Here is a 57,671-nt window from a genome sequence, read left to right as displayed (position 1 = left end):
CCATATTCATGGGGGTGATGCAGCAAACCGTATTTGTGGTTGCTGCGACTTACATCTAGATATTCGTCCTCTACCTGGCATTGAACTCGTAGATTTAGAGCTAATGGTGATTAACTACTTAGCTGACATTAATAAACAATATCCTGGCAGCATAGAGATAAGCACTTTATACCCAGGCTCTGAGTCATTTGCAGGTAAAGCCGATAGTTATTGGACCAAGTTGGTTTCTGAACTCGCTAACAGTCAGGCCGAAGTGGTGAATTATGCCACTGAAGCACCTTATATTAATCAATTAGGTTGCCAAACATTAGTCATGGGACCTGGCAGTATTAACCAAGCACACCAACCAGATGAATACATTGGCCTCGAATATCTAACACCGACAGCTGAATTGCTGAAAAAGCTTATTTATCAAGCTTGTATTAAATAAAATGTAATCGTTTAGATATTATGAATTAACATTGATTTATAAATTGTAGAATCCATTGACCAACCCCCTTGAAGCTCGCTATTGTGCTAGCTCTTGTGGAAATAATTGTGACCGTTTATTAAGTAACTTATGGAGTAATTATGGCAGAGCAAACCGCTGACATGTACGCATCGTTGCGTTCAAATGTGGGTAGCCTAGGACAGATTTTAGGTGACACAATGCGTGATCATCTAGGAGAGAATTTCTTAGAAAAAGTGGAACAAATTCGGATCCTAGCGAAAGAATCTCGTCAAGGCGATGCTGATTCTCGCCAACAGATGCTTACCTTACTTAATTCACTACCTGACGAAGAGTTAGTTCCATTTGCCAAGGCATTCAACCAATTCCTAAACTTGGCAAATATTGCAGAACAATTCCATACTATTAGTCGTGACTGTGATGAACTTGTTTGTACTCCTGATCCTGTAGAGCAATTGCTTGGCCGCATGCTTAACAGTAATTCAAATGAAAAAGAAGTTATTGATTGTCTGACTAACCTTGATATTGATTTAGTGCTTACAGCACACCCAACCGAAATTTCACGTCGTACGTTAATTCAAAAATACTCTGCCGTTGTAGATTGCTTAGCAGAGCAAGAAAACCAGCAACTAACCGACAGAGAAAAAAAGCAAACCCATCTAAGGTTACGTCAGCTCATTTCACAAATTTGGCATACCAATGAAATTCGTCATGACAGGCCAACACCTGTAGATGAAGCTCGCTGGGGCCTAAGCACTATTGAGACGTCATTATGGAAAGCGGTACCTGACTTTTTAAGACAACTTAACGACCATGTCGAAACTAAAACTGGCCAACAGATCCCAGCCGATATCTGTCCAGTGCGTTTTTCAAGCTGGATGGGTGGAGATCGAGATGGTAATCCATTCGTTACCTCTGTCGTCACTGAAGAAGTCCTGCTTCGAAATCGACATGCTGCTGCGCGGCTCTATCTCAAAGATATTGTCGAACTCGTAGGCGAGTTGTCGATGGAGGATGCCAGCGAAGAGTTAAAGGCTTTATCACCAAACAGCAAAGAACCTTATCGAGATGTATTGCGTGACTTGCGCCAAAAGTTGCGTAATACCATTGATTACCTCAATGCACGTCTGGAAGGTCAAGCAGTCGAAATTAACCATAATGACATCATTTGGCAGCTTGAAGATTTAAAGCAGCCACTTGAGTTGATTTATAACAGCTTGTCATCGTGTGGGATGAGATTAATTGCTAATGGGCTATTACTGGATATTCTGCGCCGTCTCGCTTGTTTTGGTATTCATATGCTCAGGCTTGATATCCGTCAAGATGCTGAACGTCACAGCGATGTCATTGCAGAACTGACGCGATATTTAGGCTTAGGCGATTATGACCATTGGGACGAAAACGAGAAACAAGCTTTCTTATTACGCGAGTTAACAGGCCGTCGACCATTAATTCCAAGTAACTGGCAACCATCTGCTGACGTACTTGAAGTCATTAAAACCTGTAAGTTGGTAGCCTCTCAGCCTGCCACAGCGCTTGGCTCTTACGTTATCTCAATGGCCAGTAAGCCATCTGATGTGCTGGCTGTATTGTTATTACTTAAAGAAACAGGCTGCCAATATCCTATGCGAGTTGTGCCGCTTTTTGAAACATTAAGCGATTTAACCACTGCAGCAGACTGCATGACACAACTACTAGATATTGATTGGTATCGCGGCTATACCAAAGGTATGCAAGAAGTCATGATTGGCTACTCTGATTCAGCCAAAGATGCCGGGGTTATTGCAGCAGCATGGGCGCAATATCATGCACAAGAACAGCTAGTTGCCGTGTGTAAGAAAGCCGATGTAAAACTGATGCTATTTCATGGCCGCGGCGGTTCAATCGGTCGCGGAGGCGGGCCTGCTCATAAAGCGATTTTATCTCAACCACCAGGTTCAGTTGACGGCCGCATTCGAGTCACAGAACAAGGCGAGATGATCCGTTTCAAATTTGGCCTACCAAAAGTGGCTGTGCAAAGTTTAGCGCTATACACCTCAGCAGTGATGGAAGCAACATTGTTACCACCACCTGAGCCAAAACAACAATGGCGTGATTGCATGCAACGACTTGCGGATGACTCTGTCAAAGCGTATCGCGGCATCGTGCGTGAAGAACCCGACTTTGTTGCTTACTTTCGTGCAGCCACACCTGAAGTTGAACTAGGTAAACTGCCATTAGGTAGCCGCCCAGCTAAACGACGAGTTGATGGTGGCATCGAAAGTTTGCGTGCTATCCCATGGATATTTGCTTGGTCACAGAATCGTTTAATGCTGCCAGCATGGTTAGGCGCAGGTGAAGCATTAAAAGCAGCATCAGCGAGAGGTGAAGCTGATTTATTAAAAGAAATGGAGCAACAATGGCCATTCTTTGAAACCCGCATATCAATGCTAGAAATGGTATATATGAAGGCAGAACCAAACCTCGCTCGCTATTATGACAGCTGCTTAGTACCTGAAGAGTTAAAACACTTGGGCACAAAGCTTCGCGCCAGCCTACAATTAGGTATCGATGAAGTATTGTCATTAACGCAATCAGAAGAGCTAATGTCACATACACCATGGAATCGCGAGTCGGTTAAGTTACGTAACCCGTATATTGACCCTCTCAATTTTTTACAAGCAGAATTACTTGCTCGCACCCGTAATGAAGATCAAGCATCTAAACAAGTTGAACTTGCCTTAATGCTAACCATTGCAGGTGTCGCAGCCGGAATGAGAAACACTGGATAATGCGCATATTTAAATGTGGTTTAGCCTTACTAATGCTATTACTGACAGGTTGCGCTGCTCAGTACAGCATTAGTGAGTCTGAAGTTGAAGACTACCTCAATAATGAGATGCATTATGAAGTCTCACAAGGTAATCAAGTTTTTGGACTGCAACTAAAGCTTAACGACATGGAAGTGGAGTTGGGCCATAAGCCCAATACCATCTCGGTGACAGCCCAAACTAAAATGGCCGTAAAAAATCCATTTAAGTCGATTAAAGCCGATCTTGTGACAACATTTGAAGCAGAACCTTGGTACGACGTAGAAACCAAAAGTATCTATTTAAAGAAACTAGACTTGGTTGAAGTCAAATCAACGCCTGCCGATTTTGAACAAATGCTATCTTCAATTACGCCACAACTCATGAGCTTTCTAAGAACTTTTTTAGAATCTCAACCAGTCTATGTACTTGATACCAATGATTCAGATCAAGCATTGATGGCATCTATGACAAAAGCGATTGAAGTGCAGAAAGGTAAAATTGTTATTAAGTTTTGAGTAATAAATTTTATCCAAATAAAAGCGCCTTCTGGCGCTTTTATTTTATGTCTGATTAATTAACTTGAACGGCTAAAAGTTATTTACTGGTTCTATTACTAATATGCTCTGTCTTGGCGGTTGACCAGACTGTTGATATAAGTCCCAAACAACTTGGTAATCAAGCTCCAATTCAGTGACATAAAAACCATCAACAGGATAAGCTTTTACAACTCTAGCCCCTTTAATCAGACCAGAAACCTTTATCTTGGTATCAGTGTTATACATAGCCCAATCATGTACTGCGGTATTCGCATCAAGTTGCAGACCATAAACTTGTTCGGCTAGTTCTCGATAAGCCAAAATCTTAGAAGATTCCATCGCCATTAAAATTTGGTCAGATCTAAACTCTGCGGGTTGACGATCAATCGGTGCATATCCCGTTGCAGTTAGCACAGGGAACTCGCTTGGAGTATAAGGCTGCGATACCCCTTGTAATGAATTACACCCAGAAACTACAAAGCACAATATAACGATCAGTATTCTCATTGATTAAGTTCGCTTATTTAGGTTGTTACTAAATCTGAATCAAACAACGGGTGCATATTCAGTATTCATTTGTAAAGTTGTTCTATTATTTGGATCAACTCTCGTCATCTGACAAAAGCTCACCAGCACTTGCCGCCAACTCTTTTACTGAATCACTATTAGCGAGATAATTGACCCCTATTCCAACAGCTTGCGCTCCCAAAGAGTTAGGCATAAGCATACTTGTTGCTAAGCTGGATGCTGCCTTAATATTTTTATCCGTTGCGATTTGATACAAATCAGAAAAAATAGGAACATTATTGACCAGATTAACTGGGTTAAGAAAATCATTCAGGTCTACATTAGATTCAATAACGGGTGCAGATAAAGTATCAATAATCGGTATTTCACCATTGGAGCTCAAATTTGCTGATTTTGATAAATCTTCAATAGAGGAGACAGTACTTGTATCAAGTATATTACTAACTGAAGAAACAGGTGCAATGCTTGGAGGATTAACCATACTACTCTGCAAAGAAGATAATAACTCCTGTTGCATTTGAGTAATAATGTCATCGGATATACTTAATGGCAGAATACTAATGTCATCTAATCCTGTTTCAGATAAAAATGAACTTTTAAAGTTATCCGAAAAATCATCACTTGATGTCATATTAAGGTTTGATATTGCAGTTACAGATGAACTAACAATATTATTGCCGGATATAACACCTTCTAATACTGAACTAAAAGCGCTTTGGCTGCTAATTCCACTTTCACTGTTAGTCTGATCAGTCAATGCTTTGATATTACTTGGTGATATCCCTAACGAGTTAACTAGGCTCAAATTATTATCTCTACTTTAGTATTCAGTGAAACACCCATTGAAATAATGGAAATGATTATTGATCAAAAATATATGACACGAGTAGTAACATCAATGCCAACAACAAAATAATACTTACCATATAAATATAAATTCGATATATACAAACTAAGTTTACGTTTAACCCATATTTATAAAAGCACAAAGGAAAAACAAGAATAACAACTAACTTTAAAACATAATAATCCATAAATTAATCATGGAATAAAAATTAACAACTTAACGTAAAGTGGTCACGATAAATACAATACGCATCTGATGCGATACGCTACTGCACATATGCTACAACGTAGAAGTAATAGGCTTAACATAATAGTAACAAGTAAATATTTTGAAAAAATAATTTATTAAAATTCTTTTAACGATTAAACTTTAATCATATAAATTTTGAAATATAACTTTGTATTTTAAAATTTACTTCACTCATTAAAAATGGAATGAAAAAATTAATTATGAATTCGATTAACTAAATATGAAATATAAAAATTATTTACACTGATAGATTATAAAGCAAACATAATATAGAAATCCAAAGTAAATATAAGTAAACATAAGTAAACCTGAGTAAGTCTAGGTAAAAAATAAGTATTCGAATCCTAGGCCATTTAATCAGCTATAATAACCATGATAAAATATATAAAAATTCAACAATGAACATATAAGCAATGAAAACAAAATTATTCTTAATAGTTATACTTTTAAATTTTATTTCAGCTTGCACCACAATTGAAGTCCCTAAAATAAAAAGTCAAACTAAAGAAAACACCACATTGAACGTTGTTGAAAAAAATAATGAAGCAATTAAAGGTGATCCTAATTTTCGCCCAGTTCGAAATAATAACATCCAAGAAGCCCCTCAAATGACAGGGTCAATCTTCAACCCTAATAATACATTTGATATTTATCAAAACAATAATCGATATGAAATTGGCGATATGATACGTATCAGATTAAACGAAGAACTGACCTCAAAAAAATCAGTAAGTTACAAGAGAGACAACTCAAATGAGTTTGAATTGTCACCGAATATTACTGCAGGTAACATAAATATAAGTGATGAAAACTTAAGTGCTGACTACTCACAAGCTAAAAGCTTTGACAGCTCATCGGCAAGTAACCATAACAACTCACTTTCAGGCACTATTACTGTCGCAGTTAGAGAGAAACTACCTAATGGAAACCTCATTGTCGCTGGAGAGAAATGGATAAAGCTCAATAAAGGCGATGAATACGTCAGGTTTTCAGGTGAAATAAGAGTTACGGATATTGCTTCAGATCATTCAATCAACTCCAATATGGTTGGAAATTCAATTATCGAAGTGAGTGGTAAAGGAGAACAACAAGACAATCAAGATCCTTCTTTGATTAGCAAATTACTCAATATATTTGGATAAAACATGATCAGAGCACTTATATATCTGGGATTATATCTTATCCCTTCGATTGCCTGCGCTCAGTGGTTTACAGGGCAGGCATCTCAAGCGATTAATGGTATGGACTATAATGAAGTCCGCAGTGCCACGATTGAACAAGCAATAGAGAATGCATCATTACAAGCAAGCAGCTTCATTAAAATAGAGCACACTGTCACGAATGGAATATTGAGCAAAAGTACTAGTAACCTTTTATCAGAGCATCAGATAAGTAAAATTACGATCCTCAATGAAACCGTTAAAAACGGCATATTAACCATTAATTTAAAAGTTAATCTACAGTCAGGTCAAAGTTGTACTAAAGATATATATCAAAAGCAGTTGGTCATAGCACAATTTCCTTTACTCACACCAGCGCAAGCATCATCTGGGGATATTTATACTCTTCCCTTCCATGTTGTATCGCGCTTCAAGAATGAGCTAACTAATCAACCTAGCACATTTGTTGAAGAACTCATCCCTCAAATGGTTTATAAACCTGATTATCATTTGGATACACTAAATTTAGAATCAGTTAAAGGTATTTCTCACGCACTTAGCAGCCAATTTCAAAGCCAATATTTAGTGTTTGGCTATATAAGAGATATAGGGCTATTTGATGAAAACAAATCGAATATTTTAACCAACACCATTACTCCCAAACGAAACTTCACAATAAAAGTTTATATGTATGATCGTGTAAGTAATAGTATTTTGCTGGAAAATGAATATCACGGTGAAGGAGGATGGAGCTTTGACTCTTTTAGCAAGGTGGACTTAGCAAACAGTTTATTTTGGCGTAGCGAATATGGAAAAACCATCAATGACACGCTATTCAAAGCAGCTAAAGATATTAATGAAATTTTAAGTTGCGAGCCGACAAAAGCAAATGTCATCAACGTCGATAATGAATTTGTTACTATTAACATCGGCACACTACATGGCGTCAAAAAGGGCGATGTTTTTAATGTCGTAAAACTTAAAAACATTCCATTAAGAAATTCAGTACTCTCCACTTTAATGCCACCAGACAAGCCAATTCATTTGAAGGTGATTCAAGTGAGCAATAAAATTAGCTTATTGGTTGCGCCACAAGACAGTGACCCGAATGGTATGAAGCAGCACCAAACTAATCTATATGACGTTGTTACCACTACGACAGAATAAAGACATAATCTTCAAACTATAAAGCCTGTAGAAGAGTTTGTTTACGCAGTAAGCAAACTCTTTTTAATTTACTGTCTGGTTATTACCTACTTGTTAAAGCGAGGTACTGACGGATAGTCAACGATGACTGCCTCATCAAGCAACGCTCGTCGTAGCATATCGTAAGCAATTGCAGCACTTAGGGTGCGAACGAGGTTACGTGAACGACTGGGTAATTTGACCATTTGACTATAAACAGCATGCTTAGTCGCTAATGCTATCGCTACTGTACCTACTGGTTTGTCATCAGAACCACCATCTGGTCCCGCTATTCCGCTAGTTGATAAAGCATAGTCACTCTCTAATATTTCTCTAGCCCCTCTCGCCATTGCTTCTACCGTAGCAATAGACACAGCACCATGGTCATCAAGTATTTGAGGGTTTACCCCCAGAACTTTTACTTTTGATTCATTGCTATAAGTAACAAGTCCATGATGTAAGTAAGATGAACTTCCTGCAAAATCAATAAGCTGGCTAGTAATCAACCCACCCGTACAAGACTCCGCAATACTCAAGCTAAAACCTGATTGAAATAAACGTTGGTGAATCTCTGCAGCAAGCGTTGGCTTGTCGTCAGCCACAACCGCAGTACCAAGAATCACTTTGACTTGTTTAGTCACAGCAGGTAACTTGCTAATCGCCTTGTCGCCACGTGCGAATATCTTGATTTCTATATGAGGCATTGAAGAGCGATATCCTAACGTGATGCCATCAGGTAAAGTTAGCTCTTCCAAACTATCGGCTAGAGATGACTCCCCATAACCTATAGTCAGTAATTTCTTTAATGCTGTGTTTTCACTGCTGCCAAATTCAGCCTTAATGAAGGGAATGAATTGTTCCGAAATCATATGCTTCAATTCAAAAGGTACACCAGGAGTAAAGAATAACCATGCATTATTTAACTTAACTCTAAAGCCACATGCTGTCCCTACAGGGTTATCAATCATCACTGCAGATTCAGGTAACCAAGCTTGCTTTAAATTACTTTTAGCCATTACACGATTATTTCGAGAAAACCATTCAATCAATTTCTCTTGCCATTCTACATTCTCGACTAAAGGCTCACCCTTTGCTAGCGCCATTGCCTCAGCAGACATATCATCACTAGTCGGACCTAAACCACCATTAACGATAATGACATCAGCGTGATAACTTCGATCAATGAACGCTTGAGCAAGGTCGTCTAATCGATCACCTACGGTAATTCGGTACTGCATTTCAATACCCAATTCCATCATTGCGTTAGCTACCCAAGCGGCATTAGTATCTATAATCTGGCCTGATAATACTTCCTCGCCAGTACAAATCATCTCTAATTTCATCATTATCCCTAAGTGTCCGACCTATAAATCACAGGTTAGATTTGTTAAATCCTCAAAGTTCTCTACAAGATAGCTTACCATCATGAAAGAACCATTACTTAACTGATAGTTAATACTTTAAAGGACGATTTTAAGTTCAATTATTATCAATACTTCGTTGTTTTTATTCTAAAACAACCAAGCATCTGAAAATCTTGGTTATTAAGGAACCAACAGGAAAGCCTTGTGAAGTAGGTAATAAATCCTAATCGTGTAAATGGAGAAAGCTGAAGCGGGCATATTACGTATTAGGCTCGAATCTCTAAGCTAGGTTCCCATGGGAATATCGGCTATAGCAACCTTCTAATAACTCAAGGCACCGTAATTTTCCGACACAAAAAAGCTCATTACATCAGTAATGGGCTGTCTGCTCTCGTTCTTACTTTAACAGCTCGAGAAATTAGGCCCTTGGCGATGTTCAGCTGCGGATACATCCTTCGCGTTCCATATCTGTATAAAGCGTTGCGTTATCAACACACACATTGCACCCTACTTTCACCTGTTCATTCGTTAAAAGCCGTAAAACGCAAAAAGCCCGCTACATAGTAGCGGGCTTAATACTTATTAGGCGCTTGGCGATGACCTACTTTCACATGGGGAGACCCCACACTATCATCGGCGCTATTGCGTTTCACTGCTGAGTTCGGGATGGGATCAGGTGGTACCACAATGCTATTGTCACCAAGCAAATTCTTGCTTCATTTACCGCATGCGCAGTAAATAATAATTCGGAAATCTGATAACTCTTTCGAGATTTTTTGAGTTCGCACTTCATTAAGCGCTCTATATTCGTATCTAAGTTCGACTTTTCAGTCTGTAATAAATCTAGTTACCACAACACACTCAGATAAAACTCATCTGGGTTGTATGGTTAAGCCTCACGAGTCATTAGTACAGGTTAGCTCAACGCCTCACAACGCTTACACACCCTGCCTATCAACGTCCTAGTCTCGAACGGCTCTTTAGAGAGATTAAATCTCTAGGGATGACTCATCTTAGGACTCGCTTCCCGCTTAGATGCTTTCAGCGGTTATCGATTCCGAACGTAGCTACCGGGCAATGCTATTGGCATAACAACCCGAACACCAGCGGTTCGTCCACTCCGGTCCTCTCGTACTAGGAGCAGCTTCCTTCAATCATCCAACGCCCACGGCAGATAGGGACCGAACTGTCTCACGACGTTCTGAACCCAGCTCGCGTACCACTTTAAATGGCGAACAGCCATACCCTTGGGACCGACTTCAGCCCCAGGATGTGATGAGCCGACATCGAGGTGCCAAACACCGCCGTCGATATGAACTCTTGGGCGGTATCAGCCTGTTATCCCCGGAGTACCTTTTATCCGTTGAGCGATGGCCCTTCCATACAGAACCACCGGATCACTATGACCTACTTTCGTACCTGCTCGACGTGTATGTCTCGCAGTTAAGCTGGCTTATGCCATTGCACTAACCGTACGATGTCCGACCGTACTTAGCCAACCTTCGTGCTCCTCCGTTACTCTTTGGGAGGAGACCGCCCCAGTCAAACTACCCACCAGGCACTGTCCCGAACCCCGATAAGGGGCCGCGGTTAGAACATCAAAACTACAAGGGTGGTATTTCAAGATTGACTCCACTCCATCTAGCGACGAAGTTTCAAAGTCTCCCACCTATCCTACACATGTAGGTTCAATGTTCAGTGCCAAGCTATAGTAAAGGTTCACGGGGTCTTTCCGTCTAGCCGCGGGTATACGGCATCTTCACCGCAATTTCAACTTCACTGAGTCTCGGCTGGAGACAGCGTGGCCATCATTACGCCATTCGTGCAGGTCGGAACTTACCCGACAAGGAATTTCGCTACCTTAGGACCGTTATAGTTACGGCCGCCGTTTACTTGGGCTTCGATCATGAGCTTCTCCGAAGATAACCCAATCAATTAACCTTCAAGCACCGGGCAGGCGTCATACCGTATACGTCATCTTGCGATTTTGCACAGTACTGTGTTTTTGATAAACAGTTGCAGCCACCTGGTATCTGCGACTCCCAACAGCTTAGAGAGCAAGTCTCATCACCGTCAGGAGCGTACCTTCTCCCGAAGTTACGGTACCATTTTGCCTAGTTCCTTCAGCCGAGTTCTCTCAAGCGCCTTGGTATTCTCTACCCGACCACCTGTGTCGGTTTGGGGTACGATTCCTACTAACCTGAAGCTTAGAAGATTTTCCTGGAAGCATGGCATCAACTACTTCATCACCTTAGTGACTCGTCATCAGTTCTCAGCCTTAAGTAAACCCGGATTTGCCTAAGTTTACAGCCTACAACCTTAAACGCGGACTACCAACGCCGCGCTAGCCTAGCCTTCTCCGTCTCTCCATCGCAGTTAGCAGAAGTACAGGAATATTGACCTGTTTCCCATCGACTACGCCTTTCGGCCTCGCCTTAGGGGTCGACTCACCCTGCCCCGATTAACGTTGGACAGGAACCCTTGGTCTTTCGGCGAGGGAGTTTTTCACTCCCTTTATCGTTACTCATGTCAGCATTCGCACTTCTGATACGTCCAGTGTGGGTTACCCCTTCACCTTCAACCGCTTACAGAACGCTCCTCTACCGCTTGCTAGTAAACTAGCAAACCCATAGCTTCGGTGTATTGCTTAGCCCCGTTAAATCTTCCGCGCAGGCCGACTCGACTAGTGAGCTATTACGCTTTCTTTAAATGATGGCTGCTTCTAAGCCAACATCCTAGCTGTCTAAGCCTTCCCACATCGTTTCCCACTTAGCAATAACTTTGGGACCTTAGCTGATGGTCTGGGTTGTTTCCCTTTTGACGACGGACGTTAGCACCCGCCGTCTGTCTCCCGAGTAGTACTCACTGGTATTCGGAGTTTGCAAAGGGTTGGTAAGTCGGGATGACCCCCTAGCCTTAACAGTGCTCTACCCCCAGTGGTATTCGCTCGAGGCGCTACCTAAATAGCTTTCGAGGAGAACCAGATATCTCCGAGTTTGATTGGCCTTTCACCCCCAGCCACAAGTCATCCGCTAATTTTTCAACATTAGTCGGTTCGGTCCTCCAGTTGATGTTACTCAACCTTCAACCTGCCCATGGCTAGATCACTCGGTTTCGGGTCTACGCCTTGCAACTAAACGCGCAGTTAACACTCGGTTTCCCTACGGCTCCGCTATTCGCTTAACCTCGCTACAAAACGTAAGTCGCTGACCCATTATACAAAAGGTACGCAGTCACGGTCTCAAGAACCGCTCCCACTGCTTGTACGTACACGGTTTCAGGTTCTATTTCACTCCCCTCACAGGGGTTCTTTTCGCCTTTCCCTCACGGTACTGGTTCACTATCGGTCAGTCAGGAGTATTTAGCCTTGGAGGATGGTCCCCCCATATTCAAACAGGATGTCACGTGTCCCGCCTTACTCGTTTTCATCTATGGTTAGTTTTCATGTACGGGACTATCACCCTGTACCGTTAAGCTTTCCAACTTATTCCACTAACACCCCATAGACTTAAGGGCTAATCCCCGTTCGCTCGCCGCTACTAGGGGAATCTCGGTTGATTTCTTTTCCTTCGGGTACTTAGATGTTTCAGTTCCCCGAGTTCGCCTCATACAGCTATGTATTCACTGTATGATGACCACTTATGTGGCCGGGTTTCCCCATTCGGATATCGTTAGCTCAAGTGCTTATTACTAGCTCGCCAACGCTTTTCGCAAGTTATTACGTCCTTCATCGCCTCTGACTGCCAAGGCATCCACCGTATACGCTTAGTCACTTAACCATACAACCCACATCAGTTTCATAAATGAAAACAAGTGTTGTTAAAGCGGGTAGCCTTAACAGTTATATCGTAACTAGCTGGTTTATTACATAATTTGCATCTCTTTCGAGTACACAAATTCGCCTTAGATTTTTAGAATATTCAAGACACTTAATAAAGTGTTTTGAGAACTCAATGTATTATTGAAAAAGGATTAATTTCCCAATAATACGATTTTGTAAATAACACAACGACAGACATCATCATGTTAAATACTATCAGCTTTCCAAATTGTTAAAGAACAATGCTAACCGGCTCGCGGCGCATTTCGCTCAACTTCCGAAGAAGTTAACAAGCAATCTGTGTGAACACTCAACAAACATTAAGTTAGTCGTATAGGTAAGGAGGTGATCCAGCCCCAGGTTCCCCTAGGGCTACCTTGTTACGACTTCACCCCAGTCATGAACCACACCGTGGTAAACGTCCTCCCGAAGGTTAGACTATCTACTTCTGGTGCAGCCCACTCCCATGGTGTGACGGGCGGTGTGTACAAGGCCCGGGAACGTATTCACCGTAGCATTCTGATCTACGATTACTAGCGATTCCGACTTCACGGAGTCGAGTTGCAGACTCCGATCCGGACTACGACGTACTTTGTGAGATTAGCTAGACCTTGCGGCTTTGCAACCCTCTGTATACGCCATTGTAGCACGTGTGTAGCCCTACTCGTAAGGGCCATGATGACTTGACGTCGTCCCCACCTTCCTCCGGTTTATCACCGGCAGTCTCCCTAGAGTTCCCGCCATTATGCGCTGGCAAATAAGGATAGGGGTTGCGCTCGTTGCGGGACTTAACCCAACATTTCACAACACGAGCTGACGACAGCCATGCAGCACCTGTCTCACAGTTCCCGAAGGCACCAAACCATCTCTGGTAAGTTCTGTGGATGTCAAGAGTAGGTAAGGTTCTTCGCGTTGCATCGAATTAAACCACATGCTCCACCGCTTGTGCGGGCCCCCGTCAATTCATTTGAGTTTTAACCTTGCGGCCGTACTCCCCAGGCGGTCTACTTAATGCGTTAGCTTGGGAGCCCAGTGCTCAAGGCACCAAACTCCGAGTAGACATCGTTTACGGCGTGGACTACCAGGGTATCTAATCCTGTTTGCTCCCCACGCTTTCGTACATGAGCGTCAGTCTTTGTCCAGGGGGCCGCCTTCGCCACCGGTATTCCTTCAGATCTCTACGCATTTCACCGCTACACCTGAAATTCTACCCCCCTCTACAAGACTCTAGTTCACCAGTTCTAAATGCAATTCCCAGGTTGAGCCCGGGGATTTCACATCTAGCTTAATGAACCGCCTGCGTACGCTTTACGCCCAGTAATTCCGATTAACGCTTGGACCCCTCGTATTACCGCGGCTGCTGGCACGAAGTTAGCCGGTCCTTCTTCTGTAGGTAACGTCACAGCTAACGGTTATTAACCGTTAACCTTTCCTCCCTACTGAAAGTGCTTTACAACCCTAAGGCCTTCTTCACACACGCGGCATGGCTGCATCAGGCTTTCGCCCATTGTGCAATATTCCCCACTGCTGCCTCCCGTAGGAGTCTGGGCCGTGTCTCAGTCCCAGTGTGGCTGATCATCCTCTCAGAACAGCTAGGGATCGTCGCCTTGGTGAGCCATTACCTCACCAACTAGCTAATCCCACCTAGGTTCATCCAATCGCGAAAGGCCCGAAGGTCCCCTCCTTTCCCCCGTAGGGCGTATGCGGTATTAGCAGTCGTTTCCAACTGTTATCCCCCTCGACTGGGCAGATCCCTAGGCATTACTCACCCGTCCGCCGCTCGTCACCTCAGGAGCAAGCTCCTTTGTGTTACCGCTCGACTTGCATGTGTTAGGCCTGCCGCCAGCGTTCAATCTGAGCCATGATCAAACTCTTCAATTAAAGTTTTGTTAAAGCAGCCATTCTTATAAATAAGAACATCGCTTCGGCTCAATGAATTCTGATTTCGATTTAAAGACTCGGAAGAATCTCTAAAACGTTTGTTACATATTGCTATGAACACTCATCGTTACATTGAGTAAATAATTTTGATTGCTACATTCTTTACTAGAAAGAAGTAAGCAATTTCGATTAACTCAACACCTGTGAGTGTCCACACAGATTTCTTGTTTGATTGTTAAAGAGCGTTGGTATCAATCTTTCAGATACCGCCGTTAGACGCTAGGTCGTTGGCTTAGGGATGCGTATTCTACACTTCCCGTTGTGGGCGTCAAGTCATTTTTAACGTTAATTCAAAATGCTTTTCAACCCGTTAATTATGATGATGTAAAACCGTCTTAATTAACGCTAACACGTTGAGCCTATTGGCCTGTCGCCGTGTCAGTGGATGCGCATTATAGGCAAATCAGGATTTCGCGCAAGGGCTTTTTTGCATAAAAATGAAGTTTTTTAGCATTAAATGCTTAAGTACAGGATACCCACTTGTTACCCCCAAAGTTATCCACATTTTAAGGGGCAGTTGCCGTTAATTACCGCAGAGCCGTAACAACCTTTTATTCCCCAACGTCAATGATACAAAGGGTTAACGGCCATCATCACCGTCATTTCTGCTATTCACTCGTAGCAGCACAATGATGACTGCGATAAAACTATCCACATTTTTCGGTTTGATAAATTGTTTCAGCGTTAAAAAGCGGTAATCTAACGACACATTTATCAGATGCGGCCTTTAATTTTAGTTCAACATGGAGCAATAATCGAAAAAAAGAACAACATTATTTAATGTGCAGCGCCCTTATATAGAAAGAACATTCCTTACCAGGCTCAAGAATTGACACATTGTTGTAGTTTGTGGCCAATCAACACCGACGTTGTTACTTAAGGCCTAATATAGCAGAAACATAAAGTGACGCTCATAGAGCGCTATTCAATCAATAAGTCGAAGAGTCATTCAGTCTATAAAACCAAACCCTCCCAATTTTTCTACACCTAACTTAGCTCTTAACTTAAATTATTTGTGACACTCAAGGCTCCAACTGTACAAAGGAATAAGTACTGCGTATTTATCAATCAGCTTAAGTGTGTTTATATTAAAAATATCGATAAAACACAAAAAAGCCCGCTACGTTAGTAACGGGCTATCTGCTCTCGTTCTTACTTTAACAGCTCGAGAAATTAGGCCCTTGGCGATGTTCAGCTGCGGATACATCCTTCGCGTTCCATATCTGTATAAAGCGTTGCGTTATCAACACACACATTGCACCCTACTTTCACCTGTTCATTCGTTAAAAGCCGTAAAACGCAAAAAGCCCGCTACATAGTAGCGGGCTTAATACTTATTAGGCGCTTGGCGATGACCTACTTTCACATGGGGAGACCCCACACTATCATCGGCGCTATTGCGTTTCACTGCTGAGTTCGGGATGGGATCAGGTGGTACCACAATGCTATTGTCACCAAGCAAATTCTTGCTTCATTTACCGCAAACGCAGTAAATAATAATTCGGAAATCTGATAACTCTTTCGAGATTTTTTTGAGTTCACACCATATTAAGTGCTCTATATTCGTATCTAAGTTCGACTTTTCAGTCTGTAATAAATCTAGTTACCACAACCACTCAGATAAAACTCATCTGGGTTGTATGGTTAAGCCTCACGAGTCATTAGTACAGGTTAGCTCAACGCCTCACAACGCTTACACACCCTGCCTATCAACGTCCTAGTCTCGAACGGCTCTTTAGAGAGATTAAATCTCTAGGGATGACTCATCTTAGGACTCGCTTCCCGCTTAGATGCTTTCAGCGGTTATCGATTCCGAACGTAGCTACCGGGCAATGCTATTGGCATAACAACCCGAACACCAGCGGTTCGTCCACTCCGGTCCTCTCGTACTAGGAGCAGCTTCCTTCAATCATCCAACGCCCACGGCAGATAGGGACCGAACTGTCTCACGACGTTCTGAACCCAGCTCGCGTACCACTTTAAATGGCGAACAGCCATACCCTTGGGACCGACTTCAGCCCCAGGATGTGATGAGCCGACATCGAGGTGCCAAACACCGCCGTCGATATGAACTCTTGGGCGGTATCAGCCTGTTATCCCCGGAGTACCTTTTATCCGTTGAGCGATGGCCCTTCCATACAGAACCACCGGATCACTATGACCTACTTTCGTACCTGCTCGACGTGTATGTCTCGCAGTTAAGCTGGCTTATGCCATTGCACTAACCGTACGATGTCCGACCGTACTTAGCCAACCTTCGTGCTCCTCCGTTACTCTTTGGGAGGAGACCGCCCCAGTCAAACTACCCACCAGGCACTGTCCCGAACCCCGATAAGGGGCCGCGGTTAGAACATCAAAACTACAAGGGTGGTATTTCAAGATTGACTCCACTCCATCTAGCGACGAAGTTTCAAAGTCTCCCACCTATCCTACACATGTAGGTTCAATGTTCAGTGCCAAGCTATAGTAAAGGTTCACGGGGTCTTTCCGTCTAGCCGCGGGTATACGGCATCTTCACCGCAATTTCAACTTCACTGAGTCTCGGCTGGAGACAGCGTGGCCATCATTACGCCATTCGTGCAGGTCGGAACTTACCCGACAAGGAATTTCGCTACCTTAGGACCGTTATAGTTACGGCCGCCGTTTACTTGGGCTTCGATCATGAGCTTCTCCGAAGATAACCCAATCAATTAACCTTCAAGCACCGGGCAGGCGTCATACCGTATACGTCATCTTGCGATTTTGCACAGTACTGTGTTTTTGATAAACAGTTGCAGCCACCTGGTATCTGCGACTCCCAACAGCTTAGAGAGCAAGTCTCATCACCGTCAGGAGCGTACCTTCTCCCGAAGTTACGGTACCATTTTGCCTAGTTCCTTCAGCCGAGTTCTCTCAAGCGCCTTGGTATTCTCTACCCGACCACCTGTGTCGGTTTGGGGTACGATTCCTACTAACCTGAAGCTTAGAAGATTTTCCTGGAAGCATGGCATCAACTACTTCATCACCTTAGTGACTCGTCATCAGTTCTCAGCCTTAAGTAAACCCGGATTTGCCTAAGTTTACAGCCTACAACCTTAAACGCGGACTACCAACGCCGCGCTAGCCTAGCCTTCTCCGTCTCTCCATCGCAGTTAGCAGAAGTACAGGAATATTGACCTGTTTCCCATCGACTACGCCTTTCGGCCTCGCCTTAGGGGTCGACTCACCCTGCCCCGATTAACGTTGGACAGGAACCCTTGGTCTTTCGGCGAGGGAGTTTTTCACTCCCTTTATCGTTACTCATGTCAGCATTCGCACTTCTGATACGTCCAGTGTGGGTTACCCCTTCACCTTCAACCGCTTACAGAACGCTCCTCTACCGCTTGCTAGTAAACTAGCAAACCCATAGCTTCGGTGTATTGCTTAGCCCCGTTAAATCTTCCGCGCAGGCCGACTCGACTAGTGAGCTATTACGCTTTCTTTAAATGATGGCTGCTTCTAAGCCAACATCCTAGCTGTCTAAGCCTTCCCACATCGTTTCCCACTTAGCAATAACTTTGGGACCTTAGCTGATGGTCTGGGTTGTTTCCCTTTTGACGACGGACGTTAGCACCCGCCGTCTGTCTCCCGAGTAGTACTCACTGGTATTCGGAGTTTGCAAAGGGTTGGTAAGTCGGGATGACCCCCTAGCCTTAACAGTGCTCTACCCCCAGTGGTATTCGCTCGAGGCGCTACCTAAATAGCTTTCGAGGAGAACCAGATATCTCCGAGTTTGATTGGCCTTTCACCCCCAGCCACAAGTCATCCGCTAATTTTTCAACATTAGTCGGTTCGGTCCTCCAGTTGATGTTACTCAACCTTCAACCTGCCCATGGCTAGATCACTCGGTTTCGGGTCTACGCCTTGCAACTAAACGCGCAGTTAACACTCGGTTTCCCTACGGCTCCGCTATTCGCTTAACCTCGCTACAAAACGTAAGTCGCTGACCCATTATACAAAAGGTACGCAGTCACGGTCTCAAGAACCGCTCCCACTGCTTGTACGTACACGGTTTCAGGTTCTATTTCACTCCCCTCACAGGGGTTCTTTTCGCCTTTCCCTCACGGTACTGGTTCACTATCGGTCAGTCAGGAGTATTTAGCCTTGGAGGATGGTCCCCCCATATTCAAACAGGATGTCACGTGTCCCGCCTTACTCGTTTTCATCTATGGTTAGTTTTCATGTACGGGACTATCACCCTGTACCGTTAAGCTTTCCAACTTATTCCACTAACACCCCATAGACTTAAGGGCTAATCCCCGTTCGCTCGCCGCTACTAGGGGAATCTCGGTTGATTTCTTTTCCTTCGGGTACTTAGATGTTTCAGTTCCCCGAGTTCGCCTCATACAGCTATGTATTCACTGTATGATGACCACTTATGTGGCCGGGTTTCCCCATTCGGATATCGTTAGCTCAAGTGCTTATTACTAGCTCGCCAACGCTTTTCGCAAGTTATTACGTCCTTCATCGCCTCTGACTGCCAAGGCATCCACCGTATACGCTTAGTCACTTAACCATACAACCCACATCAGTTTCATAAATGAAAACAAGTGTTGTTAAAGCGGGTAGCCTTAACAGTTATATCGTAACTAGCTGGTTTATTACATAATTTGCATCTCTTTCGAGTACACAAATTCGCCTTAGATTTTTAGAATATTCAAGACACTTAATAAAGTGTTTTGAGAACTCAATGTATTATTGAAAAAGGATTAATTTCCCAATAATACGATTTTGTAAATAACACAACGACAGACATCATCATGTTAAATACTATCAGCTTTCCAAATTGTTAAAGAACAATGCTAACCGGCTCGCGGCGCATTTCGCTCAACTTCCGAAGAAGTTAACAAGCAATCTGTGTGAACACTCAACAAACATTAAGTTAGTCGTATAGGTAAGGAGGTGATCCAGCCCCAGGTTCCCCTAGGGCTACCTTGTTACGACTTCACCCCAGTCATGAACCACACCGTGGTAAACGTCCTCCCGAAGGTTAGACTATCTACTTCTGGTGCAGCCCACTCCCATGGTGTGACGGGCGGTGTGTACAAGGCCCGGGAACGTATTCACCGTAGCATTCTGATCTACGATTACTAGCGATTCCGACTTCACGGAGTCGAGTTGCAGACTCCGATCCGGACTACGACGTACTTTGTGAGATTAGCTAGACCTTGCGGCTTTGCAACCCTCTGTATACGCCATTGTAGCACGTGTGTAGCCCTACTCGTAAGGGCCATGATGACTTGACGTCGTCCCCACCTTCCTCCGGTTTATCACCGGCAGTCTCCCTAGAGTTCCCGCCATTACGCGCTGGCAAATAAGGATAGGGGTTGCGCTCGTTGCGGGACTTAACCCAACATTTCACAACACGAGCTGACGACAGCCATGCAGCACCTGTCTCACAGTTCCCGAAGGCACCAAACCATCTCTGGTAAGTTCTGTGGATGTCAAGAGTAGGTAAGGTTCTTCGCGTTGCATCGAATTAAACCACATGCTCCACCGCTTGTGCGGGCCCCCGTCAATTCATTTGAGTTTTAACCTTGCGGCCGTACTCCCCAGGCGGTCTACTTAATGCGTTAGCTTGGGAGCCCAGTGCTCAAGGCACCAAACTCCGAGTAGACATCGTTTACGGCGTGGACTACCAGGGTATCTAATCCTGTTTGCTCCCCACGCTTTCGTACATGAGCGTCAGTCTTTGTCCAGGGGGCCGCCTTCGCCACCGGTATTCCTTCAGATCTCTACGCATTTCACCGCTACACCTGAAATTCTACCCCCCTCTACAAGACTCTAGTTCACCAGTTCTAAATGCAATTCCCAGGTTGAGCCCGGGGATTTCACATCTAGCTTAATGAACCGCCTGCGTACGCTTTACGCCCAGTAATTCCGATTAACGCTTGGACCCCTCGTATTACCGCGGCTGCTGGCACGAAGTTAGCCGGTCCTTCTTCTGTAGGTAACGTCACAGCTAACGGTTATTAACCGTTAACCTTTCCTCCCTACTGAAAGTGCTTTACAACCCTAAGGCCTTCTTCACACACGCGGCATGGCTGCATCAGGCTTTCGCCCATTGTGCAATATTCCCCACTGCTGCCTCCCGTAGGAGTCTGGGCCGTGTCTCAGTCCCAGTGTGGCTGATCATCCTCTCAGAACAGCTAGGGATCGTCGCCTTGGTGAGCCATTACCTCACCAACTAGCTAATCCCACCTAGGTTCATCCAATCGCGAAAGGCCCGAAGGTCCCCTCCTTTCCCCCGTAGGGCGTATGCGGTATTAGCAGTCGTTTCCAACTGTTATCCCCCTCGACTGGGCAGATCCCTAGGCATTACTCACCCGTCCGCCGCTCGTCACCTCAGGAGCAAGCTCCCTTGTGTTACCGCTCGACTTGCATGTGTTAGGCCTGCCGCCAGCGTTCAATCTGAGCCATGATCAAACTCTTCAATTAAAGTTTTGTTAAAGCAGCCATTCTTATAAATAAGAACATCGCTTCGGCTCAATGAATTCTGATTTCGATTTAAAGACTCGGAAGAATCTCTAAAACGTTTGTTACATATTGCTATGAACACTCATCGTTACATTGAGTAAATAATTTTGATTGCTACCTAAGTAGCAATTTCGATTAACTCAACACCTGTGAGTGTCCACACAGATTTCTTGTTTGATTGTTAAAGAGCGTTGGTATCAATCTTTCAGATACCGCCGTTAGACGCTAGGTCGTTGGCTTAGGGATGCGTATTTTACACTTCCCGTTGCGGGCGTCAAGTCATTTTTAACGTTAATTCAAAATGCTTTTCAACCCGTTAATTATGATGATGTAAAACCGTCTTAATTAACGCTAACACGTTGAGCCTATTGGCCTGTCGCCGTGTCAGTGGATGCGCATTATAGGCAAATCAGGATTTCGCGCAAGGGCTTTTATGAAGAAAAAGGTAAAAAAAAGATCGCATGATGATCTTTTCATCAAATGCGATCTTTTTTAATCAATTTAAGCGTTATAAGTCTAATAAATCATCGTTAAAATATGACTGAATATACCGACTCTATTATTCCTATTGAAACTGCTGCAAAAACTCAACGGCATTTTCATCATCCCAATCTACATATGTACGAACATATGCGACCAATTCACCTTCTTTATTTAGAATGAAGGTTGCTGGGATTGTGTCTAGTGGAAAAGCTTCACGCAAATTCTGTCTTGGATCGTAATAAGAAGTAAAACTACTTAAACCGATAGACTCAAGAAAAGGGCTAACTTGCTCCTTCCCATCGGCATCAATAGAAATGGGCATCAACACATATTCGTCTTTGCTCAGTGTTTTCTCTAATCGGTTTAAAGCTGGTAGTTCTCTTACACATGGAGGACACCAGGTCGCCCACATATTAATGATCACGACCTTTCCTTTATGCGCTTCGAAATCAACTTCATTTCCTTCAGCATCATTGAAACCTATATGTGCAATAGGAAAAGGGTGCTCAAGTACGTTTATCTTATCAAGAGTTGATTGACTGACTTGTTGTTGCTGCTTTTCCATTCCTGGATATGCATTAACGGCTACACTCACCGTTAATGCTCCAAGCATGACCAATTTGATCATGTTGTTCATTTTTCATCTCGCTGTTGTTTACTAGCTAATAACGCTGCTAGGTCATCGCGATCTGTGTCCGATAACTCTTGTTCCACATTTGCTTCTTTGCCACGTTGTTTACGAACAACGACTAATGCAACGTAAAGTGCAATTAGCATAAGAACAAATGGACCAATCCATAAAATATAAGTTTTAGGATCTAATCTTGGTTTGTAAAGAACGAAGTCACCATAACGGCTTGTCATAAAGTCGACAATTTGATCATCACTCTTTCCGTCATCTACCATTGTGTAAACTTCAAGACGTAAGTCTTGAGCTACTGGAGAATTAGAGTCTATTAAGTTCTGATTTTGACATTGTGGACAACGTAACGAATGCGCTAGGTTCAACGCACGCTTTTGGTTGTCAGCAGATTTAAACTCGTAAGTATCTACTGGTGTCGCCATTACGTTAAAAGCTAAAAGCAAACTTGCCATTAAGCCAACAAGTATTTTTAATGTTTTCATTATTAAACTCCGTCTTGTTTAGCTTCAGCTTGTAACTGTTGAATCATTGGAAATAACGTTTCACTCCAAACATTGCGGTCAATTGGTCCCGCATAACGGAAGCGAATAATACCATTATGATCAACGATGAAACTTTCAGGCGCACCATAAACTCCAAGATCTAAACCTAAACGACCATCCTTATCAAAGATGTTAATTGTATAAGGATCACCTTCACGACTTAACTCTCTGATAGCTGGAGCACGCTCGTCTCGATAATTAACACCGTAAATTGGCAAAATATTCTTACGCGCAAGCATCATTAAATAAGGATGTTCGTATTTACAAGCCGGACACCATGTTGCCCAAACATTGATAAGTGACACTTCACCCTTTAAATCTGCTTCTGAAAGCATTTCACCTGGCGTTTCAAGGCGTTCAAGTTGGAAAGCCGGTACCGGCTTTCCTTCTAGTGCTGAATCCAGCTTTTGTGGATTTAAGAATAACCCCTGATATAGAAAAACTCCCATCCCCAAAAACAATACCAATGGTATAAACAGCACCAACTTTTTCATATTTTCTCCGATATATTAAGCAGTCGCTAATTTTGCTTGTTCTGCTTCATCTTTAGCAGTTTTTGTTTCTTTAACTCGGTAACGCTTATCTGATGCAGCTAAGAAACCACCAACCATCATGAATATCGAACCAAACCAAATCCAACGTACAAATGGCTTATAGTTAAGACGTACAGCAAATTGAGTCATGCTTAATGGGTCACCCATTGTCACATATAGATCACGGAACAAGCCCCAATCAATACCCGCTTCAGTCATATCCATTGTACGTACATTATATTGACGACGATCTGGTCTTAATAATGTGACGTATGAATCACCTTGATAAACTTCTATCTGACCTTGTTTAGCTGTGTAGTTAGGACCTACTACATTTTTAGTTTCAATGTAGTTAAAAGTATAACCCGCTAACTCTTCACTGATACCAGGGCCCATACGGACACTTTTCTCAATGGAATAGTTAGATACCATCGTGGCACCGACAACTGAAACCGCAATACCGAGGTGCGCAATAAGCATCCCTAACTGGCTACGACCCATTCTTGTCAGAGTAAAATTACCTTCTTTATCAGTCAGTAGATTATAAGCAGCTCGGAAAGTCGCTAAACAGATCCACGTTGCTGCCGTGATACCAAATGCAACCCAAAGGTTCATCTCATTACCGGCAATAAATGGTGTTGAGAAACCAACGATAGCAGCTACTATTGCTGGGATCATAAGTTGGCGTTTAATCTCACCCGCTTTAGATTTTTTCCAGCGAATGATTGGGCCAATACCCATAAAGCCAAACAATACTAAAACAATTGGTACAAACACAGCGTTGAAATATGGAGGTCCTACTGAAATTTTGCCCATACCTAATGCATCAATAAGCAATGGGTATAGCGTTCCGAGTAAAACTGTACCTGCAGCAACAGTTAATAAGACATTACATACAAGTAAGAATGTTTCTTTAGATTTCAATTCAAATCTTGCAGGGCTACTCATTTGACTAGCTCTTAATGCGAACAGCGTTAGCGAGCCGCCGACGGCGAGACCAAGTAATAGCAGGATAAACATCCCACGACTTGGATCTGCAGCAAATGAATGCACAGATGTTAGGACACCAGATCGAACAATAAAGGTACCTAATAAACTCAACGAGAAAGCAAAGATAGAAAGTAGTACTGTCCAGTTACGGAATGCGCCACGTTTTTCAGTCACGATAAGTGAATGCACTAACGCAGTACCTATCAGCCAAGGCATGAATGATGCATTTTCTACTGGATCCCAGAACCACCAACCGCCCCAACCTAGTTCGTAATATGCCCACCATGAACCTAGTGAGATACCACCTGTTAGGAATACCCAAGCAGCTAAAGTCCAAGGACGTGACCAACGAGCCCAAGCTGAATCTAAGCGACCACTCATAAGAGCAGCAACAGCAAATGCAAAGCTAACTGAGAAACCTACATAACCCAAATACAACATTGGAGGATGGAAAATTAAGCCAACGTCTTGCAACATTGGGTTTAAGTCACGACCTTCAAGCGGAATCGGGAAAATACGCTCAAAGGGACTTGAGGTAATGAGCATAAATAGTGAGAAGCCAACAATAATCATTGCTAATACAGCAAGAACTCGTGCGATAAAGACTTCTTCCATACCTTTACTGAATAAAGCTACAGATACTGCCCAGACAGATATTGAGAATACCCAGAAAAGGAGTGAACCTTCATGACCACCCCATACAGCTGCAATTTTGAAGAAAATTGGCAATTGTGAATTAGAGTGATGTGCGACGTAAGCCACAGAGAAGTCATCAACAGCGAAGCTGTAACCTAAGCTAATGACGGAAAGAGAGATAAAAAAGAACATACCGTAACAAATAGGCCAAGAATATCTTACTAGATATTGGTCCTTACGGGCTGCACCAATTAACGGCACGGTCATTAATAAGATAGCAAAAGCTAATCCGATAATGAGCGAGAAGTGTCCAAGTTCTGGGATCATGGGTATTCCTCAGTGTAATAAAAGTTGATCCGAAATTAATCAAACCAACGCATAACTAATATAATGCTATATAACAGCAAGATTAACATTAGCTAATACGAATTTTGTCATATTTTAGTATTTGCTGTTGTTTATGTCTGCTTATTTCGTGCAAAACTGGGTGACTTGTCTCATTCTCTAAAAAATAGAGATTAAAAACACCCAGTTATGAACTGTTGAGCTTATGACATAAATAGTTCAATTAAGTTTAGATTGATTTCTAAGATGGTGTTTAATCTGTGAACCAGTGCCCAACTATGAGGATTCTGACTCGGTTATAACGTATATTACTGTTCAATGAATCATCTTTACGTATAATCTAACCCTCAAGTTAGGCGGCAAATCCGCTTTATTCTTTCAGCAACCTAAAAGTGAAAATTGAAACAATGACCACATTTTGGATATTTATTGCGCTTGTCGTACTCATTAGTTTAGCACTAATCTGGATCCCACATTTTCGTCAGACAAGAATGTTATCTGCTGAAGAATCGGGCGTACGTAAGCAAACTAACCTTGAATTATTTAACGAACGTGCAGGCATCTTAGCCAAAGAACTTGAAGAAGGTTTACTTGATCAAGTTGAATTCGATGCACTAAAAAAAGAATTAGAGATCGGACTTCTTCAAGACATGAAGATGGCTGGAGATGATTCTTTAGATACGAAGTTACAAGCTAAAGGGATCTTATGGCCATCAATAATGACGGTTTGTATCCTCGGTATTTCAGGTTATTTCTACCAATCTCTTGGTGCATACCAAGAATTAGCGAACCCACCACAAGCTGCAGCGCCTCAACATGAAGGCATGAGTAATGAGCAGATAATGGCTCAGCGTGTACAAATGATGGAACAACAAGTTCAAGCAGAACCTGAAAATAGTCAAGCATGGTTTAGCTTAGGTCATGCTTATATTTCTGCAAATCAGTTTGATCATGCAGTAGCATCATTTGATAAAGTCATGGAGTTAGTCGGAACGGCAGCGGAGTTAATCGGCCCTAAAGCCACTGCAATGTATTACAAAAATGGCCAACAAATGAATCCACAGATTCAAGCCCTAGTTGACCAATCATTAGCATTAGACCCTAGCGACCCATCGACATTATTACTTGTCGGTATGGATGCATTCTTTACTGCAGATTACCAAGAAGCAATAACTGCTTGGCAAACTATTCTCGATAGTGAGCGTGCTGACGTCGATCGTACAGCGCTTATGAACGCAATCGAATCAGCTAACATGCGTCTACAAGCTGAAACGGGTGTGATGCCAAATGACAGTGCTCATAATCCAATGGCTTCTATTACTGAATCTGCAATAACGGCTAAAACCGTTAATGTTGAAATTGCTATCTCACCAGAATTAGCAGACAAAGTGAGCTCAACAGATATGGTGTTCATTTTTGCTCGCTCAACTCAAGGACCTAAAGTTCCTTTAGCTGCAACTAAGATTAGTGCAGGTAGCCTACCGGTTACAGTGACCCTTGATGACACGACCTCAATGGGTGGCGATGTGAAATTAAGTAGTGCTCAGAATGTCGAAATTATTGCAGTATTATCAAAACATGGCAGTGTGAAAGCACAAACTGGTGATTTGAAAGGCATTGTTGAATCAGTTGCAGTGGGTGAAGCAGCAACATTAGTGCTTGATACTATTGTTCAATAATTGATTAATAAATTGTGAACATAAAAAAACCGGCTGATTAGCCGGTTTTTTTTATTGAGTTTTCTAAATTACTTAGACATGAACTCAATCGCGTTTTGATAATCTTCATCTGTACAGTCAGTACACATTCCGCCTGGTGGCATAGCGCCTTTACCAGTTTTAACGGTAGAGACAAGTGTTTCTAAACCTTGAGCTAAACGAGGCTCCCATGCAGCGACATCATGTGATTTTGGTGCACCCGCAATTCCCATGCTGTGACATACTTGACACGCTTTGTTATAAACCGCTTCGCCATCTTGAGCGAAAACGTTAGTAGACAAAGTCAATGCAGCAACTGCAGTCAATGCTAATAATTTTTTCATGTTCATCGTTCCTAAATGCAAATAAATTCAGAGCTCAATGCCGCCTTTAAAAAGAAGACAGACTTATAAATCGTCATCAGATTACTACAAACTTCAATAAAACTCACCTTTTTGTGATAAGAATCTCACCTTAGACCTGAAATGAAGACAATAAACTTAGATTGAGTAATATATTAGAGAATCATGAAAAAGTTCACATAAGATGTATTTTATTGGAACCACTTCAAATACCTAGCACATAGATGAACTGAATGCTAAACCCCTAATTGTCTTTATGTTAATATTAAAATGTATTCTACCTCAACAGTAATAAAGAGGGCTAAGTGACAAATAAAAATCAACAGCCGACCTTAATTAAAGCGAATGAGTTAACGTGTATTCGTGAAGATCGCATTCTGTTTGACGAATTAAGTTTCGAGATTAATTCTGGAGATATTGTTCAGATAGAAGGTCCTAATGGCGCAGGCAAGACAAGCTTACTGCGGATCATTGCCGGTTTATCTAGACCTTATGCTGGTGAAGTACAATATATCGATACCGATATCACACAGTGTCGCGATGAATTCAATGAAGACTTACTTTACTTAGGGCACCTTGCAGGTGTTAAGAGTGAGTTAACAGCTAAAGAGAATCTTAACTTCAATTTAAGGTTAAGTGGTTATGATGGTTTCGATAGTTACGATATTCTTGCCAAAGTTAATCTTGGTGGTTTCGAAGATGCATTAGCTGGTCATTTGTCTGCAGGACAACACCGTAGAACTGCACTAGCAAGACTATGGCATACCAATTGCCGCATTTGGATTTTGGATGAACCCTTTACAGCCATAGATAAGAAAGGTGTTGAAGAGTTAGAAAATTTGTTTCTTCAGCACGCTAAAAATGGTGGATGTGTAATCATGACAACGCATCAAGATATGAGCATCATTTCTGATGATGTGCTTCGCAAGATCAAACTCGACTATCGCTTCGTATAAGGTACAACAATGAAAAGAGGCATAAGTTACACCCAGGCATTCATGACATTGTTGCAAAGAGATCTTAAAATTGCCATTAGACATCGTGGTGATATTTTTAACCCTTTGTTATTTTTTGTTTTAGTCGTTACCTTATTTCCATTAGGTATAGGCCCTGAACCACAAGTACTATCTAGGGTTGCACCAGGAATTATCTGGGTAGCTGCTTTACTGGCATCAATGCTGTCACTAGAGCGATTGTTTAAGGCTGATTTTAATGATGGTAGCCTCGAACAAATGTTATTAAGTCCACAGCCACTTGCTATCTTGGTCTTATCAAAAGTATTGGCACACTGGATTTTAACTGGTGTACCATTAATATTAGTCGCACCTTTATTAGCAGTGCTATTACATTTAGATGGCAATAGTTATGGTGCACTTATTTCAACCCTTGCGGTTGGAACACCCGTTTTATCGCTTTTAGGTGCAATTGGTGTCGCATTAACTGTTGGATTACGCAAAGGTGGTGTGCTACTTAGCTTACTTATTTTACCTTTGTATATACCGGTACTCATTTTCGCTACAAGTGCGATCGATGCTGCCGGAATGAATTTACCTTATACGGGTCAACTCGCTATTATTGGCGCTATGTTGGTCGGATCATTAATTATGGCACCATTTGCAATTGGTGCTTCATTACGAGTGAGTACAAACTAAATGTGGAAATGGCTACATTCATACGCTGACCCTGAGCGTGCATATAAATTATCAGGTACATTACTACCCTGGTTTGCTTGTTTAGCTATTGGGCTAATTGGTATAGGTACAACTTGGGGATTGGTTTTTGCCCCTATGGATTACCAGCAAGGTGATAGTTTTCGTATAATTTACGTTCATGTACCAGCAGCATCTATGTCAATGGCTGCATACATGGCAATGGCTTCAGCTTCTTTTGTTGGCATTGTCTGGCAGATTAAAGCGGCTGATTGGGCTGCAGCTGCCATCGCCCCAATTGGGGCAGTGATTACTTTTATTGCTTTATTTACTGGAGCCTCATGGGGGAAACCAATGTGGGGTACTTGGTGGGTTTGGGATGCTCGTCTAACATCAGAATTAGTTTTATTATTTTTATATCTAGGTGTTATTTCTCTTTACGCAGCATTTGAAGATAAAGTTTTGGCAGCTAGAGCAGCTGGCATACTGGCAATTGTTGGTGTAATTAATATTCCCATAATTAAATACTCTGTAGATTGGTGGAGTAGTTTACATCAGCCTGCAACGATTAAAATAACTGAAAAGTCTGCAATGACAGGCGACATGCTCTATCCATTATTAATGAATATCTTTGGTTTTGGCATGATGATTGGCGCTTTAACTTTAGTTCGATTCAGAGCTGAAATTCTTGCTCGAAATGGAATGCGTCCTTGGGTTAGAGAGTTAGCAAAACAAGAGGCAGCAAAATAATGCAATTTGATTCATTAGCAGATTTTTTCCATATGGGTGGCTATGCTTTTTATGTATGGCTATCTTATGGTGTTACATTCGGCAGTCTTGGTACTTTGATAATACTAAGCCTAAGACAAAAGAAATCTATTTTAGCTGAAGTAGCTAAAAAGATTGAACGTGAAGAACGTTTAAAAGAAACTAGGAGTACTAGATAGTGAATTCAAGACGTAAAAAAAGACTAACACTTGCCATAGCGTTAATCGTAGGTGTTGCAGGTATTGGTTCGTTACTAATATATGCGTTAAATTCTAACTTAAACCTATTCTATACTCCGTATGAAATTATCAACGGTAAACCTGACACTGGCGTTAAACCAGATGTAGGCCAGCGTATACGAGTTGGCGGAATGGTAACTTTGGGATCGATGGTACGTGATCCTGACAGTTTACATGTAGAATTTGCTATTCACGATATTCTTGGTGGTGAAATCATCGTAACTTTTGATGACTTACTTCCTGACTTATTTCGTGAAGGCCAAGGTATCGTTGCTCAGGGTGTTTTAATAAAACCAGGCGTCTTACAAGCAACTGAAGTACTAGCGAAGCATGATGAGAACTATATGCCTCCTGAAGTAGCCGAAGCGATGGGTCAATCCCATGAAAAGCTCGATTACTCTGAAAAAGCTGAAACTGAAGGCTACAAATACCAGTAATTAGAAATAGTTCATTAGAAGCCAATCGAGAGATTGGCTTTTTTTTGCCTATAAAAAATTTAAGCTAGTCTAACATAATATACTTTAACCCTATTACCGATTGAGCCAGGTAAGCCAGGTAAGCCAGGTAAGCCAGGTAAGCCAGGTAAGCCAGGTAAGCCAGGTAAGCCAGGTAAGCCAGGTAAGCCAGGTAAGCCAGGTAAGCCAGGTAAGCCAGGTAAGCCAGGTAAGCCAGGTAAGCCAGGTAAGCCAGGTAAGCCAGGTAAGCCAGGTAAGCCAGGTAAGCCAGGTAAGCCAGGTAAGCCAGGTAAGCCAGGTAAGCCAGGTAAGCCAGGTAAGCCAGGTAAGCCAGGTAAGCCAGGTAAGCCAGGTAAGCCAGGTAAGCCAGGTAAGCCAGGTAAGCCAGGTAAGCCAGGTAAGCCAGGTAAGCCAGGTAAGCCAGGTAAGCCAGGTAAGCCAGGTAAGCCAGGTAAGCCAGGTAAGCCAGGTAAGCCAGGTAAGCCAGGTAATTAAAGCGACAGCGAAGATTAAAGTAAAGCTAAATGATAATAGAATGAAGCAAAAAAAAGATATAAAAAAACCGAGCTAGGCTCGGTTTTTTTAAATGAGTAATAAATTACTCAGCGGCTTCTACTTCAACAGCTTCAGCAGCTTCAGGACGACCTACTAACTCGATGTAAGCCATAGGGGCTTTATCACCGGTACGTAAACCGCACTTTAGAATACGAGTGTAACCACCAGGACGTTCCTGGAAGCGTGGACCCAATTCTGTAAATAACTTACCTACAACTTCAGCGTCGCGGGTACGAGCAAAAGCTAAACGGCGATTTGCAACGCTGTCAACTTTAGCTAATGTTATTAGAGGCTCAACTACGCGGCGCAGTTCTTTCGCTTTAGCTACTGTAGTCTTGATTAACTCATGACTAACTAGTGAGCATGCCATGTTACGAAACATAGCTTGGCGATGACTGCTGTTGCGGTTTAGTTGACGACCACTCTTACGATGGCGCATGGACTAATCCTTATAATCTTTAATCAGTACTAACTAACCTGGGACTTATAGGTCGTCTGCTAAACTAGCTGGAGGCCAGTTTTCTAGACGCATACCTAAAGATAGTCCGCGAGACGCTAATACATCCTTAATTTCAGTAAGAGATTTCTTACCTAAATTAGGAGTCTTGAGCAACTCAACTTCAGTGCGTTGTACTAGATCTCCGATGTAATGAATCGCTTCAGCCTTCAAACAGTTGGCTGAACGTACAGTTAGCTCTAAATCGTCGACAGGACGCAACAGAATCGGATCGAACTCCGGTTTCTCTTCGACAACAGTCTGTTCAGTAACATCACGTAGGTCTACAAACGCATCTAGCTGTTCAGCTAAAATAGTTGCAGAACGACGAATTGCTTCCTCAGGATCGATAGTACCGTTTGTGGTCATATCAATAACGAGTTTATCTAAATCAGTACGTTGCTCTACACGAGCAGCTTCAACATTGTAAGCAATGCGAGCTACAGGTGAGAATGAAGCATCAACCAGTAAGCGACCGATTGGTCGATCGTCGTCTTCAGTTTGTGCACGAGCCGAAGCTGGTACATAACCGCGACCACGTTCAACACGGATACGCATACTGATATCATTGTTACCAGTCAAATGACAGATAACATGATCAGGATTCATAATGGTTACATCACCATCATGAGTGATATCTGCTGCAGTAACAGGGCCTGTGCCTGACTTACTTAATGTAAGTAAAGCTTCATCTTTACCCTCAATATTTACTGCTAAACCTTTAAGGTTAAGCAATATTTCAAGGATATCTTCTTGTACGCCTTCTTTGCTGCTGTACTCATGTAACACGCCGTCGATTTCGACTTCGGTTACTGCACAACCAGGCATAGACGACAATAAGATACGACGCAAAGCGTTGCCTAATGTGTGACCAAAACCACGTTCAAGTGGTTCTAGCGTAACCTTGGCACGAGTTGGGTTAACCTGCTCTATGTCAACGAGACGCGGTTTTAGAAATTCTGTAACAGAACCCTGCATTGTGTCCTCTCTTGTTTGTTAGCTTTACTTAGAGTAAAGCTCGACGATCAGCTGTTCGTTAATTTCCGCAGACAAATCGCTACGTTCTGGTAGACGCTTGAAAGCACCTTCCATTTTAGCGCCGTCGACTTCAACCCATGTAGGCTTCTCACGTTGGCCAGCCACTTCTAAAGACGCTTTGATACGTGCTTGAGTGCGTGACTTTTCACGGATGCTTACAACATCATTCGCAGACACTTTGAATGACGGAATGTTAACAACACGACCGTTAACCACAATAGATTTGTGGCTCACTAATTGACGTGATTCAGCACGAGTCGCACCGAAACCCATACGATAAACAACGTTATCTAAACGAGTTTCTAAAAGACCAAGTAGGTTTTCACCAGTGTTGCCTTTTAAACGTGCAGCTTCTTTGTAGTAGTTACGGAATTGCTTTTCTAACACACCGTACATACGACGAACTTTTTGTTTCTCGCGTAGCTGTGTGCCGTACTCTGATAAACGTGGCTTACGTGCGCCATGTTGACCAGGTGCAGCATCAAGCTTACACTTCGAATCGATTGCTCTCACACCGCTTTTTAGGAAAAGGTCTGTACCTTCTCTGCGGCTGAGCTTGAGCTTAGGACCCAAGTATCTTGCCATGATCTTTCTCCAACTATCCTATAAACGTAGTGTTATACACGACGTTTTTTAGGTGGGCGACAGCCATTATGAGGGATAGGTGTCACATCAGTAATGTTGGTAATTTTATAACCAACAGCGTTCAGCGCACGAATGGCTGACTCACGACCTGGACCTGGACCCTTCACGAAAACTTCAAGGTTTTTAACACCGTAGTCTTGAGCAGCAATACCTGCACGCTCAGCAGCAACCTGCGCAGCGAACGGAGTAGATTTACGTGAACCACGAAAACCTGAACCGCCTGAGGTAGCCCATGACAACGCATTACCTTGACGATCTGTAATGGTGACAATTGTGTTGTTGAAAGACGCATGGATATGAGCCATACCATCTGCAACCTGTTTACGTACGCGCTTACGCGGAGAACGTGACGGAACTTTAGCCATTTTGGTTTACCTTCCCGTTACTTTCTGATTGGTTTACGCGGACCTTTGCGCGTACGCGCATTAGTCTTAGTACGTTGCCCACGAAGGGGCAGGCTACGACGATGACGAAGGCCACGATAACAACCAAGATCCATAAGACGCTTGATGTTCATTGAAACCTCACGACGTAAATCACCCTCTACTGAGTATTTGGCAACTTCTTCGCGTAGTATATCTATTTGAGCTTCGCTCAATTCCTTGATCTTAGCATCTTCAGCAATTGAAGTAGCTGCGCAGATTGCTCTAGCGCGCGTACGTCCAATACCAAAAATTGCAGTCAATGCGATGACTGTGTGCTTTTGATCAGGAATGTTAATGCCAGCGATACGGGCCACTATGCACTCCTTAATATGTTAAAGGTCGACTGCGAAAAGCCCGAAAGGATACTCGACAGCCAACAAATTTGCAAACATTATTTGCTCAGTCCTATTAAGAACTGAGCAAATATCTTTTTTTAGCCTTGACGCTGTTTATGTTTTGGTTCAACACAAATCACACGTACAACGCCACTGCGCTTGACGATCTTACAATTACGACAGATCCTCTTCACGGAAGCTCGAACTTTCATTTCATCACTCCGTTAAAAACTATTAGCGACCAAAGCGATCTAAATTCGCTTTGTTAACTAGATTAGCTTTCTTCATCACAGACTCATACTGATGAGACATCATATGAGTCTGAACCTGAGCCATGAAGTCCATGATTACGACTACAATAATTAGTAGTGAAGTACCGCCAAAATAGAACTGTACTTTCCACGCAATTAACATGAACTCCGGAATTAAACAGATAAAGGTAATATAAATCGCACCCGCTAGGGTTAAACGAGTCATAACTTTATCAATGTAACGCGAAGTCTGTTCTCCAGGACGAATCCCAGGAATGAACGCACCACTTTTCTTCAAATTATCAGCTGTCTCACGTGGGTTAAATACCAACGCAGTATAGAAGAAACAGAAGAAAACGATAGCTGTTGCATACAATAATGAATACAGCGGTTGTCCAGGTGAAACAGCTAAGGCAAAATCGCTTAACCATGACATGGACTCATTTGCACCAAACCACTGAGCCAGTGTGCCTGGGAACAAAATAATGCTGGATGCAAAAATTGGAGGAATCACACCTGCCATGTTCACTTTAAGTGGTAAATGTGTGCTTTGCGCTGCGAAGACCTTACGGCCTTGTTGACGTTTAGCATAGTTAACGACGATACGACGTTGACCACGTTCAACAAATACTACTAAGTAAGTGACTGCAAATACGACTACTGCTAATAACAACAGAACCAGTACATTCAAATCACCTTGACGAGCCTGTTCAGCCGTTTGGCCGATAGCAGATGGTAAACCAGCAACAATACCTGCGAAAATTAATATCGAGATACCATTGCCAATACCACGCTCAGTAATTTGTTCACCTAGCCACATAAGGAACATTGTTCCTGTCACTAAACTTACAACTGCAACAAAGTAAAAACCAAAACCTACATTGACCACGAGGCCAGGTACTAGGCTTGGTAACCCTGTTGCTATACCGATTGCTTGGAGCGTACCCAACACTAACGTACCGTATCTAGTATACTGACTGATTTTTTTCCTTCCTGACTCGCCTTCTTTTTTCAATTCAGCAAGTGCAGGATGAACCACAGTCAGTAACTGCATGATAATAGAGGCCGAAATATACGGCATAATACCTAATGCAAAGATAGAGGCACGCTCTAAAGCACCACCCGAGAACATGTTAAACATGCCTAGGATGGTATCTTTTTGTTGAGCAAACAGATCTGCTAACACAGCTGCGTCAATACCAGGAATCGGTACAAACGAACCGGCCCTAAAGACGATAATCGCACCAATCACGAACAGGAGACGGGTTTTCAATTCAGATAAACCGCCTTTCGCGCTTTTTAAATCAAGTCCTGGTTTTGCCATCGACGTATTATTCCTCGATCTTGCCACCGGCAGCTTCAATAGCTGCACGTGCACCTTTGGTTACCTTTAGACCTTTAACAGTCACAGGGCGTTCAATGGTACCTGAAAGAACGATTTTCGCAAACTGTATGTTGCGAGTAATAACGTTCGCATCTTTCAGAGCGTTAAGGTCGATAACATCACCGTTAACTTTTGCTAGTTCGAGTAAACGAACTTCAGCTGAGACCAAAGCTTTGCGCGAGGTAAAACCGAATTTAGGTAAACGAATTTTAAGAGGCATTTGACCACCCTCAAAACCGATACGCACACCGCCGCCAGAACGAGACTTTTGTCCCTTATGACCACGACCTGCAGTTTTACCCAAACCAGAACCAATACCACGACCTACACGCTTAGGTGCAGACTTAGAGCCTGCAGCTGGAGATAGAGTATTTAAACGCATAATTAATCCTCCACCCTTACCATGTAGTAAACTTTATTAACCATACCGCGAACAGAAGGAGTATCTTCAAGTTCAACAGTGTGGCCAATACGTCTTAGGCCTAAGCCTAATAAACAGGCACGGTGTTTTGGTAAACGACCAATTCCACTCTTTGTCTGTGTTACTTTAAACGTTTTAGTAGCCATGGTGCATTAACCTCGAATTTCATCAACATTAAGGCCACGCTTTGCTGCAATTTGTGCTGGTGACTTCATGTGCACCAACGCATCTACAGTTGCGCGAACGATGTTGATCGGGTTAGTAGAACCGTATGCTTTTGACAGAACGTTATGAACGCCTGCTACTTCCAATACGGCACGCATTGCGCCACCGGCAATAATACCGGTACCTTCCGATGCTGGTTGCATGTATACACGCGAACCAGTGTGGCGACCTTTAACAGGATGATGCAGTGTACCTGCATTCAACTGTACAGTTACCATGTTACGGCGGGCTTTTTCCATTGCTTTTTGAATAGCAGCTGGAACTTCGCGCGCTTTACCATAGCCATAGCCAATCTTACCGTTACCATCACCTACCACTGTTAGTGCGGTGAAGCTAAAGATACGACCACCTTTAACTACTTTAGAAACACGATTAACTGCAATCAATTTCTCTTGCAAATCGTCTTTCTGCTGAGCATCTAATTTAGCCATTTATAACCCCTTAGAATTTCAGGCCAGCTTCACGAGCTGCGTCAGCTAATGCTGCTACGCGTCCGTGATACTTGAAACCAGAACGGTCGAATGCAACCGAAGTTACACCTTTTTCGATCGCGCGTTCTGCAACAGTTTTACCTACTGCTTTCGCTGCGTCTACGTTACCGGTACTCTTTAGTAGTTCTTTAACCGCTTTTTCCACGGTTGAAGCAACTGCCAACACCTGAGCTTCAGGATTAATTACCTGAGCGTAAATGTGACGCGGTGTACGATGTACAACCAGACGATTAACGCCCAGCTCTTGGATCTTCTTACGGGCGCGAGTAGCGCGGCGTAAGCGAGATGTTTTCTTATCCATATCGCGTTACCTACTTCTTCTTAGCCTCTTTACGGCGTACTTGCTCGTCTGCATAACGAACACCTTTGCCTTTGTAAGGCTCTGGTGGACGATAGCTACGAATTTCAGCAGCAACCTGACCAATTAACTGTTTATCAACGCCCGAAAGGACGATCTCAGTTTGGCTAGGGCACTCTGCAGTAACACCGGCGGGAAGTTTGTGAACCAAAGGATGAGAGAAACCTAAAGTAAGGTCAATGTTACTACCAGCTGCTTTAGCACGGTAACCAACACCAATTAACTTTAATTTCTTAACGAATCCTTCAGTAACACCAACAACCATGTTGTTTACTAGTGCACGAGCTGTACCTGCTTGAGCCCAAGCGTTAGAAACGCCTTCAACTGGGCCAAAGGTTAGTACGCCGTTGTCTAGAACAACACTTACCGCTTTGTTGATTTCTCGAGTCAGACTACCTTTAGTACCTTTTACAGTAATAGTCTGTTCGTTTAAGGTCACCTCTACGCCGGTAGGAATAGACACTGGTGCTTTTGCGACACGTGACATACCTAGCTCCTTACGCTACGTAGCAGATAACCTCGCCACCCATGCCTGTTAGGCGGGCAGTACGATCGGTCATCAAGCCTTTAGAAGTGGACACAATTGCGACACCCAGTCCGCCCATCACCTTTGGAAGTTCGTTTTTACCTTTGTAAATACGAAGACCAGGACGACTTACGCGCTGGATAGTCTCAACGACTGGATTGCCTTGGAAATACTTTAAAGTGATTTCTAATTCAGGCTTGGCTTCTTCTGCTACGGCGTAGTCAGTAATATAACCTTCGTCTTTAAGTAATTTCGCTATTGCTACTTTTAACTTAGCTGAAGGCATCGTAACTGATACTTTGTTAGCAGCTTGGCCGTTACGAATACGTGTTAACATATCCGCAATAGGATCTTGCATGCTCATATTAGCTTACTCCGTGACAAGTGCTTACCAGCTGGCCTTACGCAGACCAGGAACTTCGCCACGCATAGTAGCTTCACGTAATTTAATACGGCTAAGGCCGAATTTACGTAAAAAACCATGTGGACGACCAGTTTGATTACAACGGTTGCGTTGACGCGCAGCGCTAGAATCACGAGGTAGAGCTTGTAACTTAAGAACAGCTTCCCAACGGTCTTCGTCAGAAGTCGCTGGTGCGCTGATAATAGCCTTAAGTGCTAAACGCTTTTCAGCATATTTAGCTACGAGCTGTGCACGTTTTGCTTCACGTGCTTTCATAGATGATTTTGCCATTATGCTACCCTTATTTCTTGAATGGGAAGTTAAATGCGTCTAACAAAGCACGACCTTCTTCATCATTCTTCGCAGTAGTAGTGATAACAATATCCATACCACGAATTTTATCGATTTTATCGTAATCGATTTCTGGGAAGATGATTTGCTCACGCACACCCATTGCGTAGTTACCACGACCGTCAAACGCTTTTGCGCTTAGGCCACGGAAGTCACGAATACGTGGGATTGCAATGTCAACTAAACGCTCTAAAAATTCCCACATACGCTCACCGCGCAGTGTAACTTTACAGCCAATAGGGTAGCCTTCACGGATTTTAAAACCAGCAACTGATTTTCGAGCAACAGTTACAACTGGTTTTTGACCAGCGATTGCAGTCATGTCACGAAGCGCGTGCTCCATAACTTTTTTGTCTGCAATTGCTTCGCCTACACCCATATTAAGGGTGATTTTTTCAATCCGAGGGACTTGCATGACACTGCTGTATTCAAACTTTTTAGAAAGTTCTGCAATAACAGTCTCTTGATATTTATCATGCAGTTTCGCCATCGTTTACTCCGTTTACTTAATGAGTTCACTATTCGATTTGAAGAAACGAACTTTTTTGCCGTCTTCTAATCGGAAACCAACACGATCTGCCTTGCCTGTGGCTTGGTTAAAGATCGCTACGTTTGATGCTTGCATCGCTGCTTCTTTCTCTATTACACCACCAGTTACGCCCAATTGTGGGTTTGGCTTTTGGTGTTTTTTAACGAGATTGATGCCTTCAACAATCAACTTACCAGTAGGTAGGACTTGAGAAACTTTTGCACGTTTACCCTTGTCTTTACCTGCTAATACAATTACTTCGTCTTGACGACGGATTTTAGCTGCCATTTTGAAGCTCCTTACAGTACTTCAGGTGCCAGAGAGACGATTTTCATAAACTGCTCATTGCGCAATTCACGTGTCACTGGGCCAAAAATACGAGTACCAATCGGTGCAAGGTTTGCGTTAAGCAAAACTGCTGCATTCCGATCGAAGCGAATGACAGAACCATCTGGACGACGTACGCCTTTCTTAGTACGGACTACCACCGCGTTATATACATCACCTTTCTTCGCTTTAGCGCGAGGAATAGCTTCTTTAACAGAAACTTTAATGACGTCGCCGATACCGGCATAACGACGATGAGAGCCACCCAAGACCTTAATACACTGAACTCTACGAGCGCCACTATTACACGCGACGTCTAGAGTCGATTGCATTTGGATCATTTTAAGTGCTCCGCTATCGTTACTACAAAATCCCGACATTGGGATAATACTTGTCCATTTAATAAACAATCTTATTAATTCTGAAGTGAATCAGAAGCAAATTCAATTTGTTCAAAAACGGGGCGCAAGTATAACACCGTTATTTCGGATTTCATAGTATAAAAAAACAAACGGCCCCAAGCATTGGAGCCGTTTACTATAACCTAATGAAACTTAGGCTTTTGTTACTACTTCAGCTAATGTCCAAGACTTAGTCTTAGAAAGAGGACGACATTGACTAATAGTCACTACGTCACCTTCGTTACACTGATTAGTTTCGTCATGTGCATGGATCTTAGTTGTACGCTTAATGTACTTCCCATAAATGGGATGTTTCACTTGGCGTGATATAGCAACTGTAATAGACTTGTCCATTTTGTTGCTAAGAACTCGACCTTGCAAAGTACGGGTAGTATCAGACATTACGCACCTGCCTTAGAAGTAATAATGGTCTTAACGCGTGCAATGTTACGACGCACTATTTTCAATTGATTCGTTTGAGTCAATTGACCAGTAGCGTGTTGCATACGCAGGTTAAACTGCTCACGCAGCAGACCAAGTAGTTCAGCGTTAAGTTCTTCAACGCTCTTTTCTCTTAGTTCGCTCGCTTTCATTACATCACCGTCTTAGTTACGAAGGTAGTCTTTATAGGAAGCTTAGAAGAAGCTAAAGCAAACGCTTCACGCGCTAACTCTTCAGAAACTCCATCCATCTCATAAAGAACCTTACCAGGTTGAATCTGACATACCCAGTATTCAACGTTACCTTTACCTTTACCCATACGCACTTCAAGAGGCTTAGAGGTAATTGGCTTGTCAGGGAAAACTCGAATCCAAATTTGTCCTTGACGTTTAATGTGACGTGTCATGGCACGACGTGCAGATTCAATTTGACGAGCTGTTAATCGACCACGGCCGACAGCTTTCAAACCGAAAGTACCAAAGCTTACTTCAGTACCGTTCGCTAGACCGCGGTTACGGCCTTTGAACATCTTGCGAAACTTCATACGTTTAGGTTGCAGCATATAAGTTTCTCCTATTTACCACGAGGCTTGCGCTTAGGCTGCTGCTTCGGCTCTTCTAATGCTACGATGGTACCGTCTAGAACTTCACCTTTGAAGATCCAAACTTTAACACCAATCACACCATATTGCGTGTGACTTTCAGCTGTAGAATAGTCGATATCAGCACGTAGAGTATGTAGAGGTACACGACCTTCACGATACCACTCAGAACGTGCGATTTCAGCTCCGCCTAGACGGCCGCTCACTTCAACTTTGATACCTTGAGCACCAATGCGCATTGCGTTTTGAACTGCGCGCTTCATAGCGCGACGGAACATAACACGACGTTCTAATTGCTGTGCAATACTGTCAGCAACTAACTTTGCGTCTAACTCAGGCTTACGGATCTCAGCGATGTTGATTTGAGCAGTAGTGCCTGTAATTTTAGATACATATGCACGTAATACTTCAACGTCTTCACCTTTCTTACCAATCACAACACCTGGACGGGCAGTGTGAATAGTAACGCGGATGCTCTTCGCAGGACGCTCGATAACGATTTTAGATACTGAAGCAGCCTTCAATTTCTCAGAGAGATATTGACGAACTTCCCAGTCGCTGTTCAGATTACTTGCGTAGTCTGACTTATCGGCGTACCAAGTAGAGATCCAAGGCTTCGTGATACCCAAACGGATACCATTAGGATGTACTTTCTGTCCCATTGCTCTTTTCTCCTAGCGATCTGATACAACCACAGTAATGTGGCTGGTACGCTTCATGATACGATCAGCGCGGCCTTTGGCACGAGGCATGATGCGCTTCATAGTTGGTGCTTCGTCAACAAAGACTTGTCCAACTTTAAGCTCATCGATATCTGCACCTTCGTTGTGTTCGGCGTTTGCGATAGCTGAATCTAGTACTTTCTTAACCAGTACGGCGGCTTTCTTAGGGCTGAAGGTCAAAATCTCAAGAGCCTTAGAAACAGGCAACCCGCGAATTTGATCAGCAACTAGACGGGCCTTCTGCGCAGACGTACGGGCAAAACGATGTTTAGCTAAAACTTCCATCTTATGTCTCCCGTATTAACGCTTCTTCGCTTTCTTATCTGCAGCGTGGCCGCGATAAGTGCGAGTTGGTGAAAATTCACCAAGCTTATGACCGATCATTTCGTCAGTTACGAACACAGGTACGTGCTGACGACCATTATGGACAGCGATGGTCAACCCAATCATATTTGGGATGATCATTGAGCGGCGAGACCAAGTTTTAATTGGCTTTTTATCTCCCGCTTCCATCGCTTTCTCTACCTTCTTCAGCAAGTGCAGGTCAATGAAAGGACCTTTCTTGAGAGAACGTGGCATGGGCGAATCCTCTTAACTATTTATTACGACGACGTACAATGTACTTGTCGGTGAGCTTATTACTACGAGTTTTATAACCCTTAGTTGGCACACCCCATGGACTAACTGGATGGCGTCCACCAGAAGTACGGCCTTCACCACCACCGTGTGGATGGTCTACCGGGTTCATTGCAACACCACGCACTGTAGGGCGTACGCCTCTCCAGCGTTTAGCACCTGCTTTACCTAGACGGCGTAGCATGTGCTCGGCATTACCAACTTCACCGAATGTTGCACGACAATCAACAGGCACTTTGCGCATTTCGCCAGAGCGAAGACGTAAAGTTGCATATTGGTTATCACGAGCAACAACTTGAACGTAAGCACCAGCTGAACGCGCGATTTGAGCACCTTTACCAGGTTTCATTTCTACTGCGTGCACAACACTACCCACTGGGATGTTGCGAAGCGGCATTGCGTTACCAGTCTTGATGTCAGCATCCAAACCAGATTGGATTGCATCACCAGCTTTCATGCCTTTAGCAGCAAGAATGTAGCGACGCTCACCATCTGCGTACAATACTAACGCGATGTTAGCTGTACGGTTTGGATCATATTCCAGACGTTCAATTTTTGCAGGGATACCGTCTTTATTGCGTTTAAAGTCAATAATACGGTAATGCTGCTTGTGTCCACCACCAACGTGGCGAACAGTGATGCGACCCGTATTGTTACGGCCACCACTTTTAGATTTCTTAGCCAACAGGCCTGCAAAAGGTTTCCCTTTATGCAAGTCGCTGTTCACCACTTTAACAACGTGGCGACGACCTGGAGAGGTTGGCTTACACTTAATAACTGCCATGATAATTCTCCTTTGCTTACTCTGCGCCACCGACGAAATCGATGTCAGCACCAGCAGCTAAAGTTACATAGGCTTTTTTCCAATCGCTACGACGACCTACACGGCCACCGGTACGCTTAGTTTTGCCTTTGTTTACCAAAGTGCGAACACTATCAACTTCAACTTCGAAAAGTTTCGCTACAGCAGCTTTAATCTCTGCTTTAGTCGCATCGATTGCTACGCGGAAAACTACAGTGTTGTTTTTCTCAGCTAGCACAGTACTCTTTTCAGATACATGCGGAGCTAGAATAACTTTTAGCAAACGTTCTTCGGTGATCATGCTAGCATCTCCTCGATTTGCTTCACTGCATCAGCAGTAACAAGAACAGTGTTAAACGCGATTAGACTAACTGGGTCAAGACCCGCTACGTCACGTACGTCAACCTTGTATAAGTTGCGAGCTGCTAAGAATAAATTCTCATCAACTTCTGCAGTAACAATTAGAACGTCTTCTAGTTGCATTTCTTTTAGTTTAGCTTTCAGCTCTTTAGTTTTAGGAGCTTCAACACCAAAAGATTCAACAACGATTAAACGCTCTTGACGTACCAATTCAGAAAGAATGCTCTTTAGAGCACCACGGTACATCTTTTTGTTAACTTTTTGGCTGTGATCTTGTGTTTTAGCAGCGAATGTTACGCCACCGCCACGCCAGATCGGGCCTTTAACACTACCGGCACGAGCTCGGCCTGTGCCTTTCTGGCGCCAAGGCTTTTTGCCTGAGCCAGTTACTTCCGCACGAGTCTGTTGAGCACGAGTGCCCTGACGCGCGTTTGCAGCGTAAGCTACAACTACCTGATGAACCAATGCCTCGTTAAAGTCACGGCCGAAGGTAGTTTCGGAAACTTCAAGAGCGCTTTGCGCGTCTTTCAATACCAATTCCATTACTATCTCCTCAGACCTATGCTTTAACGGCTGGCTTGATAATCAAGTCACCATTGGTAGCGCCAGGAACAGCACCTTTTACCAATAACAAGTTACGCTCTACATCTACACGTACAACGTCTAGATTTTGAGTAGTTACTTGCTCGGCACCCATGTGGCCTGACATTTTCTTACCTTTGAAAACGCGACCAGGTGTCTGGTTTTGACCAATAGAACCATTAGATCTATGAGCCAAAGAGTTACCATGTGTCATATCTTGAGCATGGAAGTTCCAGCGCTTAATACCGCCTTGGAAACCCTTACCTTTTGATTGACCAGTAACATCAACTTTTGCTGTATCTGCGAAGATATCAACATTAAGTTCAGCACCAACTTCAATGCCTTCACCGTCATCATCTGCCAAACGCAATTCCCATAAACCTCGACCGGCTTGAACGCCGCTCTTAGCAAAATGGCCTGCTTCTGGCTTAGTGATGCGGTTGGCTTTTTTGGTACCAGTAGTTACTTGAAGAGCACGGTATCCGTCAGTTTCTAAAGTTTTCACTTGAGTAACTCGGTTACCAGCAATTTCAATTACTGTTACAGGGATTGAAGCGCCATCTTCTGTGAAGATGCGAGTCATACCCACTTTACGACCAATAAGACCGATAGCCATCTTTCAAACCTCTTCTAAGGATCTCAATTAACCTAAGCTAATCTGAACGTCGACACCAGCTGCAAGATCTAAACGCATTAATGCGTCTACAGTCTTTTCAGTTGGCTCTACGATGTCAACTAAGCGCTTGTGAGTACGAATTTCGTACTGATCACGTGCGTCTTTGTTGACGTGCGGAGAAGTCAAAATGGTATAACGTTCTTTACGCGTAGGTAGTGGAATTGGTCCACGTACCTGAGCGCCTGTACGCTTAGCAGTTTCAACGATTTCCGCTGTTGATTGATCGATCAAACGATGATCAAACCCTTTCAAGCGGATACGGATTCTTTGGTTCTGCATTGACCAGAGCTCCTAAAATGCACACATAAAAAATCACCCTCTAGCTTCTTCCCAATGGAAAAGCAGAGCGAGATGATTTAACCGTAGACTCCCAATCGGAGTCAATTATGAAAATGAATAATCCAAATGATTAAACATTATATTACACTGTCTAGGACAGCGAAGGGCAATTATACAGATCTTCTTTAAGAGATCAACCCTTACGAACAAAAACTCTTCTATTTAGTAGTTATGTTCAAGGCGGTGGATTCTACATACTTAAAAACAAAAAGCAATAGAAACAAAAAAGGAAGCCGAAGCTTCCTTTTTAAAGTGTTAACTAAAGCGGCTATTAAGCAACGATTTTAGCTACAACACCAGCACCAACAGTACGACCACCTTCACGGATAGCGAAACGTAAACCGTCATCCATTGCGATTGGGTAGATTAGTGTAACAACCATTTTGATGTTATCACCAGGCATTACCATTTCTACGCCTTCAGGAAGCTCGATTGTTCCAGTTACGTCCGTTGTACGGAAGTAAAACTGTGGACGGTAGCCTTTGAAGAATGGAGTGTGACGTCCGCCTTCTTCTTTCGAAAGTACGTATACTTCTGATTCGAAAGTTGTATGCGGAGTGATTGTTCCTGGCTTAGCAAGAACTTGACCACGTTCAACATCTTCACGCTTGATACCACGTAGAAGAACACCACAGTTCTCGCCAGCACGACCTTCGTCAAGAAGCTTACGGAACATTTCAACACCAGTACAAGTAGACTTAGTTGTGTCTTTAACACCAACGATTTCTACTTCGTCACCTACTGTAATGATACCGCGCTCTACACGACCAGTAACAACAGTACCACGACCTGAAATTGAGAATACATCTTCAATAGGAAGTAGGAATGGCTTATCGATATCACGCTCTGGCTCTGGGATATAAGTATCTAGAGCTTCAGCTAGTTCAAGAACTTTAGCTTCCCAATCAGCTTCGCCTTCAAGGGCTTTAAGCGCTGAACCTTGGATAACTGGTAAGTCATCACCTGGGAAGTCATATTCTGAAAGAAGTTCACGAACTTCCATTTCTACTAATTCAAGTAGTTCTTCATCGTCAACCATGTCACATTTGTTCATGAATACGATGATGAAAGGTACGCCAACCTGACGTGAAAGCAAGATGTGCTCACGTGTTTGTGGCATAGGACCATCTGTAGCAGCAACTACTAAGATAGCGCCATCCATTTGAGCAGCACCAGTAATCATGTTTTTAACATAATCGGCGTGACCAGGACAATCTACGTGTGCGTAGTGACGGATAGGTGTGTCATATTCGATGTGAGAAGTATTAATTGTAATACCGCGCTCACGCTCTTCAGGAGCGTTATCGATTTGTGCGAAGTCACGAACGTCGCCACCGTATGTTTTTGCCAATACTGCTGAGATTGCTGCAGTTAAAGTAGTTTTACCATGGTCGACGTGACCAATTGTACCCACGTTTACATGTGGTTTATTACGTTCAAATTTTTCTTTAGCCACGATATATTCCTTTCTTTTCAGAAGTGCTCGATTACGAGCTATATAACAGTTAGTTAGTTACGTATTTAATTAATTAAGTACGTGATTCAATAATCGCATTTGCAATGTTTGATGGCGCTGCATCGTACTTCAAAAACTCCATAGAGTAAGAAGCGCGACCTTGAGTTGCACTACGCAAGTCAGTAGCATAACCAAACATTTCAGAAAGCGGAACAATAGCATGGATAATTTTTACACCACCCAGCCCATCGTCCATACCTTCAATAACACCACGACGGCGGTTTAAATCACCCACTACATCGCCCATGTTATTTTCAGGTGTGGTAATTTCCACTTTCATTGTAGGTTCTAGTAACACAGGGTTTGCTTCGAGAGCACCCTTTTTGAAGCCCATTGAACCTGCAATCTTGAAAGCCATCTCATTTGAATCGACATCATGGAATGAGCCGTCAAATAAAGTCACTTTCACATCAAGCATTGGATATCCGGCTAAAACACCGTTATTCATTTGCTCCTGAATACCTTTGTCAACGGATGGGATGAATTCACGTGGAACAGCACCTCCAACGATTTCGTTAACGAACTCGTAGCCAGTACCTTCTTCTGAAGGTTCAACTTTCAGCCAAACATGACCATATTGACCACGTCCACCTGATTGGCGTACGAATTTACCTTCCACTTTAACTGCAGAGCGAATTGATTCACGATAGGAAACCTGAGGTTTACCTACGTTACATTCAACATTAAATTCGCGACGCATTCGGTCAACGATAATATCTAAATGTAATTCACCCATTCCAGAAATCAATGTCTGAGCTGATTCTTCATCAGTTTCCACTTTAAAAGAAGGATCTTCAGCTGCAAGTTTTTGCAGTGCAATCCCCATTTTATCCTGGTCTGCTTGAGAACGAGGCTCAACGGCAATAGTAATTACTGGTTCTGGAAACTCCATGCGTTCTAGAATCACTTTGTGATCGTTTGCGCAAAGAGTATCGCCTGTTGTCACATCTTTTAAACCAATAGCCGCGGCAATATCTCCCGCACGAACTTCTTTCAGCTCTGTACGGTCATTTGCATGCATTTGTACGATACGGCCAACTCGTTCACGTTTTCCTTTTACAGAATTATAAACTGCTGAACCGGTCTCTAATACGCCTGAATATACGCGAATAAAAGTTAATGTCCCAACAAATGGATCAGTCGCAATTTTGAACGCTAATGCAGCAAATGGTGCATTATCGTCAGATGGTCTTTCAACTTCTTTTTCGTTCTCGTCAATCCCTTTAATTGCAGGGACCTCAGTAGGAGCCGGTAAGTAATCTACTACACCATCTAAAACAGCTTGAACACCTTTGTTCTTGAATGCAGAACCACAAGTTGCCAATACTATTTCGTTATTAATTGTACGCTGACGCAATGCTAACTTAATCTCTGTTTCTGAAAGCACACCTTCTTCAAGGTATTTTTCCATCAATTCATCAGAGGCTTCAGCTGCACTTTCCACTAGATACTCATGCATCTCTTCTGCTTTAGCGAGAAGATCTGCAGGAATTTCTTCATAAGAGAAAGTCGTACCTTGGTCTTCTTCAGACCAATTAATCGCTTTCATCTTAATTAAATCAATAACCCCTTTAAAGTCTTCCTCGGCACCAATATTCAATTGAATAGGAACACAAGTCGCACCTAAGCGGTTACGGATTTGGTCGATGACACTATCGAAGTCAGCACCAGCACGATCCATTTTATTAACGAATACCATGCGCGGCACTTGATACTTATCAGCTTGACGCCAAACAGTCTCAGATTGAGGTTCGACACCTGATGCACCGCAGAATACAACAACTGCGCCATCAAGTACTCGAAGCGATCGCTCTACTTCAATAGTAAAGTCAACATGACCAGGGGTATCGATGATATTAATACGATGTTCGGCGAATTGAGCCTCCATACCACGCCAGAATGTGGTTACAGCAGCAGATGTGATAGTAATACCACGCTCTTGCTCTTGTACCATCCAGTCTGTGGTAGCGGCGCCGTCATGCACCTCACCGATTTTATGAGACAAACCGGTATAGAACAGAACACGTTCTGTTGTGGTAGTTTTACCTGCATCCACATGAGCGACAATACCGATATTACGATAACGCTCAATTGGGGTTATACGAGCCACTATTTATACCCTCACCTAAAGCTAGATAGCTTTAGAAAATATCAACAATATGGAGTGGGCTAACGCCCACTCCATCAAATTACCAACGGTAATGAGCAAAGGCTTTGTTAGCTTCAGCCATGCGATGCACGTCTTCACGCTTCTTAACAGCAGTACCTTTGTTATCAGATGCGTCTAGCATTTCACCAGCTAGACGTAGAGCCATAGATTTTTCACCACGCTTGCGAGCAGCTTCAACTAACCAGCGCATCGCTAGTGCGTTACGACGCACTGGACGAACTTCACATGGTACTTGATAAGTAGAACCACCAACGCGACGAGATTTAACTTCGACTGATGGGCGAACATTATCAAGTGCTGCTTCAAGGATGCTTAAATGTTCTTCGCTTTTCTTTTCAGCGACAACATCTAGTGCCTTGTAGATAATTCTTTCTGCAGTTGACTTTTTACCGTCAACCATAATGACGTTGATGAACTTAGCCAACAACTCACTTTTAAACTTTGGATCTGGTAGGATTTTACGTTGTCCTACAACGCGACGTCTTGGCATAATATTTCTCCGTATGCTTCAGGTACTTCCAAAACTGGAATGTTTTAACTAGCTTGGCCTTACTTAAACGGACAAGTTACGACTTAGGACGCTTAGCACCGTACTTAGAACGGCCGTTGCGACGAGCACTTACGCCAGCACAATCTAATGCACCGCGAATAGTGTGGTAACGCACACCAGGTAGATCTTTAACACGACCACCACGGATTAGAATTACACTATGTTCCTGCAAGTTGTGACCTTCACCACCGATGTACGAAGTAACTTCGAAACCGTTAGTTAAGCGAACACGAGCTACTTTACGTAGTGCAGAGTTAGGTTTTTTTGGTGTAGTTGTATATACGCGAGTACAAACACCACGTTTTTGTGGACACGCTTCCAACGCAGGCACATTAGTCTTATCGACTTTTGGCGCGCGTGGCTTACGTACCAACTGGTTTACAGTTGCCATGTATAGCTCCGTTTAGTTGAAAAAATCTCAACAAGTTTGTGTGAAAAATCTATATCCCACTATGATGGGACGCGAAAGTTTAGAAAGGTAATGACCATCTGTCAAGAAATAGACAACTTTTCATGCAATTTCCAATAAAAAAGGCGCCAAAGGCGCCTTTTTTTAACATAACGTTTACTTTAGTCAGCGCTTCCGGCCAAATTCAGTAAGTCAGCTAAGTTCTTTTCTGCTTCGCTTGCAGTGATTACTGGTGCTTCTGCTTTATCAGACTTAACGTTCGCACGAGCTTCATTACGAGCCGTGTGATAAGCATAACCGGTACCAGCTGGGATTAGACGACCAACAATTACGTTTTCCTTAAGACCACGTAATGGATCGCTCTTACCGCCAACAGCAGCCTCGGTTAGTACACGAGTAGTTTCCTGGAACGATGCCGCTGAGATGAATGATTCAGTAGCCAAAGATGCTTTGGTAATACCTAATAATTCACGCTCAAACTTCGCAGGTGTTTTGCCTTGTGCTTCAAGTTCACGGTTAGCGATCTTAACACGGGCTACTTCAGCTTGTTCACCGACTAAGAAATCAGTATCACCAGCATCTGTAATTAAGCACTTACGTAGCATTTGGCGAATAATCACCTCAATGTGCTTATCATTGATTTTAACGCCCTGTAGACGGTATACGTCTTGAACTTCATCAACAATGTAGTTAGCAACATTATGAATACCACGTAAACGCAGGATGTCATGCGCAGCTTCTGGGCCGTCAGCAATAACTTCACCACGTTCAACTTTTTCACCTTCGAACACGTTCAGGTTACGCCATTTAGGGATCATTTCTTCGTAATGTTCACTACCATCAGCTGGGCTGATGACTAGACGTACTTTACCTTTGGTTTCTTTACCAAATGAGATTGTACCCGAGATTTCAGCAAGGATAGCAGGCTCTTTCGGCTTACGTGCTTCGAACAAGTCAGCAACACGTGGTAGACCACCGGTAATATCGCGAGTTTTAGACGATTCTTGAGGAATACGTGCTAAAGCGTCACCAACGTTGATTTGCGCATCATCGTCTTTTGAAACAATCGCATTACCTGGTAAGAAGTATTGCGCAGGTACTTCAGTACCTGGAATCATAAGGTCGTTGCCATCTTTGTCGATTAGACGGATAGCAGGTCGCATTTCTTTACCTGCTGTACCACGGGCACTTGGGTCAAGAACAACAATTGAAGAAAGACCAGTTAGATCATCTGTTTGACGCGTCATAGTGACGCCTTCAACCATTTCAACGAACTTAACAGTACCAGCAACTTCAGAAATAATTGGGTGAGTATGTGGATCCCAGTTCGCAATGATTGCGCCTGCTGTCACTTCACTATCTTCCAACGCTTCTAGCACGGTACCGTAAGGTACTCTGTAACGTTCTTTCTCACGACCAAGTTCGTCAATAATTGCCAGTTCAGATGAACGAGAAACAATAACCAACTTACCCTCAATATTACTAACGTGTTTAGCGTTATGTAACTTAAGAGTACCTGAGTTCTTAATTTGAACATTGTTTGCAGCTGAATCACGCGATGCTGCACCACCAATGTGGAAGGTACGCATCGTAAGCTGTGTACCTGGCTCACCAATTGATTGAGCGGCAACAACACCGATAGCTTCACCGTGGTTAATAATATGACCACGTGCTAAGTCACGTCCGTAACAAGCAGCACAAACACCAAAATCTGTTTCACAAGAAATTACTGAACGTACAATGACTTCATCAACACTGTGCTCTTCAAGAAGATTACACCATGCTTCGTCAAGTAATGTGTTACGTGGCGCAAGGACTTTGTCAGAACCAGGTTCAATGACATCAATAGCAACAACACGACCCAGAACACGTTCACGAAGAGGTTCTTTAACATCACCACCTTCAATCAACGGCTTCATAGTCAAACCACCATGAGTACCACAATCGTCTTCAATAACAACTAAATCTTGTGCAACATCTACAAGACGTCGAGTTAGATAACCCGAGTTAGCTGTTTTCAATGCTGTATCGGCAAGACCTTTACGCGCACCGTGAGTAGAGATGAAGTACTGAAGTACGTTTAGACCTTCACGGAAGTTAGCGGTAATCGGTGTTTCAATGATTGAGCCATCAGGCTTAGCCATCAAACCACGCATACCAGCTAGCTGACGAATCTGTGCAGCACTACCACGAGCGCCCGAATCAGCCATCATATAGACGCTGTTAAACGAATCTTGCTCTTCTTCTTCGCCATCGCGGTTGATAACAACTTCTTTCTTCAAGTTGTCCATCATTGCTTTAGAGATTTTATCGTTGGTGCTTGCCCAAATATCGATAACTTTGTTGTAACGCTCACCAGCCGTAACAAGACCTGATTGGAACTGCTCTTGAATTTCAAGCACTTCGCGTTCAGCGTCTTCAACTAAAGTGTACTTCTCATCTGGGATAACCATATCGTTGATACCAACAGAGGCACCAGAGATAGTTGCATAACGGAAACCGGTATACATTAATTGGTCAGCAAAGATAACAGTATCTTTAAGGCCTAGTGTACGGTAACAAGTGTTCAATAGTTTCGAGATTTGCTTCTTACCCATGTTCTGGTTAACCAGTTCGTAAGGTAAGCCTTTTGGCAAGATCTGCGATAACAACGCACGACCGACTGTAGTATCTACAATACGACGGCTTTGAGTCTTGTCACCATTGTCGTCAAACGAAGTTTCAGTTATACGAACTTTGATACGAGCGTGTAATTCAGCCGCACCTGTCGCATAAGCTTTTTCAACTTCATCAACTGACATAAATGCCATTCCTTCACCGCGACCGTTAACACATTCACGGCTAGTATAGTAAAGACCTAATACAACGTCTTGAGAAGGCGTTATAACTGGCTCACCATTTGCTGGAGAAAGGATGTTGTTTGTCGACATCATTAACGAACGAGCTTCTAGTTGAGCTTCAAGCGTTAATGGTACGTGCACAGCCATTTGGTCACCATCGAAGTCGGCGTTATATGCCGCACATACTAATGGATGCAATTGAATAGCTTTACCTTCAATTAGTACCGGCTCAAACGCCTGGATACCAAGTCTATGAAGTGTTGGTGCACGGTTAAGCATAACTGGATGTTCACGAATGACTTCGTCTAAAACATCCCATACTTCAGGCTGCTCGCGTTCAACCATTTTCTTAGCAGCTTTAATCGTAGTAGCTAAACCACGACCTTCTAACTTGCCATAAATGAATGGTTTGAATAGCTCAAGTGCCATCTTCTTAGGAAGACCACATTGATGCAGGCGTAAAGTAGGACCTACGGTAATAACCGAACGACCAGAGTAATCAACACGCTTACCTAGCAAGTTCTGACGGAAACGACCTTGCTTACCTTTGATCATATCAGCCAAAGATTTAAGAGGACGCTTGTTAGAACCAGTAATAGCACGACCACGACGACCATTATCTAATAGTGCATCAACAGACTCTTGTAACATACGCTTTTCGTTACGTACGATAATGTCTGGAGCAGCTAAGTCTAATAGACGTTTAAGACGGTTGTTACGGTTGATTACACGACGGTAAAGGTCGTTCAAATCAGACGTAGCAAAACGTCCGCCATCTAGTGGTACTAGAGGACGTAAATCAGGTGGTAGAACCGGTAAAACTTTTAAGATCATCCATTCAGGCTTGTTACCTGAAGTGAAGAATGCTTCCATCAATTTAAGGCGTTTAGTCACCTTTTTACGACGGGTTTCAGAGTTAATTGAAGGCAACTCTTCACGCATTTGCTCGATCTGTTCTTCTAAATTGATTGCACGTAGCAAGTCTAAGACTGCTTCTGCACCCATTTTAGCTTCGAACTCATCACCGTACTCTTCTAATGCATCAAGATACGTTTCTTCTGTCAACATTTGACCACGTTCAAGACTGGTCATGCCAGGCTCGATCACTACAAATGATTCAAAATAAAGTACACGTTCGATGTCACGAAGTGTCATATCAAGCATTAAGCCGATACGACTCGGAAGTGATTTCAAGAACCAAATATGTGCAACTGGGCTTGCAAGATCAATATGACCCATGCGCTCACGACGCACTTTAGTCTGTGTAACTTCTACGCCACACTTCTCACAAATAACACCACGATGCTTCAAACGTTTGTATTTACCACACAAACATTCGTAATCTTTTACAGGACCGAAAATACGCGCACAGAATAAACCTTCACGTTCAGGTTTAAAGGTACGGTAGTTAATAGTTTCTGGTTTTTTAACTTCACCAAAAGACCAAGAACGGATTAGATCTGGCGAAGCCAGACCAATTTTAATTCCGTTAAATTCTTCAGTCTTGCTTTGCTGTTTAAGAAACTTTAATAAGTCTTTCACGTTTCTCTCCTGAAGGAGTTAAACCAGATGCTTTGCTACTGCAAAGCATCCTTGGTTACCAAACATTGCTTAAGAGCGATGCTTACTCTTGATCCAACTCGATATTAATACCAAGTGAACGAATTTCCTTCAACAATACGTTGAAAGACTCAGGCATGCCTGGATGCATCTGATGGTTACCGTCGACGATGCTCTTATACATCTGTGTACGACCGTTAACGTCATCTGATTTAACCGTTAGCATTTCCTGAAGAGTATATGCTGCACCGTATGCTTCTAGTGCCCATACTTCCATCTCACCGAAACGCTGACCACCGAATTGAGCTTTACCGCCCAATGGTTGCTGTGTAACTAAGCTGTACGAACCGGTTGAACGGGCGTGCATCTTGTCATCAACTAAATGGTTCAATTTAAGCATATACATGTAACCAACAGTTACTTTACGCTCAAATTCGTTACCGGTACGGCCGTCACATAATGTTAACTGGCCAGATGAAGGTAATCCTGCAAGTTCAAGCATTTGCTTGATCTCTTTCTCTTTAGCACCATCGAAAGCTGGCGTAGCAATTGGTATGCCGCCTCTCAGGTTCTTAGCTAAGCGCACTACTTCATGATCAGTAAATGTACTGATGTCGACTTTCTGAAGAACGTCATCACCTAAGTCATAAACCTGCTGAATGTAGCTACGTAGCTCTGCCAGTTCGCGTTGCTCTTCAAGCATAGCAGTAATACGATTACCAATACCTTTTGCAGCAGCACCTAAATGGACTTCTAGTACCTGACCAATGTTCATACGCGAAGGTACGCCCAATGGGTTAAGTACGATATCTACTGGATCACCAGTTTCATCGTAAGGCATGTCTTCAATAGGACAAATCTTAGAGATTACACCCTTGTTACCATGACGACCCGCCATTTTATCACCAGGCTGGATAGTACGTTTAACTGCTAGGTAAACCTTAACAATTTTCAGTACACCAGGTGCTAAATCATCACCTTGGGTGATTTTACGACGTTTAACTTCAAACTTTTTATCAAAGTCAGCTTTTAGCTCTTCATGTTGCTCAGCTAATTGCTCTAGTTCAGTTTGTTTAGTTTCATCATCGATAACCTGAATCAACACATCTTTACGTGGTAATTCAGCGATTTTCTCCTGAGAGAAACCAGCAGCAAGTAACAAGTTACGCGCACGGCTCAAGACACCTTCTTCAAGGATCTGAAACTCTTCGCCTAAATCTTTACGAGCTTGGCCAACATGCAACTCTTCAATTTCAAGCGCACGTTTATCTTTTTCGATACCGTCACGAGTGAATACTTGAACATCGATAATTGTGCCTTTAACAGAGTTAGGTACACGTAAAGAGCTGTCCTTAACATCTGAAGCTTTTTCACCGAAAATAGCTCGCAATAGCTTCTCTTCTGGAGTCAGCTGTGTTTCACCCTTAGGTGTTACTTTACCAACTAGAATATCGCCGCCTTTAACTTCAGCACCAATGTAAACAATACCTGACTCATCTAATTTAGATAATGCAGACTCACCTACGTTTGGAATATCAGCAGTAATCTCTTCACTACCTAATTTCGTATCACGAGCAATACAAGAAAGCTCCTGAATATGAATAGTAGTAAAACGATCTTCTTGCGCTACGCGTTCAGAAATTAAGATCGAATCTTCGAAGTTGTAACCATTCCAAGGCATGAACGCGATACGCATGTTCTGACCAAGAGCCAAATCACCTAAATCGGTTGATGGACCATCGGCTAACACGTCGCCACGTACAATTGGATCACCAACTGAACAACAAGGACGTTGGTTAATACACGTGTTCTGGTTAGAGCGAGTGTATTTAGTTAAGTTATAGATATCGATACCGGCTTCGCCAGGTGTCAATTCTGACTCGTCAACTTTAATTACGATACGACTTGCGTCTACATAATCTACAACACCACCACGTTTTGCCGAAACAACAACACCTGAATCCACAGCAATGATACGTTCAATACCAGTACCCACTAACGGCTTATCAACACGTAAAGTAGGAACCGCTTGACGTTGCATGTTTGCACCCATCAATGCACGGTTAGCATCATCGTGTTCTAAGAACGGAATTAGTGATGCTGCAACAGAAATAATCTGTTGTGGCGATACATCCATATATTGGATGTCAGCAGCACGCATAAAGGTGGTTTCACCTTTATGACGACAAGCAACTTGCTCTTCGATGATATGATTTGAACCATCTACTTCAACGTTAGCCTGTGCAATTACGTAACGACCTTCTTCAATCGCTGATAAGTATTCAACATCATCAGTAATCACGCCATCAACTACCTTGCGGTAAGGCGTTTCAAGGAAACCGTAAGAGTTAGTACGAGCGAAACTTGCTAATGAGTTAATCAGACCAATGTTTGGTCCCTCAGGAGTTTCAATCGGACATAAACGACCGTAGTGAGTAGGATGTACATCGCGTACTTCAAAACCAGCACGTTCACGTGTTAAACCACCAGGACCAAGTGCAGAAATACGACGCTTATGCGTCACTTCAGACAACGGGTTGTTTTGATCCATGAACTGAGACAATTGCGAAGAACCAAAGAATTCTTTCACTGCCGCAGAAATAGGCTTAGCATTGATTAAGTCTTGTGGCATTAATTCATTTAAATCGCCTAATGATAGACGTTCACGAACTGCACGCTCAACACGAACTAGACCAACACGGAATTGGTTTTCAGCCATTTCGCCAACACTACGAATACGACGGTTACCTAGATGGTCAATATCGTCGACTTCATCGTAACCGTTACGGATTTCGATGATTTTCTTCATAACGTGAACGATGTCTTCTTTAGACAATACGCCTTCACCTTCGTCTTCAGTAATTTCAAGACGACGGTTAAACTTCATACGACCTACTTTAGATAAGTCATAACGTTCTGGGCTAAAGAATAAGTTTTGGAATAAACCTTCAGCAGCATCTTTGGTTGGTGGCTCACCAGGACGCATCATACGGTAGATTTCAACTAATGCTTCTAAGCGGTTAGTTGTTGAATCTATACGTAATGTGTCTGAAATATAAGCACCATGATCAAGGTCATTGATAAACAATGTATCAACATCTTTAATACCCGCTAAAGAAAGTTTAGCTAGGTCTTCAAGGGTGATTTCAGCATTTGCGTTAACAATGACTTCACCAGTATCTTGATCGATATAATCTTGAGCTGCATACTTGCCAACAATGTAATCAACTGGAACTTCCAGCTCACTTGTGGCAGTTTTTTCAAGCTGTTTAATGTGACGAGCAGTAATACGACGACCCGCTTCGACAAGTAACTTGCCTTCAGAATCTTTGATGTCGTAACTGGCAGTTTCACCACGCAAACGATCTGGCACAAGTGCCATAACAAGAGAATCTTTCTTAATTTTGAACTGAATACGTTCAAAGAATAAGTCTAAGATTTCTTGAGTCGAAAACTCAAGTGCACGTAACATAATAGTCGCAGGTAATTTACGGCGACGATCGATACGTACAAATAATGCATCTTTTGGATCAAATTCAAAATCAAGCCATGAACCACGGTAAGGAATGATACGTGCGTTATATAACACTTTACCTGAA

54 protein-coding genes and 6 rRNA genes (2 of these 60 only partly in view) are annotated in these 57,671 nt (G+C 43.0%); 11 read left to right on the top strand and 49 right to left on the bottom strand.

Annotated features, from left to right (window positions below; genetic code table 11):
- The 3 genes from argE to FPK91_RS14850 all read left to right on the top strand — a co-directional run.
- On the top strand, positions 1–430 hold the final stretch of the coding sequence (argE, locus tag FPK91_RS14860; protein ID WP_144211953.1) for an acetylornithine deacetylase. The gene continues 722 nt to the left of window position 1, outside the view; the window shows 430 of its 1,152 coding nt (coding positions 723–1,152); its start codon lies off the left edge, out of view; it ends in the stop codon at positions 428–430.
- Positions 431–570: 140 nt separating this feature from the next.
- Positions 571–3,219, top strand: coding sequence for a phosphoenolpyruvate carboxylase (gene ppc, locus FPK91_RS14855; protein WP_144211952.1), 2,649 nt, complete (start codon positions 571–573; stop codon positions 3,217–3,219).
- Positions 3,219–3,755 (top strand): DUF1439 domain-containing protein, encoded by a 537-nt coding sequence (locus FPK91_RS14850; RefSeq protein ID WP_144211951.1) that lies wholly within the window; start codon positions 3,219–3,221, stop codon positions 3,753–3,755. The genes ppc and FPK91_RS14850 overlap by 1 nt, the downstream gene beginning before the upstream one ends.
- Positions 3,756–3,827: 72 nt before the next feature.
- On the opposite strand, the gene FPK91_RS14845 is transcribed toward FPK91_RS14850, so the two are convergent.
- Positions 3,828–4,283: an LPP20 family lipoprotein gene (locus FPK91_RS14845; RefSeq protein ID WP_144211950.1), complete on the bottom strand. Its 456-nt coding sequence runs from the start codon at positions 4,281–4,283 to the stop codon at positions 3,828–3,830.
- Positions 4,284–4,377: 94 nt separating this feature from the next.
- Positions 4,378–5,109: a hypothetical protein gene (locus FPK91_RS14840; RefSeq protein WP_144211949.1), complete on the bottom strand. Its 732-nt coding sequence runs from the start codon at positions 5,107–5,109 to the stop codon at positions 4,378–4,380.
- A 704-nt stretch (positions 5,110–5,813) separates the two neighbouring features.
- Between FPK91_RS14840 and FPK91_RS14835 the strand changes: the two genes are divergently transcribed.
- Both FPK91_RS14835 and FPK91_RS14830 read left to right on the top strand, forming a co-directional pair.
- Positions 5,814–6,542, top strand: coding sequence for a flagellar basal body L-ring protein FlgH (locus FPK91_RS14835; protein WP_144211948.1), 729 nt, complete (start codon positions 5,814–5,816; stop codon positions 6,540–6,542).
- A 3-nt stretch (positions 6,543–6,545) separates the two neighbouring features.
- Complete coding sequence (locus tag FPK91_RS14830) at positions 6,546–7,727, top strand: flagellar assembly protein T N-terminal domain-containing protein (RefSeq protein WP_144211947.1); 1,182 nt, start codon at positions 6,546–6,548, stop codon at positions 7,725–7,727.
- 86 nt (positions 7,728–7,813) lie between these two features.
- Here the strand turns inward: FPK91_RS14830 and FPK91_RS14825 are convergent, their stop codons facing one another.
- The 12 genes from FPK91_RS14825 to FPK91_RS14775 form a co-directional block, all read right to left on the bottom strand.
- A complete protein-coding gene (locus FPK91_RS14825; protein ID WP_144214451.1) occupies positions 7,814–9,088 on the bottom strand; it encodes a CinA family nicotinamide mononucleotide deamidase-related protein in 1,275 nt (424 codons plus the stop codon).
- Between the two features lie 609 nt (positions 9,089–9,697).
- Positions 9,698–9,813 (bottom strand): 5S ribosomal RNA (rrf, locus tag FPK91_RS14820).
- Positions 9,814–9,994: 181 nt separating this feature from the next.
- Positions 9,995–12,888: ribosomal RNA gene (locus FPK91_RS14815) — 23S ribosomal RNA — on the bottom strand.
- Positions 12,889–13,267: 379 nt separating this feature from the next.
- Positions 13,268–14,810: ribosomal RNA gene (locus FPK91_RS14810) — 16S ribosomal RNA — on the bottom strand.
- Positions 14,811–15,450: 640 nt separating this feature from the next.
- Entirely contained in the window at positions 15,451–15,579 is a 129-nt protein-coding gene (locus FPK91_RS21175; RefSeq protein ID WP_264371764.1) for a hypothetical protein, read from the bottom strand.
- A gap of 634 nt (positions 15,580–16,213) precedes the next feature.
- Positions 16,214–16,329, bottom strand: a 5S ribosomal RNA gene (gene rrf / locus FPK91_RS14805).
- A gap of 181 nt (positions 16,330–16,510) precedes the next feature.
- Positions 16,511–19,404: ribosomal RNA gene (locus FPK91_RS14800) — 23S ribosomal RNA — on the bottom strand.
- 379 nt (positions 19,405–19,783) lie between these two features.
- Positions 19,784–21,326, bottom strand: a 16S ribosomal RNA gene (locus tag FPK91_RS14795).
- The 16S, 23S and 5S rRNA genes sit together here, the layout of an rRNA operon.
- Before the next feature lie 604 nt (positions 21,327–21,930).
- Entirely contained in the window at positions 21,931–22,485 is a 555-nt protein-coding gene (locus FPK91_RS14790; protein WP_144211946.1) for a TlpA disulfide reductase family protein, read from the bottom strand.
- Positions 22,482–22,973, bottom strand: a complete 492-nt coding sequence (gene nrfF / locus FPK91_RS14785) for a heme lyase NrfEFG subunit NrfF (RefSeq protein WP_144211945.1) — start codon at positions 22,971–22,973, stop codon at positions 22,482–22,484. Before nrfF ends, FPK91_RS14790 begins: the two co-directional genes overlap by 4 nt.
- 2 nt (positions 22,974–22,975) lie before the next feature.
- The gene (locus tag FPK91_RS14780; RefSeq protein WP_144211944.1) at positions 22,976–23,527 is read right to left on the bottom strand and encodes a DsbE family thiol:disulfide interchange protein; all 552 of its coding nucleotides are present in this window, start codon (positions 23,525–23,527) and stop codon (positions 22,976–22,978) included.
- A gap of 15 nt (positions 23,528–23,542) precedes the next feature.
- Positions 23,543–25,519 (bottom strand): heme lyase CcmF/NrfE family subunit, encoded by a 1,977-nt coding sequence (locus FPK91_RS14775; protein WP_144211943.1) that lies wholly within the window; start codon positions 25,517–25,519, stop codon positions 23,543–23,545.
- Between the two features lie 425 nt (positions 25,520–25,944).
- On the opposite strand from FPK91_RS14775, the gene ccmI reads away from it, so the two are divergent.
- Positions 25,945–27,216, top strand: coding sequence for a c-type cytochrome biogenesis protein CcmI (ccmI, locus tag FPK91_RS14770; protein ID WP_144214449.1), 1,272 nt, complete (start codon positions 25,945–25,947; stop codon positions 27,214–27,216).
- Positions 27,217–27,284: 68 nt separating this feature from the next.
- On the opposite strand, the gene FPK91_RS14765 is transcribed toward ccmI, so the two are convergent.
- On the bottom strand, positions 27,285–27,578 hold the full coding sequence (locus tag FPK91_RS14765) for a c-type cytochrome (protein ID WP_144211942.1): 294 nt from the start codon (positions 27,576–27,578) through the stop codon (positions 27,285–27,287).
- Between the two features lie 323 nt (positions 27,579–27,901).
- Between FPK91_RS14765 and ccmA the strand changes: the two genes are divergently transcribed.
- Genes ccmA through ccmE form a run of 5 tightly spaced genes read left to right on the top strand, consistent with a single transcriptional unit; the run spans position 27,902 to position 30,689 of the window.
- Complete coding sequence (gene ccmA, locus FPK91_RS14760) at positions 27,902–28,552, top strand: cytochrome c biogenesis heme-transporting ATPase CcmA (protein WP_144211941.1); 651 nt, start codon at positions 27,902–27,904, stop codon at positions 28,550–28,552.
- A 9-nt stretch (positions 28,553–28,561) separates the two neighbouring features.
- Entirely contained in the window at positions 28,562–29,248 is a 687-nt protein-coding gene (ccmB, locus tag FPK91_RS14755) for a heme exporter protein CcmB (RefSeq protein ID WP_144211940.1), read from the top strand.
- Positions 29,249–29,995: a heme ABC transporter permease CcmC gene (ccmC, locus tag FPK91_RS14750; RefSeq protein ID WP_144211939.1), complete on the top strand. Its 747-nt coding sequence runs from the start codon at positions 29,249–29,251 to the stop codon at positions 29,993–29,995.
- On the top strand, positions 29,995–30,192 hold the full coding sequence (ccmD, locus tag FPK91_RS14745) for a heme exporter protein CcmD (protein ID WP_144211938.1): 198 nt from the start codon (positions 29,995–29,997) through the stop codon (positions 30,190–30,192). The genes ccmC and ccmD overlap by 1 nt, the downstream gene beginning before the upstream one ends.
- Entirely contained in the window at positions 30,192–30,689 is a 498-nt protein-coding gene (gene ccmE / locus FPK91_RS14740) for a cytochrome c maturation protein CcmE (RefSeq protein WP_144211937.1), read from the top strand. Before ccmD ends, ccmE begins: the two co-directional genes overlap by 1 nt.
- Positions 30,690–31,305: 616 nt before the next feature.
- On the opposite strand, the gene rplQ is transcribed toward ccmE, so the two are convergent.
- The 34 genes from rplQ to rpoB all read right to left on the bottom strand — a co-directional run.
- Positions 31,306–31,701, bottom strand: a complete 396-nt coding sequence (gene rplQ / locus FPK91_RS14730; RefSeq protein WP_076543214.1) for a 50S ribosomal protein L17 — start codon at positions 31,699–31,701, stop codon at positions 31,306–31,308.
- Between the two features lie 45 nt (positions 31,702–31,746).
- Entirely contained in the window at positions 31,747–32,736 is a 990-nt protein-coding gene (locus FPK91_RS14725) for a DNA-directed RNA polymerase subunit alpha (protein ID WP_076543215.1), read from the bottom strand.
- Between the two features lie 24 nt (positions 32,737–32,760).
- Entirely contained in the window at positions 32,761–33,381 is a 621-nt protein-coding gene (rpsD, locus tag FPK91_RS14720) for a 30S ribosomal protein S4 (RefSeq protein WP_144211936.1), read from the bottom strand.
- Positions 33,382–33,413: 32 nt separating this feature from the next.
- Positions 33,414–33,806, bottom strand: a complete 393-nt coding sequence (gene rpsK / locus FPK91_RS14715) for a 30S ribosomal protein S11 (protein WP_011635661.1) — start codon at positions 33,804–33,806, stop codon at positions 33,414–33,416.
- A gap of 17 nt (positions 33,807–33,823) precedes the next feature.
- A complete protein-coding gene (gene rpsM, locus FPK91_RS14710; protein WP_144211935.1) occupies positions 33,824–34,180 on the bottom strand; it encodes a 30S ribosomal protein S13 in 357 nt (118 codons plus the stop codon).
- Between the two features lie 119 nt (positions 34,181–34,299).
- Positions 34,300–34,413, bottom strand: coding sequence for a 50S ribosomal protein L36 (gene rpmJ, locus FPK91_RS14705; protein ID WP_126523259.1), 114 nt, complete (start codon positions 34,411–34,413; stop codon positions 34,300–34,302).
- 22 nt (positions 34,414–34,435) lie between these two features.
- A complete protein-coding gene (gene secY / locus FPK91_RS14700; RefSeq protein WP_144211934.1) occupies positions 34,436–35,776 on the bottom strand; it encodes a preprotein translocase subunit SecY in 1,341 nt (446 codons plus the stop codon).
- A gap of 7 nt (positions 35,777–35,783) precedes the next feature.
- Positions 35,784–36,218, bottom strand: a complete 435-nt coding sequence (gene rplO / locus FPK91_RS14695) for a 50S ribosomal protein L15 (RefSeq protein ID WP_055026491.1) — start codon at positions 36,216–36,218, stop codon at positions 35,784–35,786.
- Positions 36,219–36,220: 2 nt separating this feature from the next.
- On the bottom strand, positions 36,221–36,403 hold the full coding sequence (gene rpmD / locus FPK91_RS14690) for a 50S ribosomal protein L30 (protein ID WP_144211933.1): 183 nt from the start codon (positions 36,401–36,403) through the stop codon (positions 36,221–36,223).
- 6 nt (positions 36,404–36,409) lie between these two features.
- A complete protein-coding gene (gene rpsE, locus FPK91_RS14685; protein ID WP_144211932.1) occupies positions 36,410–36,913 on the bottom strand; it encodes a 30S ribosomal protein S5 in 504 nt (167 codons plus the stop codon).
- A gap of 10 nt (positions 36,914–36,923) precedes the next feature.
- Complete coding sequence (gene rplR / locus FPK91_RS14680; RefSeq protein ID WP_144211931.1) at positions 36,924–37,274, bottom strand: 50S ribosomal protein L18; 351 nt, start codon at positions 37,272–37,274, stop codon at positions 36,924–36,926.
- Positions 37,275–37,284: 10 nt separating this feature from the next.
- Positions 37,285–37,818, bottom strand: coding sequence for a 50S ribosomal protein L6 (gene rplF, locus FPK91_RS14675; protein ID WP_144211930.1), 534 nt, complete (start codon positions 37,816–37,818; stop codon positions 37,285–37,287).
- A 10-nt stretch (positions 37,819–37,828) separates the two neighbouring features.
- Positions 37,829–38,221, bottom strand: a complete 393-nt coding sequence (gene rpsH, locus FPK91_RS14670; RefSeq protein WP_144211929.1) for a 30S ribosomal protein S8 — start codon at positions 38,219–38,221, stop codon at positions 37,829–37,831.
- A gap of 24 nt (positions 38,222–38,245) precedes the next feature.
- Complete coding sequence (gene rpsN, locus FPK91_RS14665) at positions 38,246–38,551, bottom strand: 30S ribosomal protein S14 (RefSeq protein ID WP_076543224.1); 306 nt, start codon at positions 38,549–38,551, stop codon at positions 38,246–38,248.
- Between the two features lie 10 nt (positions 38,552–38,561).
- Entirely contained in the window at positions 38,562–39,101 is a 540-nt protein-coding gene (rplE, locus tag FPK91_RS14660) for a 50S ribosomal protein L5 (RefSeq protein WP_144211928.1), read from the bottom strand.
- Positions 39,102–39,113: 12 nt separating this feature from the next.
- Positions 39,114–39,428: a 50S ribosomal protein L24 gene (rplX, locus tag FPK91_RS14655; protein WP_144211927.1), complete on the bottom strand. Its 315-nt coding sequence runs from the start codon at positions 39,426–39,428 to the stop codon at positions 39,114–39,116.
- An 11-nt stretch (positions 39,429–39,439) separates the two neighbouring features.
- Positions 39,440–39,808: a 50S ribosomal protein L14 gene (gene rplN, locus FPK91_RS14650; RefSeq protein ID WP_076543234.1), complete on the bottom strand. Its 369-nt coding sequence runs from the start codon at positions 39,806–39,808 to the stop codon at positions 39,440–39,442.
- 213 nt (positions 39,809–40,021) lie between these two features.
- Complete coding sequence (gene rpsQ / locus FPK91_RS14645) at positions 40,022–40,270, bottom strand: 30S ribosomal protein S17 (protein ID WP_144211926.1); 249 nt, start codon at positions 40,268–40,270, stop codon at positions 40,022–40,024.
- A complete protein-coding gene (gene rpmC, locus FPK91_RS14640) occupies positions 40,270–40,461 on the bottom strand; it encodes a 50S ribosomal protein L29 (protein WP_144211925.1) in 192 nt (63 codons plus the stop codon). Before rpmC ends, rpsQ begins: the two co-directional genes overlap by 1 nt.
- The gene (rplP, locus tag FPK91_RS14635; RefSeq protein WP_144211924.1) at positions 40,461–40,871 is read right to left on the bottom strand and encodes a 50S ribosomal protein L16; all 411 of its coding nucleotides are present in this window, start codon (positions 40,869–40,871) and stop codon (positions 40,461–40,463) included. The genes rpmC and rplP overlap by 1 nt, the downstream gene beginning before the upstream one ends.
- Positions 40,872–40,882: 11 nt before the next feature.
- Complete coding sequence (rpsC, locus tag FPK91_RS14630; RefSeq protein ID WP_144211923.1) at positions 40,883–41,572, bottom strand: 30S ribosomal protein S3; 690 nt, start codon at positions 41,570–41,572, stop codon at positions 40,883–40,885.
- Between the two features lie 12 nt (positions 41,573–41,584).
- Positions 41,585–41,917, bottom strand: coding sequence for a 50S ribosomal protein L22 (gene rplV / locus FPK91_RS14625; protein ID WP_076543228.1), 333 nt, complete (start codon positions 41,915–41,917; stop codon positions 41,585–41,587).
- Between the two features lie 15 nt (positions 41,918–41,932).
- Positions 41,933–42,211 (bottom strand): 30S ribosomal protein S19, encoded by a 279-nt coding sequence (rpsS, locus tag FPK91_RS14620; RefSeq protein ID WP_006083596.1) that lies wholly within the window; start codon positions 42,209–42,211, stop codon positions 41,933–41,935.
- Between the two features lie 16 nt (positions 42,212–42,227).
- Entirely contained in the window at positions 42,228–43,052 is an 825-nt protein-coding gene (gene rplB / locus FPK91_RS14615; protein ID WP_144211922.1) for a 50S ribosomal protein L2, read from the bottom strand.
- Positions 43,053–43,068: 16 nt separating this feature from the next.
- Positions 43,069–43,371, bottom strand: coding sequence for a 50S ribosomal protein L23 (gene rplW, locus FPK91_RS14610; protein WP_076543230.1), 303 nt, complete (start codon positions 43,369–43,371; stop codon positions 43,069–43,071).
- Positions 43,368–43,973 carry a 50S ribosomal protein L4 gene (gene rplD / locus FPK91_RS14605; protein WP_144211921.1) on the bottom strand — a complete coding sequence of 202 codons (606 nt, stop codon included), beginning with the start codon at positions 43,971–43,973 and terminating at the stop codon, positions 43,368–43,370. The genes rplW and rplD overlap by 4 nt, the downstream gene beginning before the upstream one ends.
- A gap of 16 nt (positions 43,974–43,989) precedes the next feature.
- Positions 43,990–44,628, bottom strand: coding sequence for a 50S ribosomal protein L3 (gene rplC / locus FPK91_RS14600; RefSeq protein WP_144211920.1), 639 nt, complete (start codon positions 44,626–44,628; stop codon positions 43,990–43,992).
- Between the two features lie 27 nt (positions 44,629–44,655).
- Positions 44,656–44,967, bottom strand: coding sequence for a 30S ribosomal protein S10 (gene rpsJ / locus FPK91_RS14595; RefSeq protein WP_055026509.1), 312 nt, complete (start codon positions 44,965–44,967; stop codon positions 44,656–44,658).
- Between the two features lie 331 nt (positions 44,968–45,298).
- A complete protein-coding gene (gene tuf / locus FPK91_RS14590; RefSeq protein WP_144211908.1) occupies positions 45,299–46,483 on the bottom strand; it encodes an elongation factor Tu in 1,185 nt (394 codons plus the stop codon).
- A 73-nt stretch (positions 46,484–46,556) separates the two neighbouring features.
- The gene (gene fusA, locus FPK91_RS14585) at positions 46,557–48,653 is read right to left on the bottom strand and encodes an elongation factor G (protein WP_144211919.1); all 2,097 of its coding nucleotides are present in this window, start codon (positions 48,651–48,653) and stop codon (positions 46,557–46,559) included.
- Between the two features lie 79 nt (positions 48,654–48,732).
- Positions 48,733–49,203, bottom strand: coding sequence for a 30S ribosomal protein S7 (rpsG, locus tag FPK91_RS14580; protein ID WP_144211918.1), 471 nt, complete (start codon positions 49,201–49,203; stop codon positions 48,733–48,735).
- A 76-nt stretch (positions 49,204–49,279) separates the two neighbouring features.
- Positions 49,280–49,654 carry a 30S ribosomal protein S12 gene (gene rpsL, locus FPK91_RS14575; RefSeq protein WP_144211917.1) on the bottom strand — a complete coding sequence of 125 codons (375 nt, stop codon included), beginning with the start codon at positions 49,652–49,654 and terminating at the stop codon, positions 49,280–49,282.
- Positions 49,655–49,833: 179 nt separating this feature from the next.
- Positions 49,834–54,054, bottom strand: a complete 4,221-nt coding sequence (gene rpoC, locus FPK91_RS14570) for a DNA-directed RNA polymerase subunit beta' (protein ID WP_144211916.1) — start codon at positions 54,052–54,054, stop codon at positions 49,834–49,836.
- An 82-nt stretch (positions 54,055–54,136) separates the two neighbouring features.
- Positions 54,137–57,671 carry the 3' portion of a DNA-directed RNA polymerase subunit beta gene (gene rpoB / locus FPK91_RS14565; RefSeq protein ID WP_144211915.1) on the bottom strand. 497 nt of this gene lie beyond the right edge of the window, so 3,535 of the gene's 4,032 nt are visible here — the last part of the coding sequence; the start codon falls outside the window, past its right edge — the gene reads right to left on this strand; it ends in the stop codon at positions 54,137–54,139.

Origin of the sequence: Shewanella donghaensis (genome assembly GCF_007567505.1) — a bacterium.
GTDB classification, from domain to species: domain Bacteria; phylum Pseudomonadota; class Gammaproteobacteria; order Enterobacterales; family Shewanellaceae; genus Shewanella; species Shewanella donghaensis.
This window is presented reverse-complemented; position numbering and strand designations above follow the sequence as displayed.

Bases quoted from the DNA above. Each gene is read 5' to 3' on its own strand.
- ppc (WP_144211952.1), top strand. From the start codon at position 571: ATGGCAGAGCAAACCGCTGACATGTACGCATCGTTGCGTTCAAATGTG.
- FPK91_RS14850 (WP_144211951.1), top strand. From the start codon at position 3,219: ATGCGCATATTTAAATGTGGTTTAGCCTTACTAATGCTATTACTGACA.
- FPK91_RS14845 (WP_144211950.1), bottom strand. From the start codon at position 4,283: ATGAGAATACTGATCGTTATATTGTGCTTTGTAGTTTCTGGGTGTAAT.
- FPK91_RS14835 (WP_144211948.1), top strand. From the start codon at position 5,814: ATGAAAACAAAATTATTCTTAATAGTTATACTTTTAAATTTTATTTCA.
- FPK91_RS14830 (WP_144211947.1), top strand. From the start codon at position 6,546: ATGATCAGAGCACTTATATATCTGGGATTATATCTTATCCCTTCGATT.
- FPK91_RS14825 (WP_144214451.1), bottom strand. From the start codon at position 9,088: ATGAAATTAGAGATGATTTGTACTGGCGAGGAAGTATTATCAGGCCAG.
- FPK91_RS14790 (WP_144211946.1), bottom strand. From the start codon at position 22,485: ATGAACAACATGATCAAATTGGTCATGCTTGGAGCATTAACGGTGAGT.
- nrfF (WP_144211945.1), bottom strand. From the start codon at position 22,973: ATGAAAACATTAAAAATACTTGTTGGCTTAATGGCAAGTTTGCTTTTA.
- FPK91_RS14780 (WP_144211944.1), bottom strand. From the start codon at position 23,527: ATGAAAAAGTTGGTGCTGTTTATACCATTGGTATTGTTTTTGGGGATG.
- FPK91_RS14775 (WP_144211943.1), bottom strand. From the start codon at position 25,519: ATGATCCCAGAACTTGGACACTTCTCGCTCATTATCGGATTAGCTTTT.
- ccmI (WP_144214449.1), top strand. From the start codon at position 25,945: ATGACCACATTTTGGATATTTATTGCGCTTGTCGTACTCATTAGTTTA.
- FPK91_RS14765 (WP_144211942.1), bottom strand. From the start codon at position 27,578: ATGAAAAAATTATTAGCATTGACTGCAGTTGCTGCATTGACTTTGTCT.
- ccmB (WP_144211940.1), top strand. From the start codon at position 28,562: ATGAAAAGAGGCATAAGTTACACCCAGGCATTCATGACATTGTTGCAA.
- ccmC (WP_144211939.1), top strand. From the start codon at position 29,249: ATGTGGAAATGGCTACATTCATACGCTGACCCTGAGCGTGCATATAAA.
- ccmD (WP_144211938.1), top strand. From the start codon at position 29,995: ATGCAATTTGATTCATTAGCAGATTTTTTCCATATGGGTGGCTATGCT.
- rplQ (WP_076543214.1), bottom strand. From the start codon at position 31,701: ATGCGCCATCGTAAGAGTGGTCGTCAACTAAACCGCAACAGCAGTCAT.
- FPK91_RS14725 (WP_076543215.1), bottom strand. From the start codon at position 32,736: ATGCAGGGTTCTGTTACAGAATTTCTAAAACCGCGTCTCGTTGACATA.
- rpsD (WP_144211936.1), bottom strand. From the start codon at position 33,381: ATGGCAAGATACTTGGGTCCTAAGCTCAAGCTCAGCCGCAGAGAAGGT.
- rpsK (WP_011635661.1), bottom strand. From the start codon at position 33,806: ATGGCTAAAGTTCCGTCACGTTCTCCGCGTAAGCGCGTACGTAAACAG.
- rpmJ (WP_126523259.1), bottom strand. From the start codon at position 34,413: ATGAAAGTTCGAGCTTCCGTGAAGAGGATCTGTCGTAATTGTAAGATC.
- secY (WP_144211934.1), bottom strand. From the start codon at position 35,776: ATGGCAAAACCAGGACTTGATTTAAAAAGCGCGAAAGGCGGTTTATCT.
- rplO (WP_055026491.1), bottom strand. From the start codon at position 36,218: ATGCGTTTAAATACTCTATCTCCAGCTGCAGGCTCTAAGTCTGCACCT.
- rpmD (WP_144211933.1), bottom strand. From the start codon at position 36,403: ATGGCTACTAAAACGTTTAAAGTAACACAGACAAAGAGTGGAATTGGT.
- rpsE (WP_144211932.1), bottom strand. From the start codon at position 36,913: ATGGCTAAATTAGATGCTCAGCAGAAAGACGATTTGCAAGAGAAATTG.
- rplR (WP_144211931.1), bottom strand. From the start codon at position 37,274: ATGGATAAGAAAACATCTCGCTTACGCCGCGCTACTCGCGCCCGTAAG.
- rplF (WP_144211930.1), bottom strand. From the start codon at position 37,818: ATGTCACGTGTCGCAAAAGCACCAGTGTCTATTCCTACCGGCGTAGAG.
- rpsH (WP_144211929.1), bottom strand. From the start codon at position 38,221: ATGAGCATGCAAGATCCTATTGCGGATATGTTAACACGTATTCGTAAC.
- rpsN (WP_076543224.1), bottom strand. From the start codon at position 38,551: ATGGCAAAATCATCTATGAAAGCACGTGAAGCAAAACGTGCACAGCTC.
- rplE (WP_144211928.1), bottom strand. From the start codon at position 39,101: ATGGCGAAACTGCATGATAAATATCAAGAGACTGTTATTGCAGAACTT.
- rplX (WP_144211927.1), bottom strand. From the start codon at position 39,428: ATGGCAGCTAAAATCCGTCGTCAAGACGAAGTAATTGTATTAGCAGGT.
- rplN (WP_076543234.1), bottom strand. From the start codon at position 39,808: ATGATCCAAATGCAATCGACTCTAGACGTCGCGTGTAATAGTGGCGCT.
- rpsQ (WP_144211926.1), bottom strand. From the start codon at position 40,270: ATGTCTGATACTACCCGTACTTTGCAAGGTCGAGTTCTTAGCAACAAA.
- rpmC (WP_144211925.1), bottom strand. From the start codon at position 40,461: ATGAAAGCGAGCGAACTAAGAGAAAAGAGCGTTGAAGAACTTAACGCT.
- rplP (WP_144211924.1), bottom strand. From the start codon at position 40,871: ATGCTGCAACCTAAACGTATGAAGTTTCGCAAGATGTTCAAAGGCCGT.
- rpsC (WP_144211923.1), bottom strand. From the start codon at position 41,572: ATGGGACAGAAAGTACATCCTAATGGTATCCGTTTGGGTATCACGAAG.
- rplV (WP_076543228.1), bottom strand. From the start codon at position 41,917: ATGGAAGTTTTAGCTAAACATCGTTTTGCCCGTACGTCTGCGCAGAAG.
- rpsS (WP_006083596.1), bottom strand. From the start codon at position 42,211: ATGCCACGTTCTCTCAAGAAAGGTCCTTTCATTGACCTGCACTTGCTG.
- rplB (WP_144211922.1), bottom strand. From the start codon at position 43,052: ATGGCAGTTATTAAGTGTAAGCCAACCTCTCCAGGTCGTCGCCACGTT.
- rplW (WP_076543230.1), bottom strand. From the start codon at position 43,371: ATGATCACCGAAGAACGTTTGCTAAAAGTTATTCTAGCTCCGCATGTA.
- rplD (WP_144211921.1), bottom strand. From the start codon at position 43,973: ATGGAATTGGTATTGAAAGACGCGCAAAGCGCTCTTGAAGTTTCCGAA.
- rplC (WP_144211920.1), bottom strand. From the start codon at position 44,628: ATGGCTATCGGTCTTATTGGTCGTAAAGTGGGTATGACTCGCATCTTC.
- rpsJ (WP_055026509.1), bottom strand. From the start codon at position 44,967: ATGCAGAACCAAAGAATCCGTATCCGCTTGAAAGGGTTTGATCATCGT.
- rpsG (WP_144211918.1), bottom strand. From the start codon at position 49,203: ATGCCAAGACGTCGCGTTGTAGGACAACGTAAAATCCTACCAGATCCA.
- rpsL (WP_144211917.1), bottom strand. From the start codon at position 49,654: ATGGCAACTGTAAACCAGTTGGTACGTAAGCCACGCGCGCCAAAAGTC.